This window comes from Pseudomonas sp. Leaf58, from assembly GCF_003627215.1.
Lineage (GTDB): Bacteria > Pseudomonadota > Gammaproteobacteria > Pseudomonadales > Pseudomonadaceae > Aquipseudomonas.
Genome location: NZ_CP032677.1, coordinates 2168057 through 2225574, shown reverse-complemented (window position 1 = coordinate 2225574; position 57518 = coordinate 2168057). Strand labels below are relative to the sequence as shown.

45 protein-coding genes and 4 pseudogenes (2 of these 49 running past the window's edge) are annotated in these 57518 nt (G+C 64.0%); 19 read left to right on the top strand and 30 right to left on the bottom strand.

Annotated elements, in window-relative coordinates; translation table 11 throughout:
* The 13 genes from DV532_RS10455 to DV532_RS10395 all read right to left on the bottom strand — a co-directional run.
* A protein-coding gene (locus tag DV532_RS10455; RefSeq protein WP_056800814.1) for an HD domain-containing phosphohydrolase crosses the window boundary here: on the bottom strand, positions 1–1053 show its beginning. Its footprint begins 1830 nt before the window's first position; only the first 1053 of its 2883 coding nucleotides appear in the window; its start codon is at positions 1051–1053; the stop codon falls past the left edge of the window.
* A gap of 350 nt (positions 1054–1403) precedes the next feature.
* Complete coding sequence (locus DV532_RS10450; protein WP_056800812.1) at positions 1404–2117, bottom strand: NAD(P)H-dependent oxidoreductase; 714 nt, start codon at positions 2115–2117, stop codon at positions 1404–1406.
* Positions 2118–2165: 48 nt separating this feature from the next.
* A complete protein-coding gene (locus DV532_RS10445; RefSeq protein ID WP_056800809.1) occupies positions 2166–3356 on the bottom strand; it encodes a pyridoxal phosphate-dependent aminotransferase in 1191 nt (396 codons plus the stop codon).
* Between the two features lie 24 nt (positions 3357–3380).
* Positions 3381–4610: an alanine racemase gene (alr, locus tag DV532_RS10440; RefSeq protein WP_056800808.1), complete on the bottom strand. Its 1230-nt coding sequence runs from the start codon at positions 4608–4610 to the stop codon at positions 3381–3383.
* A 31-nt stretch (positions 4611–4641) separates the two neighbouring features.
* Positions 4642–6249: a 5-guanidino-2-oxopentanoate decarboxylase gene (locus tag DV532_RS10435; RefSeq protein ID WP_056800806.1), complete on the bottom strand. Its 1608-nt coding sequence runs from the start codon at positions 6247–6249 to the stop codon at positions 4642–4644.
* Positions 6242–8359, bottom strand: coding sequence for an acetate--CoA ligase family protein (locus tag DV532_RS10430; RefSeq protein ID WP_056800804.1), 2118 nt, complete (start codon positions 8357–8359; stop codon positions 6242–6244). Before DV532_RS10430 ends, DV532_RS10435 begins: the two co-directional genes overlap by 8 nt.
* Positions 8360–8376: 17 nt before the next feature.
* On the bottom strand, positions 8377–9537 hold the full coding sequence (locus DV532_RS10425) for an acyl-CoA dehydrogenase family protein (RefSeq protein WP_056800802.1): 1161 nt from the start codon (positions 9535–9537) through the stop codon (positions 8377–8379).
* Positions 9538–9564: 27 nt separating this feature from the next.
* Positions 9565–10359 carry an enoyl-CoA hydratase/isomerase family protein gene (locus DV532_RS10420; RefSeq protein WP_056800800.1) on the bottom strand — a complete coding sequence of 265 codons (795 nt, stop codon included), beginning with the start codon at positions 10357–10359 and terminating at the stop codon, positions 9565–9567.
* A 228-nt stretch (positions 10360–10587) separates the two neighbouring features.
* Complete coding sequence (locus tag DV532_RS10415; RefSeq protein ID WP_056800798.1) at positions 10588–11994, bottom strand: amino acid permease; 1407 nt, start codon at positions 11992–11994, stop codon at positions 10588–10590.
* A gap of 187 nt (positions 11995–12181) precedes the next feature.
* Positions 12182–14434 carry a hybrid sensor histidine kinase/response regulator gene (locus DV532_RS10410; RefSeq protein ID WP_056800795.1) on the bottom strand — a complete coding sequence of 751 codons (2253 nt, stop codon included), beginning with the start codon at positions 14432–14434 and terminating at the stop codon, positions 12182–12184.
* Entirely contained in the window at positions 14431–15207 is a 777-nt protein-coding gene (locus tag DV532_RS10405) for an ABC transporter substrate-binding protein (protein ID WP_056800793.1), read from the bottom strand. The genes DV532_RS10410 and DV532_RS10405 overlap by 4 nt, the downstream gene beginning before the upstream one ends.
* Positions 15204–15920: a response regulator gene (locus DV532_RS10400; RefSeq protein ID WP_056800791.1), complete on the bottom strand. Its 717-nt coding sequence runs from the start codon at positions 15918–15920 to the stop codon at positions 15204–15206. Before DV532_RS10400 ends, DV532_RS10405 begins: the two co-directional genes overlap by 4 nt.
* 75 nt (positions 15921–15995) lie before the next feature.
* On the bottom strand, positions 15996–16640 hold the full coding sequence (locus tag DV532_RS10395) for a TetR family transcriptional regulator C-terminal domain-containing protein (protein ID WP_056800789.1): 645 nt from the start codon (positions 16638–16640) through the stop codon (positions 15996–15998).
* Between the two features lie 118 nt (positions 16641–16758).
* On the opposite strand from DV532_RS10395, the gene DV532_RS10390 reads away from it, so the two are divergent.
* Positions 16759–17505, top strand: coding sequence for an enoyl-CoA hydratase (locus DV532_RS10390; protein ID WP_056800787.1), 747 nt, complete (start codon positions 16759–16761; stop codon positions 17503–17505).
* A gap of 26 nt (positions 17506–17531) precedes the next feature.
* Here the strand turns inward: DV532_RS10390 and DV532_RS10385 are convergent, their stop codons facing one another.
* The 5 genes and pseudogenes from DV532_RS10385 to tssA all read right to left on the bottom strand — a co-directional run bounded on the left by DV532_RS10385 (position 17532) and on the right by tssA (position 26875).
* The gene (locus tag DV532_RS10385; RefSeq protein WP_056800785.1) at positions 17532–18587 is read right to left on the bottom strand and encodes a lipocalin-like domain-containing protein; all 1056 of its coding nucleotides are present in this window, start codon (positions 18585–18587) and stop codon (positions 17532–17534) included.
* A complete protein-coding gene (locus DV532_RS10380) occupies positions 18577–21039 on the bottom strand; it encodes an ABC transporter permease (protein WP_056800783.1) in 2463 nt (820 codons plus the stop codon). Before DV532_RS10380 ends, DV532_RS10385 begins: the two co-directional genes overlap by 11 nt.
* A complete protein-coding gene (locus tag DV532_RS10375; RefSeq protein WP_056800781.1) occupies positions 21036–21704 on the bottom strand; it encodes an ABC transporter ATP-binding protein in 669 nt (222 codons plus the stop codon). The genes DV532_RS10380 and DV532_RS10375 overlap by 4 nt, the downstream gene beginning before the upstream one ends.
* A 103-nt stretch (positions 21705–21807) precedes the next feature.
* Complete coding sequence (gene tssM / locus DV532_RS10370) at positions 21808–25416, bottom strand: type VI secretion system membrane subunit TssM (protein ID WP_056800780.1); 3609 nt, start codon at positions 25414–25416, stop codon at positions 21808–21810.
* A pseudogene (tssA, locus tag DV532_RS10365) lies at positions 25413–26875 on the bottom strand (type VI secretion system protein TssA). The gene tssM and the pseudogene tssA overlap by 4 nt, the downstream one beginning before the upstream one ends.
* Between tssA and DV532_RS10360 the strand changes: the two are divergent.
* From DV532_RS10360 to DV532_RS31195, 3 genes and pseudogenes are all read left to right on the top strand, one after another.
* Positions 26852–27484, top strand: a pseudogene (locus DV532_RS10360) (type VI secretion system baseplate subunit TssF); the annotation flags it as partial. The pseudogenes tssA and DV532_RS10360 sit on opposite strands and share 24 nt — an antisense overlap.
* Positions 27448–27591, top strand: a pseudogene (locus DV532_RS10355) (type VI secretion system baseplate subunit TssG); the annotation flags it as partial. The pseudogenes DV532_RS10360 and DV532_RS10355, both read left to right, overlap by 37 nt.
* On the top strand, positions 27565–27765 hold the full coding sequence (locus DV532_RS31195; RefSeq protein WP_372339998.1) for a hypothetical protein: 201 nt from the start codon (positions 27565–27567) through the stop codon (positions 27763–27765). The pseudogene DV532_RS10355 and the gene DV532_RS31195, both read left to right, overlap by 27 nt.
* On the opposite strand, the pseudogene DV532_RS10345 reads toward DV532_RS31195, so the two are convergent.
* Positions 27753–28484, bottom strand: a pseudogene (locus tag DV532_RS10345) (LysR substrate-binding domain-containing protein); the annotation flags it as partial. The gene DV532_RS31195 and the pseudogene DV532_RS10345 sit on opposite strands and share 13 nt — an antisense overlap.
* A gap of 121 nt (positions 28485–28605) precedes the next feature.
* Between DV532_RS10345 and DV532_RS10340 the strand changes: the two are divergent.
* Entirely contained in the window at positions 28606–29925 is a 1320-nt protein-coding gene (locus DV532_RS10340; protein ID WP_056800774.1) for a 2-hydroxycarboxylate transporter family protein, read from the top strand.
* 473 nt (positions 29926–30398) lie between these two features.
* Entirely contained in the window at positions 30399–32294 is a 1896-nt protein-coding gene (gene mrdA, locus DV532_RS10335; protein ID WP_056800771.1) for a penicillin-binding protein 2, read from the top strand.
* Positions 32295–32438: 144 nt separating this feature from the next.
* On the opposite strand, the gene DV532_RS30250 is transcribed toward mrdA, so the two are convergent.
* Positions 32439–32942 carry a hypothetical protein gene (locus DV532_RS30250; RefSeq protein ID WP_372339984.1) on the bottom strand — a complete coding sequence of 168 codons (504 nt, stop codon included), beginning with the start codon at positions 32940–32942 and terminating at the stop codon, positions 32439–32441.
* 255 nt (positions 32943–33197) lie between these two features.
* A complete protein-coding gene (locus tag DV532_RS10320) occupies positions 33198–33824 on the bottom strand; it encodes a glutathione S-transferase family protein (RefSeq protein ID WP_056800765.1) in 627 nt (208 codons plus the stop codon).
* Positions 33825–34136: 312 nt separating this feature from the next.
* Here DV532_RS10320 and DV532_RS10315 point away from each other — a divergent pair, with 312 nt between their 5' ends.
* Both DV532_RS10315 and DV532_RS10310 read left to right on the top strand, forming a co-directional pair.
* Positions 34137–36773 carry a M60 family metallopeptidase gene (locus tag DV532_RS10315; RefSeq protein ID WP_082476980.1) on the top strand — a complete coding sequence of 879 codons (2637 nt, stop codon included), beginning with the start codon at positions 34137–34139 and terminating at the stop codon, positions 36771–36773.
* 177 nt (positions 36774–36950) lie between these two features.
* Positions 36951–37268: a DUF2388 domain-containing protein gene (locus tag DV532_RS10310; RefSeq protein WP_056800761.1), complete on the top strand. Its 318-nt coding sequence runs from the start codon at positions 36951–36953 to the stop codon at positions 37266–37268.
* 119 nt (positions 37269–37387) lie between these two features.
* Here the strand turns inward: DV532_RS10310 and glcC are convergent, their stop codons facing one another.
* Positions 37388–38152, bottom strand: coding sequence for a transcriptional regulator GlcC (gene glcC / locus DV532_RS10305; protein WP_056800759.1), 765 nt, complete (start codon positions 38150–38152; stop codon positions 37388–37390).
* A 194-nt stretch (positions 38153–38346) separates the two neighbouring features.
* Between glcC and glcD the strand changes: the two genes are divergently transcribed.
* The 5 genes from glcD to DV532_RS10280 all read left to right on the top strand — a co-directional run bounded on the left by glcD (position 38347) and on the right by DV532_RS10280 (position 44811).
* Positions 38347–39846: a glycolate oxidase subunit GlcD gene (gene glcD / locus DV532_RS10300; RefSeq protein WP_056800757.1), complete on the top strand. Its 1500-nt coding sequence runs from the start codon at positions 38347–38349 to the stop codon at positions 39844–39846.
* A complete protein-coding gene (gene glcE / locus DV532_RS10295; protein ID WP_056800755.1) occupies positions 39846–40898 on the top strand; it encodes a glycolate oxidase subunit GlcE in 1053 nt (350 codons plus the stop codon). The genes glcD and glcE overlap by 1 nt, the downstream gene beginning before the upstream one ends.
* Positions 40899–40907: 9 nt before the next feature.
* Positions 40908–42143, top strand: a complete 1236-nt coding sequence (gene glcF, locus DV532_RS10290; RefSeq protein ID WP_056800753.1) for a glycolate oxidase subunit GlcF — start codon at positions 40908–40910, stop codon at positions 42141–42143.
* Positions 42136–42534 (top strand): heme-binding protein, encoded by a 399-nt coding sequence (locus DV532_RS10285; protein ID WP_056800751.1) that lies wholly within the window; start codon positions 42136–42138, stop codon positions 42532–42534. Before glcF ends, DV532_RS10285 begins: the two co-directional genes overlap by 8 nt.
* A 105-nt stretch (positions 42535–42639) precedes the next feature.
* Complete coding sequence (locus DV532_RS10280; RefSeq protein WP_056800749.1) at positions 42640–44811, top strand: malate synthase G; 2172 nt, start codon at positions 42640–42642, stop codon at positions 44809–44811.
* 40 nt (positions 44812–44851) lie between these two features.
* Here the strand turns inward: DV532_RS10280 and DV532_RS10275 are convergent, their stop codons facing one another.
* Complete coding sequence (locus DV532_RS10275; RefSeq protein ID WP_056800747.1) at positions 44852–45433, bottom strand: flavin reductase family protein; 582 nt, start codon at positions 45431–45433, stop codon at positions 44852–44854.
* 196 nt (positions 45434–45629) lie between these two features.
* Here DV532_RS10275 and DV532_RS10270 point away from each other — a divergent pair, with 196 nt between their 5' ends.
* Both DV532_RS10270 and DV532_RS10265 read left to right on the top strand, forming a co-directional pair.
* Positions 45630–45968, top strand: coding sequence for a hypothetical protein (locus DV532_RS10270; RefSeq protein ID WP_056800745.1), 339 nt, complete (start codon positions 45630–45632; stop codon positions 45966–45968).
* Between the two features lie 88 nt (positions 45969–46056).
* Positions 46057–47490 (top strand): PLP-dependent aminotransferase family protein, encoded by a 1434-nt coding sequence (locus DV532_RS10265; RefSeq protein WP_056800744.1) that lies wholly within the window; start codon positions 46057–46059, stop codon positions 47488–47490.
* Here DV532_RS10265 and DV532_RS10260 read toward each other — a convergent pair.
* A complete protein-coding gene (locus DV532_RS10260; protein WP_056800742.1) occupies positions 47483–48679 on the bottom strand; it encodes a cyanate transporter in 1197 nt (398 codons plus the stop codon). The two genes, DV532_RS10265 and DV532_RS10260, sit on opposite strands and share 8 nt — an antisense overlap.
* Before the next feature lie 201 nt (positions 48680–48880).
* On the opposite strand from DV532_RS10260, the gene DV532_RS10255 reads away from it, so the two are divergent.
* Complete coding sequence (locus DV532_RS10255; protein WP_056800740.1) at positions 48881–49318, top strand: carboxymuconolactone decarboxylase family protein; 438 nt, start codon at positions 48881–48883, stop codon at positions 49316–49318.
* A gap of 106 nt (positions 49319–49424) precedes the next feature.
* On the opposite strand, the gene DV532_RS10250 is transcribed toward DV532_RS10255, so the two are convergent.
* A complete protein-coding gene (locus DV532_RS10250; RefSeq protein WP_056800738.1) occupies positions 49425–50435 on the bottom strand; it encodes an AraC family transcriptional regulator in 1011 nt (336 codons plus the stop codon).
* Positions 50436–50603: 168 nt separating this feature from the next.
* On the opposite strand from DV532_RS10250, the gene DV532_RS10245 reads away from it, so the two are divergent.
* Genes DV532_RS10245 through DV532_RS10235 form a run of 3 tightly spaced genes read left to right on the top strand, consistent with a single transcriptional unit; the run spans position 50604 to position 53244 of the window.
* The gene (locus DV532_RS10245; protein ID WP_056800736.1) at positions 50604–51788 is read left to right on the top strand and encodes an acetyl-CoA C-acyltransferase family protein; all 1185 of its coding nucleotides are present in this window, start codon (positions 50604–50606) and stop codon (positions 51786–51788) included.
* Positions 51789–51801: 13 nt separating this feature from the next.
* Positions 51802–52650 (top strand): 3-hydroxybutyryl-CoA dehydrogenase, encoded by an 849-nt coding sequence (locus tag DV532_RS10240; protein ID WP_056800734.1) that lies wholly within the window; start codon positions 51802–51804, stop codon positions 52648–52650.
* 12 nt (positions 52651–52662) lie between these two features.
* Positions 52663–53244 (top strand): TetR/AcrR family transcriptional regulator, encoded by a 582-nt coding sequence (locus tag DV532_RS10235; RefSeq protein WP_056800732.1) that lies wholly within the window; start codon positions 52663–52665, stop codon positions 53242–53244.
* Between the two features lie 98 nt (positions 53245–53342).
* On the opposite strand, the gene DV532_RS10230 is transcribed toward DV532_RS10235, so the two are convergent.
* The 5 genes in view from DV532_RS10230 to DV532_RS10210 are tightly spaced (at most 44 nt apart) and all read right to left on the bottom strand, a layout consistent with a single transcriptional unit that may run on beyond the window.
* The gene (locus tag DV532_RS10230) at positions 53343–53720 is read right to left on the bottom strand and encodes a response regulator (protein ID WP_056800730.1); all 378 of its coding nucleotides are present in this window, start codon (positions 53718–53720) and stop codon (positions 53343–53345) included.
* A 44-nt stretch (positions 53721–53764) separates the two neighbouring features.
* Positions 53765–54991, bottom strand: coding sequence for a hybrid sensor histidine kinase/response regulator (locus tag DV532_RS10225; RefSeq protein WP_056800727.1), 1227 nt, complete (start codon positions 54989–54991; stop codon positions 53765–53767).
* On the bottom strand, positions 54985–55560 hold the full coding sequence (locus tag DV532_RS10220; RefSeq protein WP_056800725.1) for a chemotaxis protein CheB: 576 nt from the start codon (positions 55558–55560) through the stop codon (positions 54985–54987). Before DV532_RS10220 ends, DV532_RS10225 begins: the two co-directional genes overlap by 7 nt.
* Entirely contained in the window at positions 55557–56378 is an 822-nt protein-coding gene (locus DV532_RS10215; RefSeq protein ID WP_056800723.1) for a protein-glutamate O-methyltransferase CheR, read from the bottom strand. The genes DV532_RS10220 and DV532_RS10215 overlap by 4 nt, the downstream gene beginning before the upstream one ends.
* Positions 56375–57518 carry the 3' end of a response regulator gene (locus tag DV532_RS10210; RefSeq protein ID WP_056800721.1) on the bottom strand. Its footprint extends 2324 nt past the window's final position, so 1144 of the gene's 3468 nt are visible here — the last part of the coding sequence; its start codon lies off the right edge, out of view; the stop codon is at positions 56375–56377. Before DV532_RS10210 ends, DV532_RS10215 begins: the two co-directional genes overlap by 4 nt.

Genomic DNA, 57518 nt, shown 5'->3' with positions numbered 1-57518 from the left:
CTGCTCGAACAACACCGCACGCGCGCCGGCCAGCAATTCATGGCCTGGCACGGCAATCAGCACCTGCAGGTCTTGCCCAGCCAGAGTGCTCAGCTGCACGCGCATGCCATACCAGGTCTGGCCGTCGACCTGGTAAGGCTGCACTTGGCCGCCTTGTGGCAGCTCGGCGTAAAGGTGCTCGAGGCTGGGGATGCCCAGTTCACCAATGCGCGACAGGCGCACCGCCTGCCCTTCGTGGACGATTACCCGCTGCAAGTCTGGGTAGGCCACTGCATTGCCCTGGTCGTCGACCACGACGATCTCGGTACCGGGGGTCATGCGCAGGTCCTGGGTTTCGCTGGCCAGGTCGTTGACCGAGACGTCCATGCCAATCACCGTCCCGCCGTCGACGCTGCGTTGCGCCATGGTCAAGCCGATTTCGCGGGTGGTGAAGAACACATAGGGGCGCGTCAGCACGGTGGTGGTTTGGGCGCTGGCTTCGGCAAACCACGAGCGCAGGCGCGGGTCGTAGCGGTACTCGGGTTTGGCCTGAGCGTGCAGCAGGTTCAGCGCCTGGTCGTAGAAGCGCCACTCACCCTGCACCGCCGCGCCCTCGCGGCTGACGCTTTGCACCAGGAATGCCGTGCCCGGCGGTGCGGCGTAACGCTGTAGCAATTGCGGCTCGCGGATGCGCCGTACCAGCAGGAACTCACCGTTGGGGTAGCCCATGTAGGCGGCGCTGAGCATGCGGTTGGCATTCAGCATCTCGACCAGTTGCGGCAGCCGTTGCAAGCGCTGCGCCAGGGTTTGCGCAGTCGGGTTGAAGGCGAGCAGGCGGATACTGCTGTGCGCCGGGTCGATCAGGCGCCGGGCACGCTCGTCGATGGTCTTGCCAATTTGCTGGGCAGCATCACCCGCGGCAGCCACCAAGGTCTGGCGGATGCTGTGATAACCCTGCCAAGCCAGGGCAGCACCAAGCAGCGACATGCCCAGCACGATGGCCAGCGCCACCAGCCACTGCAGTGAAAGGCCACGCCCGGAGTTGCCAACACGACCAGTCGACACGCAGCCCATCGCAGGTACTCCATGTGTGGCGATTCGAAAGGAGCAGCCAGGACGATCATGCAGGCCGAAGCCATTCGCAGGCAGCAAGTGGGGCCGCGTGGTAGCACATAGCCCAGGCCCGTCTTGGCAGCAGTGTAGAGCTGGCCCGGGGTTTCTGCCGGCTAGGCAAAAAAATAGTGGCCCGCGCTGATAAAGCGACTGGGCTGTGAGGTGCTTGTCACAATAATCTCATCGCCTTCGAGGTCAAGCGCCGCGCGGGCGGCGCTCGATCTGTGCATCACCTCAGTTCCCAAGGCATGCACTTGGAGCCCCCACCTCCCCAACCAGCAAATCGCAACCTGTGGGCGCGGCCCCGTGGTTCAGCCAGGGTTTGGCGAAAGCGGGTACAACGCTTCATCGAACTGCGCCAACCGCGGAAACACCAGCGGCTGGTCGTCCGAGAGCTGCTCCAGCCGCTGCCGGTACTGCTGCAAGAAGCCCTGGCGGGCGTCATCGCTGATGTAAGGCACATGCCAAGCCACGAACGGCGGCAACACCTCGAAGCCGACATAAGCCAACGTACCGCGCAAGATCGGCCGCAACATGTCGTCCAGTGGACCGTGGATCGCCCCTTCACCAAACATGTGCTCGCGCCCGCCCAGGGTCACAGTCACCAGCGCCTTCTTGCCCGCCAAGCCACCCTGGTCGTAGAAGCGCTTGCCGCCATAGCACACCCCCGACACCAGCACCCGGTCGATCCAGCCCTTGAGCATGGCCGGCGCCGAGAACCAGAAGATCGGAAAGTTCAGCACCAGCAAGTCGGCCCACAACAGCTTGTCCAGCTCCTGCTGGATATCCGCGGCAATGGCCCCACGCTTGACCCCTTGGCGCTGCTCCAGGGCATACACCAGGTACTCGGGGTTCTCGCGTTGGGTAAAGTCATCGGCACTGGCCACCGGGTTCCAGCCCATGGCGTACAGGTCGCTGACCTGCACCGGGTGGCCCTGGGCACGAAAAGTCTCCACGGCCTGGTCACGCAAGGCAGCGGTGAACGATTGCGGCTCGGGGTGAGCATGGACGATCAGTACATTCACAAACGATCTCCTTACCAGACTGGATGTCTTTCAACGGGGGGCTCATGCTCACGCACGGCCCGGCGCCTGCATCAGCTCAGCCGCGCAGCAGGCGATACGCCGGCAGGCATCGGCCAAGGCCTCGTTGCCCAGCACCAGGCCCAAACGAATGTGCCCGGCAGCGCTGGGGCCAAAGGCTTCGCCGGCGAGTACCGACACGCCTTGGCTGTCCAGCAGGCGATTGGCGAAGGCCTGGGCGCTGAGGCCGGTCTCGCGGATATCGACCATCACGAACATGCCGCCGTCGGGCTTCAGTGCTTTGACCCCCGGGCAGTTCGCCAACTGCTCGCACACCAGGTCGCGGCGCTGCCGATAAGCCTCGCGCATGCTGGCCAGCTCGGGCAGTTGTTGCTCCAGTGCCACCACGGCGGCGTCCTGGATAAAGTCCGGAGAGCCGTACAGCATGCACAAGGCGAGGTTTTCCAGGTGGGTGGCCAGCTCGGCTGAGCCAACCACCCAGCCCACCCGCCAGCCCGTCATGGCATGCGACTTCGACAGGCTGTTGAGGGTGGCCGTGCGCTCGGCCATGCCCGGCAGGCTGCCGGGGCTGACATGCTCGCCGTCGTACAGCAGCTCGCTGTACACCTCGTCGGAGATCAACCACAGGTCATGGGCGACGCACAGTTCGGCCAGCGCGGCCCAGGTGGCGCGTGGCAAGCTCGCCCCCGAAGGGTTGTGCGGGCTGTTCAAGGCCAGGGCGCGGGTACGCGGGGTGATGCGCTCGGCCACATCACGCGGGCACACGCGAAAGCCGTTTTCCGGCTTGACCGGCACCGGCACCACCTTGGCGCCACAGGCACCGAACACCGCCTCGTAGGTGACGTACATAGGCTCGGCGACTAGCACTTCGTCGCCTGGGTCAAGCACGCACTGGGCCACGCAGTACAGCGCGCACTGGGCCCCCGCCAGCACCGTCACCTGGTCGGCGCCGACGGCCTGGCCGCTGCGCTGTTGGTGGCGCTTGGCGATGGCCTGGCGCAGCGCCAGCTTGCCGCGCACATCGGCATAATGGGTGTGGCCCGCACGCAGGCTGCCGATGGCCGCTTCGACGATTGGCGCGGGGGTGTCGAAGTCCGGGTCACCCACCGACAGCAGCAAGATGTCCTTGCCCTCGGCCTGTAGCGCCAAGGCGCGGTAGTGGATGTCCCAGGCCGCGGCCCCGTCGCCGGCGATGCGTTGGGTGAGCTTGGCGTAGCGCATGGCAATCTCCCTTCAATGGCGGTTTCAGTCGACGAGGATCTTCGGGTTGGAACTGCCCCACACGGTGTACAAGTCGGCGAGTAGCGCGCCGTTGATGTCTTCCATTTCGGCCTGGGTGATTTCACCCCCGGCCTGTTTGCCGAACAGCACCACTTCGTTGCCACCCTTCACATCGGGGAAGTCCGTGACATCGACCATCAACGTGTTCATCGACACCTTACCCACCACCGGCACACGATGCCCGTTGATCAGCACATGGCCCTTGTTGGTGAATGCCCGGCGGTAGCCATCGGAGTAGCCAACAGTGATGTTGGCCAAGCGCGAATCACGCGCCAGGGTAAAGGTGCGGTCGTAGCCGACGGTGTTGCCGGCCGGGTAGCTGTGCACCGCCGCCACGCGCGACTTGAACTGCATGGCACGTTGGTATTCGGTGTGCGTCGGCACGGTGTCACCAAACAGCGCGCCGCCAGTACGTACCATGTCCAGGCGCGCTTCCGGCACCTCCAGGGTAGCGAAGGAGTTGGCGGCATGCAGGGTGAGCTTGCTGCGATCGAGCTTGGCATGCTTGATCAGCCAGGCGGTCTGCTCGTTGAACGCCGCCAGGCCTTTGCGCACATCGTCTTTGTCTTCAACCGCGAAGTGGGTCATCAGCGCCACCAGCTTGAGGTGTTTCTGGTCGGTGATCTGCAACGCTTCGCCACGGCCGGACCAGGTGGACATTTCTACCCCGTTGCGGCTCATGCCACTGGAATTCAACGCCATATGGATGCGCAGGGTCTTGCCATGGCGCTCGGCGATAGCATCGACCTGGCGGGCGAATTCGGCGCTACCGACCAGCTCTTCCATGTCGTACTGCAAGGCATCTTCCACTTCGCCAAGGCTGGCTAGGCGTACCCGCACCAGTTGCCCAGTGAAGCCGCTGGCTCGCACAACGCGGGCTTCCTCGTTGCTGGCCACCGCCACGCAGGGCACGCCCTGGGCAATGATCGACGGCATCACCAGGCCGACACCGTGGCCGTAGGCATCGGCCTTGAGCACGGCGCACAACTTGGATTTGCTGCCCAGCTCGGCCTGCAAGGTACGGATGTTGTGTTGCAGCGCGCTGGCGCTGATTTCGACCCAGGCGTTGCTGGTCTGCACAGTCAGGGCTGTGGTGCCGTTGTCCATCGACAGCGGCGGTGCGGCGTACAGCGGGGCCTGACCGGTGATCAGCAGGGCCAGGGATGCAGCCAACAGGGTACGGCGAAATGGCATGGTGGTTTCTCTTGTTTGTGGTGTGTGCGGCTTAGCAGACGCAGGTGTGTTTGAGTTCGATGAAGGTCACGCCAGGTGTGGCGAAACCGCAGGCCAGGTCGGCCTGCAGCGCGTCCAGGTCACGCGGCTGATGCACCGCACAGCCAAAGGCGCGGGCCAGGCCGATGAAGTCTGGGTTGCGCGGCAGCACGCCCACCGGCTCGATGTGCAGGCCGAGCATATCGTCGCGGATCTGGCCGAGGGCGTCATTGTTCCACAGCAATACCACCAGCGGCCGGTCCAGCTCTTCGACTGCGGTGGCCAGCTCCTGGGCGGTGTACAGGAAACCGCCATCGCCGACCAGCACCAGCCCTGGGCGGTGATCGGTGGCGAACATGCCGCCGATGCCGGCCGGCAGGCCGTAGCCGAGGGTGCCGTAGCCGGTGGGGTGCAGCCAACTGCGCGGCGCCCGGCTAGCGAAGGCGTAGTTGCCGGTGTAGGCCAGTTGGGTCATGTCGCTACTGATGAAGGCGTCGTCCGGGAGCACGGCGCCAATGCGGTCAAGAATGGCCTGGTGGATAGCCTGCAACGGTGCATGCCCAGTGCGGATAGCCTGGCGCAGGTTGGCCACCGCTGCGCTGGCTTGGGCCGGGTCACGATTGAGTTCTGGCAGGTCCTCGAGCAACGCGGCCAGTGTGTGTTGGGCATCACCGTGCAAGGCAACGGCGCAGGGGTAGACGTCGTTGAACTTGCGCGGGTCAATGTCCACCCGCAGCAGCTCACCATTGACCGGCAGGCGCTCGCGCCAGAAGTCGGTGTCGGCCATTTCAGTACCCACGGCCAGCACCACGTCGGCCTGGCTGATCAGCTGCCAACCGGGCTCGACGCACAGGCTGGAACCGGCATTGAGGGGGGCATCCGCTGGCAGCAGGCCCTTACCGGCCACGCTGGTGAACAGCGGCGCTGCCAGGCGGGTGCTCAGTTGCTGCAACTGCGCAGCTGCGTGCAATGCCCCACCACCGGCAATGATCATCGGCCGCTTGGCGGCGGCCAGCTTCAAGGCCGCCTGATCAAGGCTAGTGCGGCACGGCAGCCCCCGCCCTGGGCGGCGGACCACCTCAGCGCTCCAGTCACGGCTCACCGGCGCAGCCAACACGTCCAACGGCACCGAGATGTGCACCGGGCGCGGCCGTTCGCTGTCGAATACCGCCCAGGCGCGGGCAAGCAGTTCGGGCAGGTCGTCGCCGCGCAGGGCGACGGCGGAGAACGCGGTGATCGGCGCGGTCATGGCGCGCTGGTCCTGGGTTTCGTGCAGGCAGCCCCAGCCCTTGCCCAGGCTGGCGGTGTGGTTGACGCTGGAAATCACCAGCATCGGGATGGAGTCGGCGTAGGCCTGGCCGATGGCGGTGGCGACATTGGTCACGCCCGGCCCGGTAATGACGAAGCACACCCCCGGTTTGCCGCTAACCCGGGCATAACCGTCGGCCATGAAGCCGGCGCCCTGCTCATGGCGGGTCAGCACATGGCGGATGCCGCTGCCCGGCAGGCCGCGGTACAGCTCCAGGGTGTGCACCCCGGGGATACCGAATACCGTGTCCACGCCGTAGTGGGCCAACAACCGCACCAGCGCCTGGCCGGCGGTCAAGGTCAGGTCATGCATGTCGTTCTCCTTGCGCTTGGCCGAGACGGATCAAAGCGTCGACCGCGGTGGTGCTATGGGCACCGACCATCAATGGGTTCACATCCAGTTCCAGCAGGTGCCCGGCGTTTTCACAGGCGTAGTCAGCCACCGCGCGAATGGCCGCGACCACTGCGTCCAGGTCAGCGGCCGGGCGACCACGGAAGCCTTGCAGCAGGCTGGCACTGCGCAGGCTGAGCAGCGCAGTACGGATAGCGCTGTCGGTGGTGGGCAGCAGCAGGCTGACGCTGTCCTTGAGCAGCTCGACCAACACGCCCCCCGTGCCGATCACCAGGGCCAGGGCAAAGTTGTGCTCGCGCTTGATGCCAATGATCAGCTCGGCCAGCGGCGCTTCGGCCATCGGTTCAAGCAATACCTGGTCAAACGCCACATGCGGGGCGTAGCCGGCAATGCGCTGGCGCATCTGCACCAGGGCGCTTTCGAGGGCGGCGGCATCGCGCAGGTTCAGCGCCACCGCACCGGCTTCGGTCTTATGTGGCAGCTGCGCGCTGACCGCCTTCAGTACCAGTGGGTAGCCCACACGGGCGGCGTCTGCCACAGCACGCTCGGGCGTGCTCAATAGCCCGGCTGGCACCGGTAGGCCGAAGGCGCGCAGGGCTTGCTTGGATTGCCACTCGTCCAGCAGGCGGCCTTGGCCCTGCAAGGCCTGCGGGCACAGCGGTATCTGCGCGGCCTCGCCCTGCTCCAGCAGCCGCTGGCGCTGGCCCTGGTAGGCAACGATGCGCCCCCAGGCGGCCAGGCCATCTTCCACGCCCTGCAACGCGGCGATGCCACGGGCGTGCAAGCGCGTGCGCGCGCAGGCCGGCAACAGCTCCGGGAACGCCGAGGTGACAAAGCCGACCTTGCCATGGCGCTCCAGCGCATCGCAGTACAACGCCAGCAGCAGGTCGCATTCCTTGCGTTCGCCGGTGAACGCCGCCGGGTAGTCCAGCACCAGCATGGCCGCGCCAGCTGCACCGCTCAGGGTGCTGTCGAGCATGCGCCGCAGGGCTGCTTCATCGCCCCAGATGGCCGTGGTGAAGTCCAACGGGTTGACCAGGTTGGCATAGGCCGGCAGTACTTCGGCCAGTGCCGCCACCTGCTGTGGCTCAAGCTTGGGCAAGTTGAGTTGGTTGCGCTCGGCATAGTCGGCGATCAGCCCAGCATCGCCACCCGAACAGGCCAGTGCGATCAACTCGCCGTCCACCGGCAAGCGGCCACAGGCGGCGGCCTTGAGGGTTTCGACGAAGCTCACCGGGCCACTGACGCGGACCACGCCCAGGCGCTGGAACAGGCTGTCGTACAAGGCGTCGGCGCCAGACAGCGAGCTGGTGTGGCTGAGCGCCAGTTCGGCACCGATCTGCGATACGCCGGTCTTCAAAGCAATGATCGGCGTGCCCTGCTGCAACGCCTTGTAGGCGGCACGGGCGAAGCCCGGCACGTTCTTCAAGCCTTCCAGGTGCAGGCCGATGGCGGTAACCCGTGGGTCATCGAGCAGCACGTCCATCAGTTCGGCCACGCCCAGTTGCGCCTGGTTGCCAACTGAGGCCATGTAGGCCACTGGCAGCGAGCGGTCGCTCATGGACAGGTTGTAGGCGAAGTTGCCGCTCTGGGTGAGGATCGCCACGCCCTTCTCCACCGCCTGGCCGCCATGCGCCACCGGCCACAGCGCGGCACCGTGCAGGTAGTCGAGCAGGCCGTAGCAATTGGGGCCGAGCAAGGCCATGTCGCCTGCTGCATCGAGCAGGCGCTGTTGCAGCAGGCGCCCTTCCTCACCGCTTTCGGCAAAGCCTGAGGCATAGCAGATGGCGCCACCGGCGCCGCGTGCGGCCAGCTCGGCCACGCACTGCAAGGTCAGCTCACGGTTGGTGGCGATGAACACCGCGTCCGGGGCACAGGGCAAGTCGGCCACACGCGCCACGCAGGGGATGCCTTCCAGGCTTGCATGCTGTGGGTTGACCAGCCACAGCTGGCCTGCAAAGCCACCTTCGGCGCAGCGCTTGAGCGCCCGCGCCATGCTACGCCCACCCACGAAAGCCAGGTGCCGCGGCGCCAGCAGGCGCTTGAGGTTGGGACGAATCGAATGCGACATGGGTGTTCTCCTGGCGCTCAGCGCAGCAGCGGGCGCAGCAGTTCGCGGGCGATGATGTGCCGCTGGATTTCCGAGGTGCCTTCCCAGATGCGTTCGATGCGCGCGTTGCGCCAGATGCGCTCGACCGGCCCTTCGTCCATCAGGCCCATGCCGCCAAAAATCTGCACGGTTTCATCGGCAACCTTGCCCAGCACTTCGCTGGCGAACAGCTTGGCCATGCCGGCCTCGCCGTCGGTCATGCTGCCCTGGTCCATCTTCCAGGCGGTGTGCAGGGTGAGCATTTCGGCGGCGCGAATCTGCGTGGCCATGTCGGCCAGTTTGAACGACACGCCCTGGTAGCTGCCGATGGCCTGGCCGAACTGCTTACGGTCGGCGGCCCACTGCAGCGCCAGATCCAGGGCGCGCTGAGCCTGGCCTACGCAGTTGGCGGCAACCATGACCCGGCCCGCGGTGAGCCAGGCGTTGGCCACCTCCCAGCCCTTGCCGACTTCGCCCAGCACCTTGCTGGCTGGCACCCGGCAGTCGTCGAAGAACAGCTCGTAGGTGTGGTAGCCACGGTTACTTACACACTTGGGGCCACGGCGGATGGTCATGCCCGGCGTACCGCGGTCGACCAGCAAGGCGGTAACTGCATTGCGCTTGCGACCGTTGTGCTCGTAGGTGTCGGTAACGGCGAAGACAATGGCGAAATCGGCGTGCCCGGCATGGCTGATGAAGTGCTTGCTGCCATTGATGACAAAGTCATCGCCCTGGCACACGGCACGGGTTTTGATGGCGTTGGCATCCGAACCAGCCCCCGGCTCGGTGAGCGCGAAGCAATCGATTTTCTCGCCCTGCATGCAGGGCAGCAGGTAGTCGTTGACCTGCTCGCCCTTGCAGGCCATGAGGATTTTCGACGGCCGCGCGACAAACACGTGCAGGGCCCAGGACACCTTGGACAATTCCCGCTCGATCAGCGCTTGGGACAGGTAGTCCAGGCCACCGCCACCGACCTCCTCGGGCATGTTGAAGGCATAGAACCCGGCGGCGATGGCCTTGCCGCGGATGTGCGCGGCCAGCTCCGGCGACACGGCATCGGCGCGGTCTACCGCCTCTTCATGGGGCAACAGCTCCTTGGCGACAAAGCTGCGTACCGCTTCCACCAACATTTCTTGTTCTTGGGTCAGCTGGAAATTCATCTGCGAAGGTCCTGGTGAGGGTGTCGGTTACTGACCGATGAAGCGGGGCGCGCGTCGTTGCATCGAGGCTTGCAGCGCTTCGGCGCCATCCTGGCTGCGGCCGCACAGCAGGCCCGCCTGGCGCTCGGCTTCGAGCTGTTCGGCCAGGGTGCGCCGGGCGCCGTCGCGGATCAGTTGCTTGGTCTGCGCATAGGCGAACGTCGGGCCGTTGGCCAGGCGCCCGGCCAGCTCGGCGGCTACGGCGGGCAGTTGCTCGTCGGCGCAGACTTCGCTAACCAGCCCGGCGGCCAGGGCGCGCTCGGCGCCCCACAGTTCATCGAGGAACAGCAGGCGCTTGGCTTGCTCGCTGCCGATCAGCCGTGGCAGGTGCCAGCTGGCGCCCGCGTCGGGGCTGTAGCCCATGCTGGTGTAGCCAGCTTTGAACCGCGCCGAGGCCGCAGCAATGCGCAGGTCGCAGCACAGGCTGAGGTCCATGCCAGCGCCCACGGCGGTGCCGTTGATGGCGGCGATAGTGGGTTTGTCGAGGCTGTGCAGGCGCAGCATCAAGGCGTGGGCGGTTTCGGTCCAGCCGTAGCTTTCCAGGGTGCCCTGGGCTTCGGCTGCCGCCCATTCGGCCAGGTCGGCACCGGCGCAAAAGCTACGGCCGCAGCCGGTCAGCACCAGCACGCGCACGACCGGGTCGCTGTTGCAGGTTTCCAGCAAGGCGTGCAGCTGTTCGAGGGTGGGGATGTCCAGCGCGTTACGCTGTGCGGGGCGATTGAGGGTGATCCAGGCAACGCCGGCTTCGACCTTGCTCAACAGTGACGACGACGGGGTGGTCATGGGGGCCTCGGTATTGTTGTGATGGTTTTGGAGGGCTTGATGTGGGAGATACTAAACAAGTGTTCAACACGGTGGGATGGGCTGTTACAACTTCGCACAACTCGGTTTTCGCTGTTACACAGCTGCCTTTCGCCATGGCATTTTCATTGCCTGTGAAATCGAGCGCCGCCCGCGCGGCACTCGATTTCACAGGCGACAAACATGCACCGACGAACAACCACCGCAGCATCAAACTCCAGGCACGCTCGGCGCCAAGGCCCCCTGCCGACGGCGGTTGACGAAGAAGTACGCCGCATAGCACAAGGCAATGAAACCAAAGCCCCAGTACAGTGATGGCCGCTGGGTTTCATCCAGCGCCAGGAACACGAACAGCGAACTGCACAGGGTGATGCACAACAGCGGCACCAGCGGGTACAGCGGCGCTTTGTACTTCAAGTCTTGCAGTTGCCCACCGCCATTCAGGTAGGCCTTGCGGAAGCGGTACTGCGCCAGGGCGATGACGATCCAGGTCACGGTGCCCGACATGCCACTCACCGCCATCAGCACCATGAACAGGGTGTCAGCGGCAATGAAGCTGGTCATGAGCGAGACCAGCGCAAAACACAGGGTGATGCTCAGCGCCCGCAGCGGCACGCCGCGCTTGCTCAGCTGTGACAGGCTTTTCGGCGCCATGCCAGTTTTCGACATAGCCCAGAGGATGCGCGTAGAGGCATACAGCCCAGAGTTGCCCACCGACAGGATGGCGGTAAGGATGACGAAGTTCATCAGGTCGGCAGCAAAGGGGATGCCGACCATGTCGAACACTTGCACGAATGGGCTTTCCATCAACCCGGCCTGCTCGTAGGGCACGATGGCCGACAGCACGGCAATCGCCAGCACATAGAAGATCAGCACGCGGAACACCACGTTGCGCACCGCCCGTGGGATGCTCTTTTCCGGGTGCTCGGTCTCGCCAGCCGCTACCCCCATGATCTCGCAGCCCTGGAAGGCATAGACCACCGTCATCATCACCGCGAACACCGCCGACAGGCCGTGAGGGAACAGCGACTCGCCCACCAGGTTGTCCAGCATCGGTGCCGGTGCCCCGCTGCTCAGCGGGATGGCGCCGAAGATCACCAGCACGCCGATGATGATGAAGCCGACGATGGTCGCCACCTTGATGCCCGAGAACCAGTATTCGGCCTCGCCGAAGGCGCGTGTAGCCAGGGCGTTGAGGCCAAACAGCACGACCACGAACAGCGCCGACCAGTACCAGATCGGCACGTCCGGGAACCAGCGGGTCATCAGCATGCCGGCAGCGGTGAACTCCAGGCCCACCGTGGTGGCCCAGCTCATCCAGTACACCCAGCCGATCATGAAGCCGGTGGCCGGGCCGATGAACTTGGTGGCGTGGGCCTGGAACGAACCGGATACCGGCATCTGCACCGACAGCTCACCCAGGCAGACCATCACCAGGTACATCAGCAAACCCGCCACCAAGTAGGCCAGGATCGCACCGACCGGCCCGCCCTGGTTGATGGTCACGCCCGAGCCCATGAACAGCCCGGTGCCGATTACCCCGCCCAGCGACAGCATGAAGATGTGCCGGCTTTTCAGGGCGCGGGTGAGTTGGATTTTCTCGTGGTTGTCAGTCATGGCGCACCTCGCCATTGCGGCCGGTGCAGTGAACGAGGGGCTGAGTGCTAGGGCATGTCATTATTGTTGTCTCCAATAAGCCTCATGGACCGCGTGCAACACGGTTGCCAGGGATTATTGGAAACGGATGTAAGGTGCCGTTGTACGAACCGATCGAAGATGTAAAAAGTCGTAAGTTTTTTGTACGTCAGCTCTGGATCAACTGTTCCAGAGTTGTGCGGGCCTGGCCAAGCTGGGCGGCCAGCGGCCCGTCGAGTGCTTGCAACGCCTGCGCGTCATGCTGCAGGGCCGCCTCCTCCAAACGGCGCAACAACGCAGCCAGCCCAGAAAAGCCCAGGGAATCGCAACTGCCGGCAAGGCGGTGAGCCAGGTGCAGCACTTCGGTAAAGTCCTGGGCCGGCAGCGCCTCGGCCAGCGCCACGGCGTGCTGTTCCAGTGACTGGCGCAGCACCTTCAGCAGCCCCTGCAGCTTCTGCTCGCCCAACAGCGAGCGGTGGGTACCCAGCAGTGACCAATCCATATTCGCGTCAGCCCCAACCACCTCGCTGGGCGCCGCGGCGGCCAGCGCCCGACGCAAGGTGTCCAGGCGCAGGGGTTTGGCCAGCACCCCCTGCATGCCGGCGTCCAGGTAACCCTGCACTTGCCCAGGTTGAACACCGGCGGTCAGTGCCAACACCCGGCAGTGGCGGTTTGGCCCTGGCGTGGCACGCAGCTGCCGGCACATTTCCACCCCGCTCATGCCGGGCAGTTGCACGTCGAGCAGAATCAGGTCGTAACGCTGCTGGGCGCAGGCCTGCAAAGCCTGCTTGGCGTCTTCGGCAAAGCTCACCCGGTGGCCATCGCGCCGCAGCAGCCCACCCGCCACCTCGCGGTTCAGTGCCACGTCCTCGACCACCAGGATATCCAGGCAAGCCAAAGCCGAAGGCGCTAGCGAACTGCCCAGCACTTGCTGCCCGCGGGCTATGTCCAGTTCGAACCAGAAGCAACTGCCCTGCCCTTGCACGCTGTCCAGGCCAATGCAGCCCCCCAGGTTTTCCACCAGGTGCTTGCAGATCGCCAGGCCCAGGCCGGTGCCGCCGTAGCGCCGGGCCACCGCCTCGCTGGCCTGGACGAAGCGGTCGAAGATCCGCGCCTGCACAGCGGGCTCGATGCCGATGCCATTGTCACTGACCGACAGCCGCAGGCGCTGCGAGCCCTGGTCACTGGCCAGCACCTGCACCGCCAGCCGCACCTGGCCATGCTCGGTGAACTTGATGGCATTGGCCAGCAGGTTGCTCAACACCTGGCGCAGGTACTGTTCGGCGCCGTGCTGGTATTCGGCCAAATGCGCGTCGATGTCCAGTTGCAGCGTGTCGCCGTTGGCCCGGGCCATGGGTTCGAGCAGCGCCAGCACTTCCTGGCACAACTGGCGCAGCGAGAAAGCGACCAGCTCGGCGCGGCTTTCACCCTCCTCGAGGCGGGCGAAATACAACACTTCGTTGAGAATCGCCAACAGCCCCTCACCCGCCTTGTACAAGGCCTCGACGCGCTGGCGGTCAGCCGCCTCCAGTCGGCCGCCGCGCAGCAGCTCGGCCATGCCAAGAATGCCATTGAGTGGTGTGCGCAGCTCATGGCTCATGGTCGCCAGGAAGCGCGACTTGGCCAGGTTGGCGGCCTCGGCCTCATCCTTGGCCCGAGCCAGGCTGGCCGTGCGCCGTTCGACCATGGCTTGCAGTTCGTCGCGCTTGTCCTGCAGCACCAGGCGGTCGCGCTCGCGGCGCTCGATGTCACTGAGGATGGCCCGGCGCATGTCGTCCAGGGCGTGGGCCACGGTGTCGATTTCATCTGGGCGCGCCGAGCGACGGCGGCCCAGGCGCAGTGGCTCTTGCCAGTGGCCTGCAGCAATACGCCGGGCGAACTCGGCCATCACTTGCAAGTGGCGGGTGACCAGGCGGTAGAACAGCCCCGACAGCGCCACCGCCAGGCCGCACAGGAACACGCCCATCCACAGCAGGCTGGTAAGACCCGTGGCATACAGGCGCCGGTGCACCGCGCCGAGGTCGATGCTCACTTCCAGCTCGCCCAGGTGCCTGGCCGGCCCCGCGGGGGGTTGGTAATCGAGGGGGAAGCGTTCGATGCGCAGCGGCCCCTTGGGTTCGGCCTCACCGCGTAACAGCTGGAAATCATCGCTGACCAAGCGCACCCGGGCCACGTCAGAAAAATCCACCAGGCCGCGCAGTTGTGTATCCAGCTGCGCCTCGTCCAGGTCCCACAGGCTGCGCTCCAGGCTGGCCAAGTAGCCGGCGCGGATCAATGCCATGCGCGCTTCTATGTCGCGCATCTCGCGGCGGTACTCGAAGTACAGCTGCACCGAGCTGGCCAACACGGTAAAGCACAGGCTGAACAACACGATGAACAGCAGCAGGCGGCGCAGCAGGCCATCGGTGCGCAGGCGCATCATCGGGCGTCCACCGGCAGGTTGATCATGTCGCGGTAGGTCACCTCGCTCTGCTCCAGCCAGCGCTCGATTTCGCCGGCCTGGCTCATGCGCCGCAACTGCGCGTCGATTTCGTCCATGTGCTGGCTCAAGGGCGATTGCCGCGATACCGCAACCCGCAGGTAATCCACGCTCAGAGCGGTGGGCAATACGCGGATGTCTTGCGCCCCGGGCAAGTGTTCGATGAACAGCTGGCCGGTGCGCCGCTCCTGGATCACGTAGTCGATGCGCCCACGGATCAACTTGCCAAAGTTCTGCTGGCTGGAAGACACCCGTTCGATGTTTTGGTGGCGGGCGACGAAGCGGTCAAATTCGGCGCCATAGCTTTCGCCATACAATAGCCCGCCGCGGTAGCCGGCCAGGTCTTCCAGGCGCTGGAACTGCACAGGCCGAAGGCGGTTGTAGAACACCGCCACTTCCTCGCGCACCACCGCTACCGTGGAAAAACGCATGCGCTGGTCACGCTGATCGCTGTTGTAGGCAAGCACCACGTCCACCCGCCCGGCGGCGGCGTCCATCAGGCAGCGCTTCCAGTTACCCAGTACCACGGTGTGCACCGGGTAGCCCATACGCGCGAACAGCTCGCGCACCACGGTCGGCGCCAGGCCGCGCACCTGATGGCCATCGCTCCAGGAAATCGGCGGGTACACCGGGTAGTCGCAGTAGCGCACCGGCTCTGTGGCAGCGGCCTGTGCAGCAAGCAGCGACAGGACCACCCCCCAGGCACGGTGGCTCATGCCGCCACGCTGGCGGTGAACAGGTAGCCGGTGCCGTGGATGGTGATGATCAGTTGCGGCTCGGCCGGGTCGTCGTGCAGCTTGCGTCGCAGGCGACCGACCAGCACATCGATGGAGCGGTCGTTGGGCACCCATTCGCGGTTACGGATCTGGTCCATCAACTGGTCGCGGCTGAGGGTGTGGCCACTGTTGCGCAGGAACACGCTGAGCAACTGGAACTCACCGTGGGTCAGCAGGGTTTGCCCACCACGGGTGTCGATCAGGCGCCGGCGGTCGGTGTCCAGGGCCCAGTCGGCGAACTGTTTCAGGGATTGCGCGCAGGCCGGCGCCGGGTGTACCTCGCGGGCATGGCGCACGCGGCGGACCAGGTTTTTGGCGCGCGATACCAGTTCGCGGGGGTTGAGCGGTTTGATCACGTAGTCGTCGGCGCCGCATTCCAGGCCGACGATGCGGTCGATGTCGTCGTTGCGGCCAGTGATCAGGATGATGCCGACCTCTGAGCGCACCCGCAGCTCGCGGGTCAGGGTGAGGCCGTCCTTGCCGGGCAGGCGGATGTCCAGCAGCACCAGGTCGACATCCTGGCTGCCGAGCAGGGCTTCGGCCTTTTCGGCGGTGTCGGCGCAGTGCACCTCATAGCCTTCCTGGGACAGATAGGCCTGCAGCAAGTCACGAATAAGTGGATCGTCATCGACGATCAATACCCGAGCCGTCATTGCGTGTCGTCTCTTTTATTATTGGTGTTGTTGTACACACTCGCGACAGCAGCGTACTCGTTACTGAACAGGCGATCAACAGCCCTCCGGCAGGCTGAAGCGCCGCCGGCCACCGGCTTGCAGGCCGTCAACCCAAGCCTCGCAAATAACCACGCCCTGCTCGGGGGTGAAGGTGCCAGGGTTAAGCCCCGACTCCAGCCATAAGCCGTCGAGCAGGGCACTCAGGCTGATCGCCGCGAGGTCGGCATCGAAGCCCTGCCAGCCCTCCTCGCCGGCCAGCGTGGCCAGCAGCCCACTCAGTTCATTGCGGTACTCGCCGTAGGAGTGGTCATGCACCTGGTTGATCGCCTCGGCGGTCTTCATCGCGCCCCAGAACGCCAGCCAAGCGTCGAGTAATTGCGGGTCGAGCAGCTCGGCACAGAACGAGGCACGAAAGAACGCCGACAACCGCTCACGGGCATTCGGCGCGGCCTGGGCCATGGCTTCGCGCAGCAGGCCCATCACCCGGCCGGTGACGGCCATGTAGGCTTCGGCCACCAGTTCGTCCTTGCCAGCGTAGTGGTGGCTGATCAGCCCTACCGAGACGCCGGCCTCAGCTGAGATCTTGCGGATCGAAGCCCCCTGAAACCCATGGCGCTTGAGGCACACCAGGGTCGCTTCGACCAGGTTGGCTTTGCGCAATTCCGGCAGCATGCGGTGGTAGCGGGCTTCCTGGCTCATCGGGCGGGTCTCGTGGCTGGCGGGCTGGCTGAACGACTGTACAACAAGCAGAACAGCGTGATAAACCCTAAACACCAACGCCCAGCCGGGCCCGCCCACAACAACAAAAGCGCCCGCCATGACCGAGCTGATCACACGTGAGCAGGACCAAGGCCTGCTGACCCTGGCTTTCAACCGCCCCGACAAACTCAACGCCTTGAACACTGCCATGTACCAGCAATTGGGCGACCTGCTGTTGGCGGCGGGAGAAGACCCTGATGTCGAAGCGATCATCATCACCGGCGGCCCACGCTGTTTCAGTGCCGGCAACGACCTGCGCGACTTCCTCGACAACCCACCCAGCGACCTGGACAGCCCGGTGTTCCGCCTGATGCGGGTGGTAATGGGCCTGGACAAACCGCTGATCGCTGCCGTCAGTGGCGCGGCGATCGGCATCGGGGCCACCTTGTTGCTGCATTGCGACCAGGTGCTGGTCAGCCGCTCGACCAAGTTGCGCATGCCATTCGCGCCGTTGGGTGTGTGCCCAGAATTTGGCTCCAGCCTGTTGCTGCCACGCCTGCTTGGCCAGGCCCGGGCGGCTCGCCTGCTGCTGGCAAACGAGTTGCTCGATGGCGAACAGCTGGTGGCCTGGGGGCTGGCCAATGAGCTGCATGAGGACGGTGAACAGTGCCTGGCAGCAGCCCGGCAGTTGGCGCGGCGGCTGCAAGGTTACCCGCAAGCGGCACTGCGCCTGAGCAAGCGGCTGCTCAAGGACAGCCAGCGGCGAGAGCTGGAGGCAACGGTGGCGCGGGAAAGCCAGTTGTTCATCGAGTGCTTGCATACCGAAGAAGCGCGGGCAGTATTGCGGGCGCTTATCAAGGATTGAATCGGCTATTGCCGGGATAGGAGGTGCTAATAGCCGGTCATTTCCAGATACCCGCGCCCCCCCGCGCTGCCGGTCAAACGCACCGGCCCTTCCCAATACGGCACCCGCGTGTCCATCCAGGCCTGCGGCTGCAGCGCCTCGATCTGTACATCCACGCCCTGCCCCGGCACCTGCACCCGCCATCGCGTTGGCACCTGCTTGCCGTTCTTCTGCCGCGACCAAGCCTGTGCCTGTAGCTGAACCTGCGCGCCCTGCAGCGCCACCACCTCACCCCACGGGCCAACCCAGGTGCCGGCGCGATAGGCCTGCCCCTGCGCCTCGCGCACCTGGAACAGCATCAGCTTGGCGCCACTGTCCAGGTGCAGCGAAAACCAATCCCAACCCGTTTGCCCGGCAGCCAGCGGCTGGCTGCTCCATTCCCGGTCCAGCCAGGCCAGGCCGCTGACCGCAATGCACTGGCCGCCCTGCTGCACTTCCCCGCGCACCCGATAGAACGGCTGGCTGTAATAGTACGAAGCCTGCCCCTTGCCAGATTTTTCGCTGTAGCCGTGCTCCCCGTGCAGCACCAAGGGCCGATCGCTGCGCAGTTGCAAGTCATAGCGAAAACCTGCACCCGCGGCGATCATCTGCAGGCGGTCAATGCCAACCCTGCCCTGCAACGACCAGTCATTGATCCAGGCGCGGAACGGCTGGGCCTGCACACCGGCCTGGCCGATACCACCGCGTGCCAGGGTTTCTGCAGACTGATGACCGCCCGGGCCTGTCAGCGCTGCGTGCCCCATCCATAGGTTCGGGCTGTTCCAACTGGCTGTTTCCGAGCCTGGGCGCAGGGCCGAGCGGAACAGCGTCCACTGCGCGCCCCAGTCTCGCCCCTGGGCATCCTTGAGGTTGGCGGTGACGTACCACCATTCGATGCGAAAACCATCGTGGGCGCCATGGTCGCGTGGGAATGCCAGGCGCTGATCGCGGCTCACCTGGCTGAATTCACCCGCCTGCCGGCCAAGCCCGGCATAGCTTTGCTCGGCAGGCTGATCACAGCCGCCCAGCACCCCACACAGCAACAGCCACGCGCTACGCTTCATCGGCAAACGGCCTCAACAGTTCGTGCGGCTGACGACGCGCCAGTTGCCACAGTGGCCAGGCGCTAGCCAACACGCTGGTGAGCATGCCCAGCACGGCCAACTGCAGCAGTTGCGCGGGGAACACGTAGAGCGGCAAACGCCAACCGAATGCCTGCACGTTCACCACCGCGACCAGGCTCCAGGCCAGCACGATACCCAGCGGGATCGCCAGTAGCACGGTAAGGCTGCTGAGCAGCAGTGTCTGCCCAAGGCTTAGCCAGGCCAGGTGCGTGCGCCGCACGCCGAGCGCCCACAGCGGCGCCAACTGGCCCAGGCGGGTCTGGCCCAGGGTCAGCAGATTGATGAACAGCGCCACGCCGGCCACGCCAAGGGTGAGGCTGTTGAGCGCAGCGGTGGCGGCGAAGGTACGGTTGAACACGTCGGTCGACCAGCGCTTGAGCCGCGCCTGTTCCACCACGCGGCTGGCGTCCAGAGCAAAGCGCTGTTGCAAGGCTGCCCTGAGCGCCGACACCTGGCCGGCTGCCAGATCGACACTCAAGCCGGTCAAGGTTGCCTGCGGCCAGTGCCCACGTAGCCAGTCGGCGTTGACCAGCACGTGCCCTTTGGGGTTGCCGTAATCGGCGTAGATCGCCACCACGGTCTGGACTGTAGCGGGCGTTGCGGGCAGCACCAAGTTATCGCCCAGTTGCAGTTTCAGGCGCCGGGCCAGTTGCTCACTGAGCATCACGGCCTGCCCTCTCGCCAGTTGCCCCCAGGCGTTTGGCTGCTGCGCGAGCAAGGGCCAACGCTTGAGATAGACGGGGCTATCGACAATGCCCTGAAGCTGCACCGGCAAGCCCTGCAATTGCGTTTCCACACGCCAGCCCGGCAGTACCCCACGCACTGAAGGTTGCCGCACGAGCCATTCGGCTATCTGCAAGCCTTGGGCGCTGTCGCGTGGGGTGACATACAGGTCGGCCGACAGGCGCAGGTCAAGCCAGCCGACAAAGGTCTTGCGAAAGCCCTCGGTCATGCTGCCCACCCCGACACTGGCGGCCAGCGCCAGCAACAAGGCCATCAACGCCAGGCTCAGGGCGGGCAACTGCTGACGGCTGTCGGCGACGAACCACTGTGATAATGGCCGCCGGCTATAACGCGCCAGGCTCGCCAGCACCCCGTCGAGCAAGGTGGGGAGCAGCAACGCCGCCGCCAGCAGCAAACTTGCCAACAAGGCGAACGCGCTGGGCAGGCTGTTACCCAGCACGCCACACCCCACGGCCAGCACCAGCAACAGGCCGGCCAGCAAAGCCTGACGCCGCAACCACGGGCCCTGCGCCAAGCGCCAAGCCTGAGGTTGCGCCAGCGCCAGCAACGGCAACCGGGCCGCACGCAGTACGCTGCTCAAACCTGCCAGCAACGCCCCCAGTACGCTCACTAACACGCCCACCAGCCACCACCACGCAGGCAGGTTCAGCGTGCCCGCGACCTGGGCGCCATACAGGCCGCGCAAGCTGGCGGCCACGTCGGGCAACAGCCACGCGGCCAGCCCATAACCACTGGCCACGCCCGCCAGCCCACCCAGTACCGCGAACAGGCCCAGTTCCAGTACCAGGGCACATAACAGGGTGTTTCGGCTGATGCCACAGGCGCGCAGGTTGCGGATCAGGCCGCGCCGCTGCTCCAGTGCCAAGCCAATTGCAGCATGGGCGATGAACAGGCCGACAACAAAGGCCAACAGGCCGAGGGCGGTCAGGTTGAGGTGAAAACTATCGGTCAACCGCTGCAAGCCGCCATCGTCCTGCCGGGGTTGCAGCTCAAGATAGGGTGCGATAGCCGCAGGCAACGGCCCCGTCGTAGCGGCGAGCAACAAGCGCGATAACTGCCCAGGTGCATGCAGCAGCGCCTGAGCGTGGCCGATATCCACCACCATCACCCCCGGTGCCAACCCCGGCTGCAGGAGCAAGGGCGGCAGCAGCTGCCCTTCGCTGTCGCGGAGGGCCTGCCCGGGGTTCGCGCCCAGCTGACGCAAGGTATCTGGCCCAACCCAGGCTTGCCCGGGGGTGCCGATGAAAGCTTGCAAGTCGAACGTTTGCGGCTGCACACCGGCAATGCTGCTGGCGGGCGGCAGGCTCAGCGGCTCGATGCCGATCAAGCGCAGGCTACGTACGGGCTCGCCAGGCAAACGCAAGCGCCCTTCCAGCACCGGCGTCACCGCCCAGCCCAAGCTGCGCAGTTGCAGGTACAGCGCCTGCTCGAACCGCTCACCTTTGCGCGGCACCAGCTGCGCCTGTAAAGGCCCGGCCAGCACCGCGCTGGCTCGGGCATAGTCGCTACGTGCCTGGCTGTTCAGTGCCTGCACACCGGTCCACAGCGCCGTGGCCAGCCACAGGCCGGTAAAGATACTGACGAACTGCACGCGATGGCGCCGCCAGTGGCTGAGCAGCGCAAGCAGGGCCAACGCTAATAGCCTCATCCGCTTGGCCCCAGGCGCACACGGCCGGCCTGTAGGTGGCAGCGCTGCTGCAAACGTACCGCCAGCCGGGGGCTGTGGGTCACCATCAGCAGGCCGCTACCTACTTCGGCCACCAACTGCAGCAGCAGCTTCAGCACTTCGTCGCTGCTGGCTTCGTCAAGGCTGCCGGTGGGTTCGTCGGCCAGCAGCCAGGCCGGCCGCCCGGCCAGGGCGCGGCCGATGGCAACCCGCTGCTGCTGGCCGCCGGACAGTTGCTCCGGGTAACGCGCCAGCACATCCGCCAAGCCCAGGTGCTGCGCCAGGTAAGCCACCCAGTGCGGGTCGTGGCGAGCGGCCAGCCTGGCCTGGAACGCCAGGTTGGCGGCCACGTCCAGGCTGCTGATCAGGTTGTACTGCTGGAACACCAGGCCTATGCCTGTTCGCCGCCACAACGCCAACGAGGCCTCGGAGCGGTTGTCTAGCGGGGTGTCGTCGATCAGGATGCGGCCACTGTCGGCGCGGTCCAGGCCCGCCACCAGATGCAGCAAGGTGCTCTTGCCACTGCCCGATTCGCCCATCAGCGCCAGGCTGCTGCCGCGTGCCAGGCGCAGGTCGACACCCTGCAGCACGGGGAGCGGGCCCTGGGGGGTGGGGAATGACTTGTGCAGTTGTTCGATGACCAGCATCGATCGGCCTTGATGGGTTCACGTGTCCTCTTAGGCATAGCAGGTTCAGGGCGATGCCCGTGCACAGTCGTCGCTTTCTTCACTAAGGGAATCTGCAGCCCCCTTACAAGCCGGCCTGCGTTATGGGCCCCGGCTTAGGCGTCTGCTGTAACAACCCTCGTGGCAACCGGAAACCTTTGAAAGGCTCTTGCGTGATGGGGTTGAACGCCTTCTCCGCGCTGAGCCGATAGCGCATCACGCCATCGCCGGCCCTGAAACTCAGGTCCACGCTGGTCGCCGTGCGGCCGTTGAGTGAGCCACGGCTGAGCAAGCGGAACATCGACCACGGGCCGCGGTACTCAAGCTTGCTGCTGTTACCGTTCTGCCTGAGCAAGGTCAGGTTGCTGCGCACCTGCTGCCCCAAGGTATTCGGCCAAACGATGCCGGTGATCTGGCGCGGGCCATGGGTGTAGGAAATCAGCTGGCCGTCCAGGTCTAGCAAGCTTGTGCGCTGGTTGGTACTCAACCCTAACGGCTCGATGCTGAACTGCACACTCAGGCTGCCGCGCTGATCGAAGAAAGTCTCACGTATGCGGTCTGCCCGCTCGAGTTGTTCAAGCACATCACTGCGGATCAGTGATTGCCCCTGCTGGCCGGCCTGCAGGGCTTCGAGGTTATCCTTCAGAAAGACTTTCAGGTACTGATCATGGAACTGCTGCAGCCTCCCCTTGGGCCCGAAGAATGCCTCGAAGTCATCCAGCGAGGCGTCGGGCGCCTTCACGACAAAGGGGTAGCGCCCTGCCAGGCGCTGCTGGAAGAAGCTGTACACTTCGGCGTCCCAGCGTCGCTCCAACTCACGCAGGGCTTCGACATTCAGCACTTGTGCTGTTTGATCGGCAACCTTCCTGACCTGGTGGTTGATCGGTTCCGGTAAGCCAGTGGCCACGCGCTGCAGGGTGCTGATCGGGTCATGCCCAGTCATCGAGAACCGCTGATGCACAGCCTGTAACGCAGCCTTGCCTCGGTCGGGGCTGTCCTGCACTGCCTTGGCATAGTCGTGCACGGCCTCGATGGCGCCAAGGGTCTCATCGTAGTAACTGGGTTTCTCACCGGTTGCCTGCAGCATGGCACTCAGCCCGGCAAAGGCCCGCTGAATAGCCCAGGCCTGCTGTTGTTCAGGCTTGCTGATTACCGGTCGCAGCGCGTCAGCCTCCCCGGGTGCCGCAGCGACCATGGCTGATGAAAGCGAGGTATTGTCCCTCACCGTGTCCAATAGCCGGTGCAGGGGCGCCGCTGGGCCGGTCAACTGCTGCAGGATCGCAACCCCATGATCCAGGTCGCGGAAGTCAGCCACCGAGAAGGCAGTCAAGGCACGGCGCCAACTATCAATGAAATCGGCGCTGTACAAGTTGCGTAGCCGCTCACCCAGCGCCTCCCGGTCGGCATCCGAGTAATCGAGCTGGCCGCGCTCGCCCAGTGCCCACTGGTCGATCATCGCCATATCCGCAAACCGCTGGCTGCGGGGCTCGAAGAACTCTTTGAAGCCTTTGGCGGTGAGCATGGGCGCTAGCAGGACTTCATCGCCATGCCTGGCACCGGGAGACGACTGATACACCACATCGAACGCTGGCCCGACCTGATGACGCAGGTCCAAGCCAGTGTGCAACTGTTCCCCTGCCTGCTGTTTCAGGCTCGCATAGACCCGCTCTGGCAAAGGTACCTTGCGCAGCACCTGCTGCACCTCGGCGATACGCTGGCTGTACTGGGGAAGATCGGCATCGGCATAGGCCAAGGCATACTTCAGGTGTCGCATGAGGTCGCTTTGCAGTTGCCCCTGTCCGGGGTACTTCTGTTGCCACTGCTGGGCCATCCAGCCCTCGACCCACTCGGGCCGGCGGCTCTGACGGTCCTCCAGCATGCGGTAAACACGCAGAGCAGCCATTTGCTGTTCGCTGCCGGGCGGCGCGGCGTCCATGGCATCGATCACTCCACTGGCCAAGGCCGGCAAGAAACGCTTGGAAAGCAAGCTTAGGTAGGCTTCATCGACGCGAGGGCCGATCGCGCGGCCCTGATACAAGCCCAGCTCGGAAACACCCGGCCACGCAGCACGGTAGTTGCCAAACACCGACACGGCATCGCGGATCTGGTCCAGCGGCTCCAGCAGGTTACGCCCGGTGGCGTCCAGGCGCTGGTCCACTTCGTGATGGCTGTACTCTCTGCTCTTGGCAAGCACGTTGCCGGCCTTGGCGCTATTGATGTCAAAGTAGCGCTGCCAACTGGCGATGGCGACACAGAAGGCCAGCCCGCCTACTGCAGAACCCACCCAGAGCAACCGACGTTTACTGCGCGCTACCTTGATGTTGTCCCCGGCAAGGCCGGCTTCCTGGTAGATGACCCGCCTGAAGGCGTGCTGGATGAAGTAGACCAGCGCCTGCCCTTGCGCCTTGCCTTCACGCAGCGGCAACTCAGTCTTGTATGGCTGTGCCGCTTCACGCACGAACGTATTGAGCATGTCGCCCTGCTGCACGACCGAAGACCAGTAAATGCCGCGTACCAAGGCAGGGGTGGTGAAACGGTCACTGGCGAGGGCGTCTTTCAAAAAGCTCAGCAGTATCGGGCGCAAGCCGATCAGTTGAGCATGCAGTGTGAACAGACGCGAGCACGGTGCTGCCCCGTTCAATACGTCGAGCCGGTCCACCACCTGTTCAAACAGTTCTTTGGTCAACCGACGGTAGTGATCATCGTATTCCGCCAGACAGGCGTCGAACGTACCGAGCGCATCCAGCTTGAACGTGAAACCCAGTATCTTTTCCCGCGTGGCGGCGGGAAGCCCGCCGTACAGCTGATCGAAACCGTCCAGCAGATCGAACTTGGTCAGCACCACGTACAATGGAAGCCGCGAGCCCAACTGACTACTCACCTCATACAACCGTGTGCGCAAGACGTGCGCCAACGCAACGCGTTGTTCAGGCGTACCCTGGAGCAGTGCAGGCAGATCGACCAACAGCAAGAGGCCGTTGAGGGCTCTCTGGCTTCGGTTCCGCACCAGCCAGCCCAGCATGTGGTCCCACAACCTGGCCGAGGCTGCTGGTGGTGCTTTCGACGCGTCTGACGCCTCGGCTGGTGAACCTGCCAACGATGCCTGACGGATGAAAGCGCCAGGGGGGTCGATGATCACTGCGTCGTTGCTGACCCACCAGCCTATCGGGTAGGCCAGTGCTTGTGCTGGCCGGCCTCGGGCTTGTGCTTTGTCGATACGGGTCAGGGAAAAATTTTGCTCGGTGCGGTCGATGAAGCTGGTCTTGCCGGCCTGTTGGTCGCCCATCACCAAGTACCAGGGCAGTCGGTACAAGGCGCGTCGGCCACCCGCGTTATCCAGATAGCGAGCTAGCCCTTGGTTCAGGGCTTTCTCTTGTGCCTGGACGAAGGGCAATACGCTATCCAGCTCGGCAGCCAGCGCCTGCTTGCGTTCTGCCTGCAGGCGACGAAAACGCCTGCGCAGCACCACGAGCCAGCAGAGCAGCGGTATCAATACAAGCATCAGGCTGGCCAAACCTCGATGCGCCACGCTAGCCAGCGGCTGCTGCTCGCGCCAGGTCCATTGTGGGCCAAGCCACCAGATTGCAACCAGCATCAGTACGGCACCCAGCCCGAGCAGCAGCGGCATGGCCAGACCGATACGGGTCACCAGGGGCAAGCCCCAACGTTTAAGGTGCTTCCACAGTTGATTCATCGTGACTCCCGTTTCTTGTTCCGATCAGCCCGTGATGGACAGTGCACGCGTGCTGCTGAAGGCGTTGAAACACCTCAGGCTCCCAGGCGCTGGCGGTGGTTTCCTGCATCGTTCGGGCAACGCCTGCGCACAAGTCCTGGGCCAGCCAGGACACGCCCCGAGCGGCCAGCAGATCAGCAGCGATCACGGTGGTATGGCAGCGTTCACGCAAACTACGGAAGTCCGCTTGCATGCCCTGCAGCCTGAGCAATACCGCCTCTACGCCGCTGGTTTCCAGTTGGCTGGCCAGCGCTTCTCGCAAAGTGGCGAATTCTTGGGAGGCTGCGTCTGCATCGGCGTGCCCTTGCGCCCCTCTGAGCCACGCCAGACATTGGTCGTCGACAAATACCTTGCCGTCGCTGAAGCACAACTGCTGCAGCGCAGGCATGCGCTGCACGAACCGTGCGGTCGCAGCGCGAATGGCCTCAGCCACCTCGCCCATCGCCAGCCGCGTGGCGGCGCTCGCGGCCAGAAAGCTGCCGCGCATCCAGAAGGGACAAGCCGTCACGCTCTTTTCGATCCGCTGGAGCAAGGCCGCGTCAATTGCAGTGCTGGCAAGGGCATCCTCATAGTCCCCAGCGATATCCTGCGGCACCGCCATCAACTCTGTGCGGTTGCCTTGCTTGGTTTGAGGCGCCGCCTGAATGTGCGCCCACAAGCCGAACCGACGCAGTTGGTAGCCTGTAGGGTCGTAGGGGTCCTGCTGGTTGATCAGCTCGGCCATGGTCAGGATCGCTCTTCGTGATTCACGCTCGTTGCCTAACGACACACGGGGCATTGGCGTAGCGATGACCTCGGCCAGTGGCACAGGCTTGATGCCTTTGGCGGGAGACGTGTGCGTGGCGGTCTCGATGAGGCCGTTGGCAAGCTCCGTGTGTGTTCGTAGCAGGCGCTCCAGCTCGCTCAGGACCGCGTCATCGAGCTGCGCTGCATCCCGCTGCCGTTGCAGGCATTTCAGCGCGCCCTGAGCCGCCGCCGCGTGAGCGGGGCTGAACGTGTAGCGATCCAGACGCGGCAAGGTCTCGAGCAAACGGTTGAGCGTCAGGGCAACCAGCTTGCGCTTACCGAGGAACCCCTTGGGGCCCGGTTTCGGATATGCGTTTTCCCAATAGCCTTCGACCATGCCGGCCAGCAGCGCCAAGGCAAAACCCCATCGTTCCCAGCATCGGCTACGCAACCAAGCGGCACTCAGGTGCGCGACAATGCGCAAGTGCTTGCACTGCTGCCCCAGGTACTGGCAGGACGCTTCTTCGATGTACGCCCAGTCGATGGAAGGCTCCTGCAGCCCGCCCAGCTTGACCAGCTCTTGGTCAATGGCCTGGTAGGTTTCGTCCTCAACGTCAAACAGCCCAGCAGGGTTGTGTGTGTCGATGGGGGCAAGCAACCGGGCAATTTCCTGTACGGTGATGGCGTCAGCCACCGCATCGCATTTGTACGCGCAGACGCCAACGCTTACATCGGCGAACTGGAAACAGCGTCCATCGACCTGACCTGCACCAACCGCGACTTGCCGCTGGCATTGGCCGTGGATGACATCAATGTGATTTGCGAGTTCACGCCGCCCCTGGCCACCTACACCAACATCTGTGCGCCGACCCGCCCCTATCGGCCGGTACTGGACGGCCAGTTGCAGTGGGCCTTGATCTCCAACATGTCGCTCAACTACCTGTCGCTGCTCTCAGCCGAGCCGCTGAAAGCGGTTATTCGCGCTTATGACTTCGCAGCCTTGCGCGACATCCAGCAAACGCGCACCACCCGCAAGCGCCTCGATGGCATCCGGGGTGTTCAAACAGAACCTCTGGATTGGCTGATCAAGGGCCAGCCCATTCGCGGTTTGCGAACGCGGCTGAAGCTGGATCAAAGCGCCTTCCTCTGTGAAGGCGACCTGTACCTGTTCGGCTGCGTACTCGCGCACTTCTTCGCCCTGTACGCCAGCATCAATTCCTTCCACCAACTGGAAGTGATCAACACCACCAACAACGAGCACTACACATGGCCAATCCAGACCGGCAAGCAACCGCTGATCTAGCCGACAAGCTGCTGGCTGACGCGCACCAGTACAACTTCTTCCAGTTGCTGGAGCGCCTGCACGGCTTGCACGGAGATGACCTGGAACCCCGCTGGCCAGACCCGGCCATCCACGCCCAGAAGGACCAAAACACGCAGGTCAATCACAACCAGTCGCTCACCGTTGGTGTGGACCGCAACCAACACATCGGCCAGGACGAAGCCATCGCCATCGGCCGTAACCGCCTGCGCGTTGTTAAAGCCAACGACACCTTGAAAGTCGGCGGCGGTAATCCCCGGTGATTTAGCGCCCACTGCAGCACGATTTCGCCGTTATTGGAGGAAAGCCGCCCATTGACCCGAACGGTTTCTTCTTTCTGGGACTTGAGCAGCTTCCATACACCGTAAGGGTTGTTTCTCTCCTTCAGTACCAGGCAATCATGGTCTGCCAAATCACTAAGCTTCTCCGGGGTACCTCGCTGCGCGAGATATTCCGGCGTGGCACAGATCACTCGTTTATTGGCAACGAGTAGTCGACTGATATGGTTTTCTGGAATATCGTCACCAACTCTTATCTCCAAGTCAAATCCTTCACCTACGATATCCACTACCCTGTCAAACACATCAAGCTTAACTTCGAGGTCAGGATATGCACTCGACAGTTCAGCAACCGCTGGAGCCACATAATTCCGGCCAAAACCGAAGCTGCTACAGATGTGCAATAAGCCTCTAGGGGCTTTTCGCACCTGGCTCAAATCGCCCATAAACTCGTCAAGGTTATCCAAGATACGAACCGCCCATTGCTGAGCTCGGACACCGGAATCAGTGAGCGCGATTTTGCGAGGGCTGCGGTGAAGAAGCCGCGTCCCAAGTGTCTCCTCCAAAATTTTAATGCGCTTGGTCACATATGCCGGCGATTGGTCAAGCTCCAGGGCTGCGCCTGAGAAGCTCCCTACACGAATCACCGTGAGGAAAACCCGAAGGTCATCGGGTAGCGGTGTTACTTCATGATTCGTGTTCATAGCGTGCATAGAATGGCCGTTTCTTTACGATTCTGCTAAGGATAGCATTTTCTCAGATAGGAAATTGCCGTGATCCCTGGCAGCAAGCCTCCTCACACAAAAATAAACAGAGGAATTCAAAATGACCCTCGTAACTCAAGCAATGCCAACCCGGCGTCGGTTTACCGCGTTCATGGAATACGAAATTGGCGTAATCCCACTGCCGTATTTTCTCGGTATCGCTTTGATCGTTTTCCTCTCTGCTCACTTGGGGTATCTGCCCAAGACAATGATTGGTGGCCTAGCGGTCATTATGACCATGGGCATGCTGCTCGGCCAGGTTGGTCAACGGTTGCCTCTACTTCGTGACATAGGGGGCGGAGCGATTTTGTGCCTCTTGCTCCCCTCTGTATTGGTCTACTATGGCTTCTTCGGTAGCACCACGATTGATGCCACCAAGATGTTAATGAAGGATGCCAACTTCCTTTATTTTGTCATTGCAAGTCTTGTCGTAGGAAGCATCCTAGGAATGAACCGGACAATTCTTGTCCAAGGCATGATCCGGATGTTCGTTCCACTTGTAATTGGCACCCTGGCAGCGGTGGCTGTGGGATTGGCTGTTGGCGTAAGCTTCGGTTATACCGTTCACCACACCTTCTTCTACATCATTGTCCCGATCATTGGTGGTGGTATTGGTGAGGGCATTCTTCCCCTGTCTCTTGCGTATTCGCACATCCTCGGAGGAGCCCCGGAGCAATATGTTGCACAGTTGGTGCCTGCTGCAGTCGTAGGCAATATCGTGGCAATCATCTGTGCTGGTACTTTGGCTCGCTGGGCTGCTCGTAAGCCAAACCTAAATGGTGACGGCCAACTGATTCGTGCCAGAGAGGAAAATGACGCATTCAAGGAGGAAGTCGAGGATGACAGCGCTATCGACTTCCGCTACATGGGAGCGGGTGTGTTGCTCATCTGCGCGTTCTTCGTCTTAGGCGGCCTGCTTGAGAAAGTAGTACATATCCCAGGCCCGGTGATGATGATTCTGGTAGCAGTAATCTTTAAATATGTTCGCGCTCTACCTGAAAAGCTAGAGAAGGGTAGCAAGAAGTTTTATAAGCTCATTTCCACTGCCTTCATCTGGCCAGTAATGATCGGGCTTGGAATGCTCTACGTACCTCTTAATAGCGTTGCAAGTGTCTTCTCTGTTGGTTACGTAATGGTATGCGCCTCGGTGGTACTCGCCATGACAGCGGCAGGGTTCCTCATCGGCAATCTACTAAAAATGTTCCCAGTTGAGTCGGCCATCGTCACCTGCTGCCACAGTGGGTTAGGCGGTACTGGAGACGTCGCTATCTTGTCTGCCTGCAACCGTATGCAACTGATGCCTTTTGCTCAGATCTCGACTCGCATCGGTGGCGCTGCCACTGTAATCGGAGCCACCCTACTGCTGGGGATTTTCAGCTAAAATCCCCCACTCCCCGCGTTCAGCTTTACGTTCATGCCGCTTCCAACCAGGCCACGCACCTGCTAGATGACGGCATGGACGTATCTACTCAACATATCTTTAGTGCCTCAATACCCTGGCGCCTGTGTGCCTTCGGCGGCTGCCCCTCTGCTAGCAACGAGATCTCGCACTGTTCCTCGCTTATGACCCGCATCCTCGGCGTGATGGAGTCGCCGTCTCTGAGTTGCGTATTCATTCCTGGTGCCGGCCTCCACGCACTGCCGTCATGAACAAATCTTCATTTTGCTGGCGAGCGCCCTGATTGCGGGCGTATCAGCCATCTTCGCTGCCGCAGCCGCAGGCCTTCGCCTTGAGAGGGCCCACTACCTTGCGTAGCATCACCGCCCCCCGGGCCCGCTACGCGCCCCCTTCGCGGGCAAGCCCGCGCCCACAGCGCCCCTCACCCAGTACACCACCAGCAGACAGAACCGCCGATGCCGCAACCCATCCCCCTCAAGGACCACGAAAAGGAAAAGCACCTGGTCAACCGCCGGCTTCTGGCCTGCGCCGCCCTGGTGTTCAGCCTGTGTGCCGTGCTGGTGGGGCGGCTGTATGTGCTGCAGGTGCTGCAGCACGACCAGCAGTCCGCCGTGTCGGAAAACAACCGCGTGCACGTACTGCCCATCGCCCCCGAGCGCGGGCTGATCTACGACCGCAACGGCGTGGTGCTGGCCGACAACAAACCCAGCTTCGACCTGACCATGACCCGCGAACGGGCTGGCGGCGACACCGCCAAGGTGCTCGACACACTGGCGCAGGTGCTGGGCCTGGGCGAAGACGACCGCAAGCAGTTCGACAAGGATTTGCGCCGTGGCCGCAAGCCGTTCGAGCCGGTAACCCTGATGGTCGGCCTGAGCGAAGAGCAGATCGCCCTGGTGGCGGTTAACCAGTTCCGCCTGCCGGGCCTGGAGGTGGAGCCGCAGTTCATCCGCGAGTACCCGCTGGCTGAGCATTTCGCCCATTCGGTGGGTTATGTGGGGCGCATCAACGAGAAAGAGGCCAAGCGCCTCGACAGCACCGAGTACCGGGGCACCCAGTCGATCGGCAAGACTGGCATCGAGCACTTCTACGAAAGCCAATTGCACGGCCACGTAGGCTACGAGGAAGTCGAGACCAATGCCCAGGGCCGGGTAATGCGTGTGCTCAACCACAAGGCCCCGACCCCGGGCCAGGACATCGTGCTGACCCTGGACGCCCACTTGCAAATGGCCGCGGAAAAGGCTCTGGGCGAGCGCCGGGGCTCGGTGGTAGTGCTCGACCCGGCCAATGGCGATGTACTGGCGATGGTCAGTAACCCGAGCTTCGACCCCAACCTGTTCGTCAAGGGCATCAGTTTCAAGCAGTACGCCGCCCTGCGCGACTCCATCGACCGCCCGCTGTTCAACCGTGTGTTGCGCGGCTTGTACGCGCCCGGCTCGACGGTAAAGCCGGAAGTGGCCATCGCCGGCCTCGACAGCGGCGTGATCACCCCAGGCAGCCGGGTGTTCGACCCGGGCTACTACGAGCTGCCCAACTATGAACACAAGTACCGCAACTGGAACCGCAGCGGCGATGGCTGGGTGGACATGTACACCGCCATCATGCGTTCCAACGACACCTACTTCTACGACCTGGCGCACAAGCTGGGCATCGACCGCCTGCATGACTACATGGCCGAGTTCGGCCTGGGCCAGAAGGTGTCGCTGGACATGTTCGAGGAAGCGTCCGGGCTGATGCCGTCAGCCGAATGGAAGCGCGCCACCCGGCGCCAGGCTTGGTTCCCGGGTGAGACGCTGATCCTGGGTATCGGCCAGGGCTACATGCAGGTCACCCCGTTGCAGCTGGCCCAGGCCACCAGCCTGCTGGCGAGCAAAGGTGTGTGGCACCGCCCGCACCTGGCCATGACCGTGGGTGGCGATGCGCCGGTCGACCCCAACCCGATGCCCAACATCGTGCTGCACGACAAGCACGCCTGGGACCAGGTTAGCCAGGGCATGCAGATGGTCATGCACGACCCGCGGGGTATCGCCCGCGCTGCCGCCGCCGGTGCGCAGTACCGAATTGCCGGCAAAAGCGGCACGGCGCAGGTGGTGGCGATCAAACAGGGCGAGCGCTACAACCGCAACAAGACCCTGGAACGGCACCGCGACAACGCCTTGTTCGTCGGCTTTGCCCCGGCCGACCACCCGAGCGTGGTAGTGGCGGTGATGATCGAGAACGGTGAGGCAGGTGGCCGGGTAGCAGGGCCGGTGGTGCGGGAGGTGATGGATGCCTATCTGCTGGATGAACAGGGGCATCTGAAGCCGGAGTATGCCGGTGGGGCAAGTGTTCGGGGGGTGCCGCACACTTGAGTTTTGAACCTGAAACACCATGGCCTGTACCGGCCACTTCGCGGGCACGCCCGCTCCCACAGGGGCTCCACAGGCCTTGAGGGCAGTGGCATGCCTGTAGGCGCGAGAGGGCCCGCGAAAAGGCCGGCAGCGCCACGTTGGTTGTTAGTTCTGATCGCCTCCGCGATCATCCCCAACGTCATGGTCAGCCCCATCATCAGCGCCATGCCCTACACCGTGAGCCTCGCCCACGCTGTGATTCGCTTCGTGATTCGCTTCGTGGTTGGCCTCATGGTTGGCTTCGTGGTTGGCGCCATCATCAGCACCATTGCGCCCGCCGCTACCCTGGCCGGCGCCAGCATGCCCACCGCCATCGCCGCTGTGTCCGCTGCCGCTGCCGCCACCACCATGGCCACCGCCGCCTGAGCCACCGCCGCCGCCATGGCCGCCTCCACCGCCGCCGCCACCGTGCCCTCCACCGCCACCGCCATGGCCACCGCCGCCACCGCCATGGCCGCCACCACCGCCACCGCCGCCACCGTGCCCGCCGCCGCCACCACCATCCTTCGCATACGCGCTGGAGGCACCGCCAATGGAGTCTGGCAGCAACACCACCGACGCCGACAACACAGCGCCAATAGCCAAAGCCAATAAACATTTCTTGAGCATGATGAGCCTCCGCGTGGAGTAACACAGGGTTGCACGACGCACCCTGTGATTTCCGGCCCCCCCATGGGGCGACCTGCAAGCCAGCGCGGCCTTCCTTTAGCAGCAGTTGGGCGAGATCCGTCAGCGACAGCCAGCTAAATATTGCACAATATTTCTCAATTTTTTGAGCGTAGTCATACCGCTGCGCTTGTCACCGACCGGTTATCAGAATCGCTAACCAAGGGCGATGGCACTGCACCCGGCGAACTTGCGGGCTCAGGACGCCGTGCGGGGCATCAGCTCATACGGGTGCTTCCAGCCCGGCAGCGCCTGAATTCGGGCCTTCCACGCCTCGATGTGGGTGAACTCCGCCAACGGGATACCGGTGTCCTCCGGCATGAACACATACCCCGCCAGCGACAGGTCGGCGATGGTCAGGCGCCCGCCGACCATGAACGGGGTCTTTGCCAAATGCGCGTCGACAATGCGGTAGGCCGCCGTGGCCCGCTCACGCAGGAACCGGGTCACGTCCGTGTCCCCAGTCTTCTTCAGGCAGAACAGGAAACGCAGCGCCGCGTAATAGCTGGTGAACTTGTGGTTGTCGAACAGCATCCAGCGCCAGATCTCGCGTTTTTCGTCCTCGTTGCGGGGGCCGAATTGGCCGGTTTTTTCCGCCAGGTATTCAAGGATCAGCGCAGACTGGGTAAAGGATTTGCCTGCGTGCTCCAGCACCGGCACCTCACCCTGCTCGTTCACTTCGTCGCGCCAGGCTTGCTCTCGGGTCTGGCCGTTGAAGAAATCGACAAATACCGGCTGCCAGTCCTGGCCTGTGAGTTCAAGCATGAGTGCGGCCTTGTAGGCGTTACCGGATTCGGCGAAGCAATGCAGCTTGTAGTCGGGCATGGGGACCTTCATTTCCTTTGAATGATCGGGTATGGCATTCGTGGGCAAGCCCGCAGGGGCGGGCATACTCGCGAAAAAGCCATCACCCGAGCAAATCACGCACGGTACGCCGCGGTCAATCCACCGTTCAGGCAATCTGCACAGCTTGGCTACTGACGCTGGCCGTACCGCAGGTACCAGGCCAGCGCCACCCGCGCTGCTATCCCCCGTCCCACCTGGCATTTCTGCCAGTAGTACGAACGCGCTCGCCGAACGATAAATACACCTCAGCCCAAAACTCGCACGGGAAACGAGCAGGAGTGACATTTCGAAATGAACGCTATTGAAGCGCCCAGTCAGCAGCATCCCTGCACACCTTTAAAGTTATCGGCGGTCATTCTTTTGTTGGGGCTACTGCCCTTCGCCAGCGCTGTTTCTGACACTGCAAAAAAACAGGATAGTTTTGGCACGCTGGTCAACAAGCAGGCCAGTGAACAACCGGGTAACCCTGCATGCCTACGGGCCTCCACTACCGATGACAAGCTCTCGCTTGGCCCCTGCCCGGCGGGTAAAGACGACGATGCGCTCGCCCAATGGGCTGCCCGATCCAGCGGGAGGGACATACTGTTGGTCAACCGCTCTCGTGCAGCAGATGGCACTGAGCGCTGCCTGGTCAATTATCAATGGACAGCCCGAATGGGTCGGTGTGATCAAGGCATCGCTGAAACACAATGGGTCCTGCGCGACGCCGAGGCGGGCTATGTGAGTTTGCAAAACAGCTACCCCAGCGAATCAAGGTGCCTCAAAGGTAACGCCGGGGTTGCACAACTGCTTCCATGTGCCGAGCAGCCAGAGGCTACCGCGTTGTGGTCGATGGACATCCTGCCCCGGGACCCGGAGTACAAGCAGGAACACCCCCAGTACTTCCCGCAAACGCGTGAACTGAAACTGGCCTCGTTGCCCTCCGCCAAGGCCGAGCGCAGCCGGTTGAAGCAAAGCATGCTTTGGGCGGATTGGCAGCCCACAGGTTTTTACCTCAATGCCTTCACCCCGCTGCCGGTGACCGTGCAGGGCAATGTGGGGAACGCAACTTTGGAGCTGTTGGTTGGCACGCCATCTTTGGTACTGCCTTGGAATCATGAGCAAAGCGAACTCGAGCCGCTGGTCAAAAAGCTTGTTCCTGGGCTCAACACCATCACTACGCCTCGAGGCGGGTTAATCTCGCTACGCCTTGTAGATGATGAGCCCAGCGGCTCCACGGTTGAAGTGAACCTGGGGCAACCAGCACAACCCATACCGTTCTTCATCAAGGGCAAGACACAGGCCAGCGAATGGGCACGCATGCTGGACTACTCCACAATTCCTCTCGCACAGATGGTCAGTGAAAAAGTCATCCTTGCCAGCAGCCTGGCAAGCATGCGCAGGGCCGCAGAGGCAGCCCCAGAGACACTACTGGACGCCTACCAGCAAGGTATCGATGCGCAGAATGTCATTGCCGGATTAAGCCCGGAGACAGCCAGTGTGTTACGCCCGCTTGTTGTAGAAACTCGGGCTGACGTCAATCCGTCCGCCGCCGATTATCGAGCGATGCTGCCGTTCCCCGCTTCGCGCGAATTGAATACCGGGGGGGCCAAGGCCAGTTGGAGGCTATGGCATGAGCTGGGCCACCAGCGCCAATCGCCCATCTGGACGTGGAACGACGGCTCATTGGGCGAGGTGACGGTCAATGTGTACACCCTGGCCGCGCTGCGTTACTGGTTCGGCGACGATTTTCCAGTGCCCGAAGGCGGCCCAAGCCCAGCCCATTGGGACAAGGCAACAATCTACTTGGCTGCACCGGATGAAGATCGTGAGCTCGAGAACCTCGAGAAAGTGGAAAATGCGATCATATTTGTCATGTTCGAACAACTTCGCGTGGCCTTTGGCGATGGTTTTTATCACACCCTCGAGCGAGCCGTTCGTACACTTTCGGACCCCGGCACTGTGCCTGGGCGCAAGCAACTGTTCCAGGTAGAAGCGAGTAAAGCGGCGCACGCAGACCTGTCAGACTTTTTCATCAAATGGGGCATGCGCCCCGATGCCAAAACCCTCGCAGCCATCAGCGCGCTGGGGCTGGACAAACCCACAGAAGACCCCACTCGGCTGCCCGTGTTCAAAGGCAGCGACAAAGATCGGTTGTTACGTCTTTGGGGGTTCTGGCTGCCTGATGGTGTTTTGCATGTAGACGGCTACGCCGCACCGGTCGATGCCCACATTCAGGTGAAAAACTACCGGGGCTCGTGGCCAGAAATTGCGGGCGTGGACCAGCATTTGCAATTCCAGAACGACCATCTGACCAGCAGTTACCTGGCGGACGGCAAGCAACAGCTGGAGGCACGCGTTAAAGGCAACCCCGACACCCTCACGTTCAATGTTGTGCAATGGCCCGAGGTAGTGGAGCTATCGGCCGTGCGCACCGCCGAGAATAAAATTTGGATCAAAGGCCGCGCGGTACCCCATACGGCCGTGATCGAGGCCAGTAACCAGGACGGCTCCTGGCCCGGCGTTGCAAGCGTCGACGCACAGGGCAATTTTGAAAACGACCACCTCGGCAATAATCACCTCGTCGATGGTCAAGCGACGTTCATGGTGCGCATGGCGTACGCTGACCGCAGTTTCAAGGAAAGGACAAGCGTCGCAGTCGCGCAAATGCTCGAACTGTCCGGCCAGCTTGGCGACGGCAAGGCCTTGCGCGTTAAAGGCAAAGCAGCCCCTCCAGGTGCAACCGTTGAAGCACTTAATGAAAACCACGAGTGGGTAGGTATTCAATCTGTCGGCGCCGACGGCACTTTCAGCAACAATGGCCTCGACACCCGCTACCTGAGCGATGGTAAAGCGACCCTTGAGGCTCGCCTGCGACTGCCTGACGGCAGGCTGACAATGTCGATGACCGTAACCGCCAGCAAGGCGGCAACCGGGCGGTCAGAATGAGCGAGCAATAGCACTGACGATGACGGATGGGGCTGCGTGGGCGTAGTTGGCATCATCACGCCGTGGCAGCTCGCCGGGTAATCTCCAGCATGACAAAGGGAACTACCACCACGCCCGCACCCTCTTAAACACTGAGTGGTTTATTTCCCTGTGCTTCACGTTACTGGAGAACACGCCATGCGCCACCTACTCCTCGCCCCTGCGCTGCTGCTCCTGCTGCCTGCCGGAGCTGCCCTGGCTGACGTCGATGCGGGCGACGTCGCTACCTCGGCCGGTGTTTCCGCCTCGCTTTACTCTACCTTCAAGGACGACAAACGGATCATTCCGACGCGTGACGAGCTTTCTGCCTTCGTTGCCAGTGGCGGTGCGATTCGCGGCGCCTATGTGGAAGCGGCGCTGGAACAGGCCCGCAAGGACCATCCTGGGCTGCAGGCCAACGATGAAGAACTGGCTCAGGCCATTCTCTCGCAAGATGACCGCATAGCCGATCATTGAGTCATTCTGTACCGGCCTCTTCGCGGGCTTGCCCGCTCCCACAGGTACTGCACAGGCATCAGTTCGTGCGGTCCTTGTGGGAGCGGGCAAGCCCGCGAAGAGGCCGGTACAGGCACACTTCATCCCCAGCCATCCATGCGCATGGTCGCCCGCACCAGGCGCTGCTCTTCCTGCTCGATCTCGCGCAAACTCTCGCGAATCCCATTGATGTGCTCACGCGCCGCCCGCTGCGCCTGCTCGGGCAACTGCTCCATCACCGCGTGATACAACCGCGCATGCTGGCGGTCGATCTGGCGCTTCTGCGCCGGCCGGCAGTACAGGTTGTTGACCGAAGCGAACACCGTGCTCAAGGTCAGGTCGCTGAGCGATTGCAGGGTGTGCACCAGCACCGGGTTGTGTGATGCCTCGCTGATCGCCCGGTGGAAAGCATGGTCGCGACGGGCATGCTCACGGGCATCGATTGCCTCGGGGGCCTCATGTGCAGCCAGCATTTCCTCATATCGCCGGCGAATCAACAGGCGGTCGACATCGGTGGCACGCAACGCTGCCAGGCGCGCCGATTCGGCCTCCAGCAGCGCCCGCACTTCCAGCAGGTCGAACAGCGTGCGCGGCTGCGAGCTGAACAGGTGCATCAATGGCGTGCCACCCGCCTGCCCCGTCAGGTCGGCAACGAACGAACCTCGCCCTTGCTCGGTGTCGATGATGCCGCGCCCGCGCAGAATGCGCAGGCCTTCACGCAAGGCCGAGCGCGAGCAGCCCAGTTTTTCCACCAGCCGTCGCTCCGACGGCAGGGCCTGCCCCACCTTGAGCACACCCTCGACGATCAGCCGTTCGACCCGTTCTGCCACCTGGTCGGCGATCTTGGCCTTGCCTTCAGTACCCACTGCGCCCCTCCTTCTGGTAGGACCACTCCGACCAGCTGCCTCAATCTAGCTGGGCAAAGCCGTCAATAGCCAGTACCTGCCACATAAACTGGTAGGACCAGTTCACCCCGTACTCGACCCCAGCCGCCACCACGCGCAGGCTGCATGGGTGACCGCTTTGCCAATAACGACAAGAACCGCTGCCGAGTGAGCCCATGAATATCCTGTACGACGAACGTGTCGATGGCGCGTTGCCCGAGGTGGACCAAACGGCGCTGCTGCAAGCATTGCGCGATGCCCTGCCGGACCTCGAGGTGCTACACCGCGCGGAAGACCTCAAGCCTTACGAATGCGACGGCCTGTCGGCCTACCGCACAGTGCCGTTGCTGGTGGTGCTGCCCCAGCGCCTGGAACAGGTGCAAACCCTACTCAGGCTTTGCCACCAGCGTGGCGTGCCGGTGGTGGCACGTGGCGCCGGGACCGGCCTGTCGGGCGGCGCCCTGCCCCTGGCCAAGGGCATCCTGCTGGTGATGGCGCGCTTCAACCGCATTCTCGAAGTCAACCCGCAGGGCCGCTTTGCCCGCGTGCAGCCCGGTGTGCGCAACCTCGCCATCTCCCAGGCCGCCGCGCCCCACGGCCTGTACTACGCGCCAGACCCGTCCTCGCAGATCGCCTGTTCCATCGGTGGCAACGTCGCCGAAAACGCCGGTGGCGTGCATTGCCTCAAGTACGGCCTGACCGTGCATAACCTGCTCAAGGTAGACATCCTCACGGTCGAAGGCGAACGCCTGACCTTGGGCAGCGACGCCCTCGACAGCCCCGGTTTCGACCTGCTGGCGTTGTTCACCGGCTCCGAAGGCATGCTTGGCATCGTCACCGAAGTCACCGTGAAACTGCTGCCCAAGCCCCAAGTGGCGCGGGTGCTGCTGGCCAGCTTCGACAGCGTCGAGGACGCCGGCCGGGCGGTGGCCGACATTATCGCTGCCGGCATCATCCCCGGCGGCCTGGAGATGATGGACAACCTGGCGATCCGCGCCGCCGAGGACTTCATCCATGCCGGTTACCCGGTCGACGCGGCAGCCATCCTGCTGTGCGAGCTGGACGGCGTTGAAGCCGATGTGCACGACGACTGCGAACGGGTGGCCGCGGTACTGGCGCAAGCCGGCGCGCGCGAGGTGCGGCTGGCCTGCGACGAGGCTGAGCGCGTACGTTTCTGGGCCGGGCGTAAAAACGCCTTCCCGGCGGTGGGGCGGCTTTCCCCGGACTACTACTGCATGGACGGCACCATCCCGCGCCGCGAACTGCCGCGGGTGCTCAAAGGCATCAGTGACCTGTCCAGCGAATACGGCCTGCGGGTGGCCAACGTGTTCCACGCCGGCGATGGCAACATGCACCCGCTGATCCTGTTCGATGCCAACCTGCCCGGCGAACTGCAACGCGCCGAGGCCATCGGCGGCAAGATCCTCGAGCTGTGCGTGGCGGTAGGCGGCAGCATCACCGGCGAGCACGGCGTGGGGCGCGAAAAGATCAACCAGATGTGCGCGCAGTTCAACGCCGACGAAATCACTGTGTTCCATGCGGTCAAGGCCGCCTTCGACCCGCAAGGCCTGCTCAACCCAGGCAAGAACATCCCTACCTTGCACCGCTGCGCCGAGTTCGGGGCGATGCACGTGCACCATGGGCAACTGCCCTTCCCCGAGCTGGAGCGCTTCTGATGAGCATGGACCGCGACATGAGCCAGGCCCTGCTGGAGCAGGTCAACCAAGCGCTGCACCAGGCCACGCCGCTGCGTATCCAGGGCGGCAACAGCAAAGCCATGCTGGGTAACCCGGTGCCCGGCGAAGTACTCGACACCCGCAGCCACCGGGGCATCGTCAGCTACGACCCGACCGAACTGGTGCTCACCGCCCGCGCCGGCACGCCGCTGCGCGAAATCGAGGCGGCGCTGCACGCGGCCGGCCAGATGCTGCCCTGCGAGCCACCGCACCTGGGCCCCGACGCTACCTTGGGTGGCATGGTCGCGGCCGGGCTGTCGGGGCCACGGCGGCCGTGGGCCGGGTCGGTGCGTGACTATGTGTTAGGCACTCGTGTTATCAGCGGCCACGGCAAGCTGCTGCGCTTTGGTGGCGAGGTGATGAAGAACGTCGCCGGCTACGACGTGTCACGGCTGATGGCGGGTAGCTTCGGTTGCCTCGGGCTGCTGACCGAGGTGTCGCTGAAAGTGCTGCCCCGGCCGCGCCAGTGCCTCAGCCTGCGCCTGCCGATGGGCCGCCGCCAGGCCTTGGCCGAGCTGGCCGAATGGGGCCAGCAGCCGCTGCCGATCAGCGCGGCCTGCCATGACGGCGAGGCACTGTACCTGCGCCTGGAAGGCGGCGAAGGCTCGGTGCAATCAGCGCGTCAGCGCCTGGGCGGCGAAGTGCTCGACAGCTGCTTCTGGAGCGACCTGCGCGAGCAGCGCCTGGCGTTTTTTGCAGCCCCCGCGCCGCTGTGGCGGTTGTCCGTGCCCAACACCACCGGCGAGATGGAGCTGCCCGGCCAGCAACTGATCGACTGGGGCGGTGCCCAGCGCTGGCTCAAGACCACGGCACCCGCGCAGGCCATCCGCGCCTACCTCAGCACGGTAGGGGGCCACGCCACCTGCTACGCTCCGGGCACTGCCAGCACCCCACCGCTGTCCGCCGCGCTGATGCGTTACCACCGAGCGCTCAAGCAGCAACTCGACCCCCAGGGGGTATTCAACCCTGGCCGCCTGTACCCGGACCTGTGAGGCCAGACCATGCAAACCAACCTTAGCGAAACATCCCGACGCCTGGCCCGCGCCGACGAGGCCGAAAGCATCCTGCGCAGTTGCGTGCACTGTGGCTTCTGCACCGCCACCTGCCCCACTTACCAGCTGCTGGGCGATGAACTGGACGGCCCACGTGGGCGCATCTACCTGATCAAGCAAATGCTCGAAGGCGAGCCGATCACCGCCAGCACGCAGTTGCACCTGGACCGCTGCCTGACCTGTCGTAACTGCGAAACCACCTGCCCTTCGGGGGTGAAGTATCACGACTTGCTGGACATCGGCCGCGCCGTGGTCGAACAGCAAGTACCGCGGCCGCTCGGCCAGCGCCTGCTGCGCCAAGGCCTGCGTGTGGTAGTGCCGCGCCCGGCGCTGTTCAAGGCTCTGATCCGCAGCGGCCAGGCCCTGCACCCGCTGCTGCCGGCCACGCTCAAGCGCAAGCTGCCGGCGCGGGTCACCGCCCCCGGCCAGCGCCCCGCACCGCGCCATGCGCGCCGGGTATTGATGCTGGAAGGTTGCGTGCAACCGGCCCTGTCGCCCAATACCAACGCTGCTGCCGCACGCCTGCTGGACCGTTTGGGTATCAGCGTGGTGCCGGCCCAGCAGGCCGGCTGCTGTGGCGCGGTGGACTATCACCTCAATGCCCAGGAGCAAGGCCTGCAACGGGCGCGGCGCAATATCGATGCCTGGTGGCCGGCCATCGAGGCCGGCGCCGAGGCTATCGTGCAAACCGCCAGCGGTTGCGGCGCCTTTGTGCGGGACTACGGCCACTTGCTGGCAAAAGACCGGCGTTACGCGGCCAAGGCTGCTCGAGTTAGCAGCCTGTCCCGCGACCTGGTCGAGGTGCTGCGCGACGAGCCCGTCGAACAACTCGGCCTGTGCGCCGAACAGCGCCTGGCTTTCCATTGCCCCTGCACCTTGCAGCACGCGCTGAAGCTGGGCGGGGCGGTGGAGGCATTGCTGACGCGCCTGGGCTTCACCTTGACCCCGGTAGCGGACGGCCACCTGTGCTGTGGCTCGGCCGGTACCTATTCGCTGACCCAGCCGGAGCTGTCGCTACAGTTGCGCGACAACCGCCTCAACGCCCTGGAAAGCGGCAAACCGCACATCATCGCCACCGCCAACATTGGTTGCCAGGCCCACCTCGACGGGGCCGGGCGCACGCCGGTGCGGCATTGGATCGAAATTGTCGAAGCAACCTTGAACCCGGAGAACCACCATGCATAGCAAGCCCGTGATCGGCCAGGCCGAAATCGCCCGTGTGCTCACCGCCGCCCGCCTGGAAGCCCAGGCCCAACAATGGAACGTGACCATCGCCGTGGTCGACGACGGCGGCCACCCGCTGGCCCTGGAGCGCCTGGACGGCTGCGCCCCGGCCAGCGCCTACATCGCCGTAGAAAAGGCCCGTACGGCAGCGCTTGGGCGCAAAGAGACGCGGGATTACGAGGAAATGGTCAACGGCGGCCGCACGGCGTTTGTCACCGCCCCGTTGCTGACCAGCCTGGAAGGTGGCGTGCCGCTGCGGGTCGAGGGGCAGGTGGTGGGGGCCATTGGCGTGTCCGGGGTCAAGTCCGAACAGGATGCCCAGGTGGCCAAGGCCGGGGCGGCAGCCCTCTGAATCCTGAGCATAGGGTGATGAACCCAACGTAGGAGCGGGCTTGCCCGCGAACAGGCCAGCCCAGGCAACACATTTCCCTAAGACAGAACATCGAGCGAACAGACAATGCCAAACCACTCACTGCAGATCGCCCCTTGCCTCCAGCGCTTCATCGAAGACGAAGTCCTCCCCGGCACCGGTATCGAGGCGCGCAGCTTCTGGCAAGGCTTCAGCACCCTGGTCGACGACCTCGCCCCACAAAACAGCGCCCTGCTCGCCGAGCGCGAGCGCCTGCAAACCGAGCTGGACAACTGGCACCGCCAGCACCCCGGCCCGATCCGCGACATGGCCGCCTACCAGCACTTCCTGCAAAGCATCGGTTACCTGGTAGAGGCCCCTGAACATGTGCAGGTCAGCACCCGCAATGTCGACCGCGAAATTGCCGTGCAGGCCGGCCCGCAACTGGTGGTCCCGCTGAGCAACGCTCGCTACGCGCTCAACGCTGCCAACGCCCGTTGGGGCTCGCTGTACGATGCCTTGTATGGCACCGATGCCATCGCTGAAACCGAGGGTGCCGAACGTGGCCTGGGCTACAACCCGGTGCGGGGCGCCAAGGTGATCGCCTATGGCCGCCAGTTGCTCGATGCCAGCGCCCCGCTGGACGGTGCCTCACACAACGACGCCAAGGCCTACGCCATCAACCAGGGCACGCTGCAGGTAACCCTGGCCGATGGCCGCCAGGTCGGCCTCAAGCACCCCGCGCAACTGCGTGGCTACCAAGGTCAGCCGAACACGCCAAGCGCGATCCTGTTGCAGCATCACCACCTGCATCTCGACATTCAGGTCGACTCAAGCAGCGCGATCGGCCAACAAGACCCGGCCGGGGTCAAGGACATCCTCCTGGAGGCTGCGCTCACTACCATCATCGACTGCGAAGACTCGGTGGCCGCCGTGGATGCCGATGACAAGGTCAACGTCTACCGCAACTGGCTTGGCCTGATGAAGGGCGACCTGAGCGAACAAGTCAGCAAGGGCGGTAAGACTTTCGCCCGGACCCTGGCAGCAGACCGCAACTACCACGGCGCCGACGGCCAGCCACTGACCCTGCCGGGCCGCTCGCTGCTGTTTATCCGCAACGTCGGCCACCTGATGACCAACCCAGCCATCCACGACCGCGATGGCCGGGAAATCCCGGAAGGCATCCTCGATGCCGTGGTCACCAGCCTGATCGGCCTGCACGACCTCAAGCGCCGCGGCAACTCCCGCGAGGGCAGCTTGTATATCGTCAAACCGAAGATGCATGGGCCGGCCGAAGTGGCCTTTGCCGACCAGCTGTTCGGCCGTGTCGAGGCCTTGCTAGGCCTGCCCGCGCATACCCTGAAAATGGGCATCATGGACGAGGAGCGGCGCACCAGCGTCAACCTCAAGGCCTGCATCGCCAACGCCGCGTCACGCCTGGTGTTCATCAACACCGGCTTCCTCGACCGCACCGGCGACGAGATGCACACGGCCATGGAAGCCGGCGCCATGCTGCGCAAGGGCGACATGAAGGGCAGCGCCTGGATTCAGGCCTACGAGCGCAGCAACGTGCTGGTCGGGCTGGCTTGCGGCCTGCGTGGCAGGGCGCAGATCGGCAAGGGTATGTGGGCCATGCCCGACCTGATGGCGGCCATGCTTGAACAGAAAATCGCCCAGCCCAAGGCAGGGGCCAATACCGCCTGGGTGCCCTCGCCTACCGCCGCGACCCTGCATGCGTTGCACTACCACCAAGTGGATGTGGCGGCCGTGCAGCAGGCATTGCAACAGGTCGACCTGAATGCTGAGCGCGCGGGGTTGCTGCAGGACCTGCTAAATGTTCCGGTCAGCCCCGACCGGCCATGGAGTGCCGCTGACATCCAGGCGGAACTGGACAACAACTGCCAGGGCATCCTGGGCTACGTGGTGCGCTGGGTCGAGCAAGGGATCGGCTGCTCCAAGGTCCCGGATATCCATGACGTGGGCCTGATGGAGGACCGCGCCACCCTGCGGATTTCGGCGCAGCACATTGCCAACTGGCTGCACCATGGCGTGGTTACTGCCGAACAGGTCGAGGCAACTTTGCAGCGCATGGCCCGGGTGGTTGACCAGCAAAATGTCGGAGACCCGGCTTACCGGCCGATGGCAGCCGGGTTCGAGGCGTCGCATGCCTTCTGCGCGGCGCGCGAACTGGTGTTCAAGGGGCGTCAGCAGCCGAGTGGGTACACTGAGCCGTTGCTGCATGGCTGGCGTTTGCGCTTCAAGCACGACATCGGGCGCTGACAGAGGCCGCTATGCGGCCCAATCGCCGGTCCAGGTGTAGTCAATCCTGCGCGTCGACCACCACCGGCTCGCCAATCGCATAAAAATGCCCACCCGCCACATAGTGCAAACTGCGCCACTGCGGGTCGGCATTTTCATAGGCCCAGTGCCCCTCCCGAAACACTCGGTCATCGGCCCAGGCCGCCACCACCTCGCCAATGAACAGGTCATAGGTGGTCTGGTTGTGCGGCTCGTCGATCACCCGGCACATCAACCAGGCCGAGCAACCCTGCACCAGCGGCGGCGCATATCCCTCGATCCGCGACAGCTGCACTCCGATGCTGGCCAATTTGTCGGGCTGGTCGAACAGGCTGCGGCTACCCACCTGATGAGTCAGCTGCGCCTGCGCCGCCGTCGGCACCTGGATCACGAACCAGCCACTGCCCTCTACCAGTTGCCGCGTGCGGGCGATTTTGTCGAGCACCACAGTCACCTTGGGCGGGTCGAAATCCAGCGCGCAGGCCCAGGCGGCTGCCATGACGTTGTCCACCCCCTCGTGGTTGGCCGACACCAATACCGTCGGGCCATGGTTCAGCAGGCGATAGGCCTTTTTCAGGTCGACGGGTTGGAAATGGCTGTTCATGGCAATCCTCGGCAAGGCAGGTATCAGGCGGCGAATTGTGCCGCAGGCGCCCTCACCCCGCCAACAGGTGGTGGCATCTCGGCATCTTCAGAAATTTCCTATGCAGCGCGCGGAAGCGTCCTACTTGCTGCCCTTGCCCGCAGAAAACATGATCGGCACTGGATGACGCAAGGTCGCGCGCCCGAGGAGGCTCCGCATGCATGTGTACGCCCGCTCCACCGACGAACTGCGCAGCACCCTGCGCGAACTGCTGGCCCATGATATGGACAACCCGGATGAAGACCCCCACTTGTCGGGGGTCATGTTTTTCTGTGCTACTGACGAACGCTCCCGAGAGCTGATCGAACGTATCGAGTTGCTGGCCAGCGAGGTGTTTTTTGATGCGCACGGGCGGGCCATATCGCAGCATATGAAAGCGGCAGTGGTGGAAGGCGTGCGTATCAGCCGCAACCGCAAGGCACCCGCGGATGAAACGGTGATACGCATAGCGCTGGCGGACAAAGGCTACATCACAGTGAGCACCGCCCGGCTCTGAGCTTGAGCCTACGGTTTGCGGGCGCGGCCCGCATGCCCTTCCCCGGTCAATCCGCTATCCTGAGCACTCCCCTGCTCCGGACCGCCCCATGGAACTGCACATTCGCCTGGAAGGCCGCAAAGGGCTCGCCAACCAGCTTTACCAGCAATTGCGCGCCGGTATCGACAGCGGCCACCTGGCCGCCGGCACTCAGTTGCCGCCAACCCGTCTGCTGGCCGAGCAACTGGGCGTGTCACGCAAGACCGTGGCCGAGGCCTATTCCCGGCTGACCTACGACAACCTGCTAAGCGCCGTGGTCGGCCGTGGCACCTTCATCACCCCACGCCAGCCGCTGCGCAACAGCGCATCCACCACCATCGCCCTGGCCGGCGCCGCTTCCCTCGAACGCTGGCAGCAGCGCGCCACCGTATTGAGCCAACGTCAACTGCAGGCACCTTCGCGCTATGACTTCGTCGGCGGGGCTTCGAGCAAAGCACAGTTCCCGTTCGACCAATGGCGCAGTTGCCTGAACTACGCCCTGCGCCGCAGCCAACGCCACCCCGAGCGGCAGTTTTCGGCCCAGGGCCTGCCAGAGCTGCGCGAGGCCATCGCCCACCACATTGCCTACAGCCGCGGCGTGCATTGCAGTGCCACCGACCTGCTGGTGTGCAATGGTGCCCAGCAGGCGCTGGACCTGATCGCCCGCGTATTGGTCGAGCCGGGTTGCCAGGTGGCCATGGAAGACCCCGGCTACCCGCCGGCGCGGCAGCTGTTCCTGGCCCTGGGCGCACGTCTGCAGGCGGTGCCGGTGGATGACCAGGGCCTGTGCGTGGAGCAGATCGCCGACGGCACCCAACTGATCTATGTGACACCCTCGCACCAGTTCCCGCTGGGCATGCCGATGAGCGAGCCACGCCGGCACGCCCTGCTGGCACGCGCCGCCGAGCTGGGTGCTTTGGTGATCGAAGACGACTACGACTGTGAGTTCCGCTACCAGGGGCCGGCGGCGGACGCGTTGCAGCGCCTCGACCGGCATGGGCTGGTGGCGTATGTGGGGACCTTTTCCAAGACCTTGCTGCCCGAGCTGCGCCTGGGCTATGCCGTGCTGCCACCCGCCGTGTTGAAGGCTGCCTGCGTGGCCAAGCACCTCAGTGACTGGCACAGCCCGACCCTGTTGCAGTGGGCGCTGGCGCGCTTTCTTGGCGAAGGCCACCTGAACAAGCACATCCGCCGCTGCCACGAGGTCTACAGCGCCCGTCGCGGGCGCATCCTGGCGCGCCTGGGCGACGACCTGGCGCCGTGGTTCAGCGCCATCCCCGCCAGCGCTGGCTTCCACCTCAGCGCGCTGGCCAAACCTGGGGTAAATGTGGAGCTGTTGGCCAATCTCGCACGCAAGGTGGAGGTCGGCCTGTACTCGCTGGCGCCGTTCTTCAGTGAAGCGCCGGTGCGCCCGGGGCTGCTGCTGGGCTTCGGCGCCATCGAGCTGCTGGACATCGACCCGGCGCTGGACCGGGTGCGCGACACCCTGCAGCGCCTCAGTTGACTGGCGCCGGCTTGCCTGCCGTTGCCGGGCGAGCGATGGCCGTGGCGTAGCCGCGTGGGTTGAAGCACGCGGTCACCAGCAGCATCGCCAGCACGGTCACGGTCAGCAGCGTCCACGAGGCCTGGAAGTCGCCGCTCATATCGCGCAACCAGCCGCTGATGTACGGCACGATGCCAGTGATGATGAAGCCGATGCCCTGCACGAACGCTGCCAGGCTACCCGCCTCGGCTGGCGTCTTCAGGTGCTCCAGGGTCAGTGTCAGGCTCTGGCTGAAGCAGGCGCCCAGGCCAAAACCGATCATCGCCACCCACAGCCCCTGTGCCTGTGTGGGCGCCAGCAGCAGGCCGAGGAAGCCCGCCAGCTGAATCGCCAGCGCCAGCCACAGGCCCGGGCGGCGGTCGGCCCAGCGCCGCAGCAACAGGGGCAGGCCCAGCGCCCCGGCGACTTGGAAGATAGTCATCAGGCCAACCAGGTCTGCGCCGCCCTGGGCACTGCCGCCGTGCTCGAGGTGATACGCCGGCAACCACGCCACCATGCTGGTGTAGCCGCCGTTGATCAGGCCGAAGTACAACGCCAGCAACCAGGCCCGGCGCGTGCCGAACCAGTGCCCGCTGGTGGCAGCGGCCAGCTTCGGCGCCCCTGACCGTGGCCGCAGCACAGCCCAGGCCAGCAACGCCAGCAGTGCCGGAATCGCCCACAGGCCCAGGCCGGCCTGCCAGTGGCCGAAATAGCCACTAAGGTGCGGCCCGAGCACGGCGGCCAAGCCGCCGCCGCTCATCAACGCTGCTGAATACAGGCCCATCGCCGCCGCCAAGCGGCCTGGAAACCAGCGGTTGACCAGCCCCGGCATCATGCCCTGCACCACCGCCACCCCCAGCCCGGCGACCACCGCGCTGGCAATCAGCGCCCCGGCGCTGTCCAGCTGCAAGCGCCACAGGCAGGCCACGGCGATGGCGGCCAGGCCACCGAGCATACCGCCATGCTCGCTGAGCCAGCGCCGCAACCAAGGTTGCAGCAGCGGCACCAGGCCCATGCACAGCACTGGCAACGCCGTCAGCAAGGCCGCCTGTTGGTAGCCGAGGCCAGTGCTGGCGCGCATAGGTTCGAGTAGGGGGCCGATACTGGTCAGGATCGGCCGCAGGTTCAGCGCCAGCAGGACCACCAGCAACAGGTTCAGAGCAGCTCTCATTGTCACTCGATTCTCTTGAAGCAAGACCCGGCCATTATCCCGGCCTGGCTGGCCTGGCAGAAATGAAGAGATTGGATGCCTGTCAGTGGCCTCCTTAATGGGGCGATTGGCCTCCCACTTATCGGCACCATTGGCTATCGGGGCGGCGCAGGGGCGGCGCTACAGTAGCGCCATCCCACCCCACACCCTTTGGAGACAGCCATGCACAACCGTATCGAATGGGCCAAGCACGCCCCCGAGGCCTACAAGGCGATGGTCGGCCTGGAGCAGGCCCTGGCCAAGAGCGGCCTGGAGAATTCACTGCTGGAACTGGTACGCCTGCGGGCTTCGCAGATCAATGGCTGCGCCTATTGCGTCAACCTGCACAGCAACGATGCACGCAAGGCTGGTGAAACCGAAGCACGCCTGCAAACCTTGTGCGTCTGGCAGGAAACCGCCTACTTCACCCCCCGCGAACGTGCTGCGCTGGCCTGGGTCGAGAGCCTGACCCGGCTGCCCGAGCGCGGGGCACCGCAGGCGACATATGAAGCCTTGCAGGAGCACTTCGAGCCGGCCGAGGTGGCCAACCTGACCCTGGCGATTGCCGCCATCAATGCCTGGAACCGCTTCGGAGTCGGCTTTGCCATGGTGCCGGCCTGATCATTGAGCGGCAGCCTGCAGCGGCCTCTTCGGGTAAACCCGCTTCTACACAGGTGTCGCTGTACCTGTAGGAGCGGGCTTGCCCGCGAAGGGACACACCGAAAAATTACCGCCCGGCCAATCGCGCCCGGTAACTCCCAGGGCTCTGCCCGGTCCATTTCTTGAACGCCCGGTGAAACGCACTGGGCTCCTGAAACCCCGTCTGCTCGGCAATCTCGGCAATGCTCAACGCCCCTTCGCGCAACCGCTCAAAGGCCATTGCCCGGCGCACTTCGTCCTTGATTTGCTGGTACGAACGCCCCTCCCGCTCCAGCTGCCGGCGAAAAGTACTGGCACTGACCCCCTGCTGCTGCGCCAGCGCCGTTAATGTCGGCCACTGCCCATAGCACCGTGCACGCAGGTGCCGGTACACCTCGGCGACTAGCCCGTTTTGGTTACGAAAGCGAATCACCAGCCCTTGCGGCGCGCTGCGCAGGAAGGTTTTCAGGGCCGCCAGGTCCTGCACCACTGGCAGGCGCAGGTAGGCGCTGTCGAATTCCACCTCGGTGCGCCCGCTGCCCAGGCGCAGGTCTGGCCCCCATAACAATAGGTCGTCCTCCTGGGCCGGGCGCGTCACTGCCAGCTCGGTGCGGTCGATAGCGATCCGCCGCCCGGCTAGCCAGCACAACATGCCGATCATCAGTACTAGGTAGGTTTCCTCGGCATACACCCGGGTCAGCGAGTCGGCAATGCTCGACTGCACGCTGATCAGCGCCCGCCCGCCGCGCACCGTCAAGCTGCCGCGTAGATCCCGCAGGAACAGGCCAAAACCACCCATGCACTGGCGCAAGGCCTTTTCCAGGTTCGGCTCCAGGATCAGGCCCCGGCAGATCAGGGCGAAACTGCCCTGCGGCATGCCGTGGCTGTCCAGGCGGAAGAACTCGTCGTCCAGGCGCTGGATCAGCGCCAGCCATAGCTGGGCAAAGGCCTTGGCTGGCACCCGGGCCTGGGGTTGCTCCAGCAGGTGCGGGTCGATACCCACCGCACGCAACTGCGCATCGCGTTCGGCAGGGCAGTCGCGCAGGGCGTGGAGCATGGCATTGAGAAAGTACACGGCGACCGAATCGCTATCGCGCATGGCGGTTTTCGCTGTCTATGCTGAGTGGCAAAAAGTGCCAAGTTGATTGAACAGTTCCGGCATAGGCTGCAACAGAGCCTTTGCCTAGACTCGGTCCCACTCCGGGATCGCCGGCCATTCTCGCAGAGCCAGGCCCGGTCCCGCCATGACTTCGCAATCGGAGCCCTTATGAGCAACGCAGAAATCTACGTCGTCAGTGCCGTCCGTTCAGCCATTGGTGGCTTTGGCGGTTCCCTCAAGGACCTGCCGCTGGCCGACCTCGCCAGCGCCGTGATCCGTGCCGCCATCGAGCGTTCGGGCGTGGCCGCCGAGCAAATCGGCCACTTGGTGATGGGCACGGTGATCCCCACCGAGGCACGCGACGCCTACCTGGCTCGAGTGGCAGCGATGAATGCCGGCATCCCCAAGGAAACCCCGGCGTTCAACGTCAACCGCCTGTGCGGTTCGGGCCTGCAGGCCATCGTCTCGGCGGCCCAGTGCCTGCTGCTGGGGGACGCCGACGTGGCCGTGGCGGCTGGCGCCGAATCCATGAGCCGTGGCCCGTACCTGCTGCCGCAGGCACGCTGGGGGGCGCGCATGGGTGACCTGCAAGGTATCGACTACACCGTCGGTGTGCTGCACGACCCGTTCCAGCACTTCCACATGGGCATCACTGCCGAGAACGTCTCGGCCAAACATGGCATTACCCGCGAAATGCAGGACGAACTGGCCCTGACCAGCCAACGCCGCGCTGCCCGTGCCATTGCCGAAGGCCGCTTCGCCAGCCAGATCGTCCCGCTGGAGCTGAAAACCCGCAAGGGCAGCGTGCAGTTCAGCGTCGACGAGCATGTACGGGGTGACGTGACCGCCGAGCAACTGGCCGGCATGAAGACCGTGTTCAAAAAAGACGGCACCGTTACCGCTGGCAACGCCAGTGGCATCAACGATGGTGCCGCCGGCCTGGTGCTGGCCAGCGGCGACGCCGTGCGCCGCCTGGGCCTGAAGCCGCTGGCGCGCCTGGTGGGCTACGCCCATGCCGGCGTCGAGCCGGAGTTGATGGGCCTGGGCCCGATCCCGGCCACCCGCAAGGTGCTGGAAAAGACCGGCCTGACGGTGCAGGACCTGGACGTCATCGAGTCCAACGAAGCCTTCGCCGCCCAGGCCTGCGCCGTCGCCCGCGAACTGGGCTTCGACCCGGAAAAGGTCAACCCCAACGGCTCGGGTATTTCCCTGGGCCACCCGGTGGGCGCCACCGGCGCGATCATTGCCACCAAGGCCATCCATGAACTGCAGCGCATCCAGGGCCGCTACGCCCTGGCCACCATGTGCATTGGCGGCGGCCAAGGCATCGCCGTGGTCTTCGAGCGCGTCTAAGGGAGCCAGACACATGAGCATTGAACACATTGCCGTGATCGGCGCCGGCACCATGGGCAACGGCATTGCCCAGGTTTGTGCGGTGGCCGGCTACCAGGTGCTGCTGGTGGACGTTTCCGAGGCGGCGCTGGAGCGCGGCGTGGCCACCTTGAGCAAGAACCTCGAGCGCCAGGTCAGCAAAGGCACCCTCGAGGCGGACAAGGCTGCGGCCGCGAAAACGCGTATCCGCACCAGCACCGACTATACCCAGCTCAGCAGCGCGCAGCTGGTGATCGAAGCGGCCACCGAAAACCTGCAGCTCAAGCAGCGCATCCTGCAGCAGGTGGCCGCCAACGTCGCCGCCGACTGCCTGATCGCCACCAACACCTCGTCGCTGTCGGTCACCCAGCTGGCCACCAGCATCGAGCACCCCGAGCGTTTCATTGGTGTGCACTTCTTCAACCCGGTACCGATGATGGCGCTGGTCGAGATCATTCGCGGCCTGCAAACCAGCGACAGCACCTATGCCCAGGCGCTGGTAGTGACCGAAAAGGTCGGCAAAACCCCGATCACCGCTGGCAACCGCCCGGGCTTCGTGGTCAACCGCATCCTAGTGCCGATGATCAACGAAGCGATCTTCGTGCGCCAGGAAGGCCTGGCCAGTGCCGAGGACATCGACACCGGCATGCGCCTGGGTTGCAACCAGCCGATCGGCCCGCTGGCCTTGGCCGATCTGATTGGCCTGGACACGCTGTTGGCAATCATGGAGGCCTTCCATGAAGGCTTCAGCGACAGCAAGTACCGCCCTGCCCCGCTGCTCAAAGAAATGGTCGCAGCCGGTTGGCTGGGGCGCAAGAGCGGCCGCGGTTTCTTCACCTACTGAGGAGCGAACGCCATGCCCCCGGTCAATGCCGCGATGCGCTGTGCAAACTTTGAAGAGCGACGTGACCGGGCCATGGCGCTGTTTGCCGAAAAGGGCTTTGGCCAGGTCAGCATGCGCGAGCTGGCAGCCCACGTAGGGCTGACCGCCGGCTCGCTGTACCACCACTTCCCCAGTAAGCAGGACTTGCTGTACGACTTGATCGAGGAGTTGTACGAGGAGTTGCAGGCCACCCTGGACCAGGGCCGTCGGGCCATGGCCCGCGGGGCTTCGGCCTTGAACTGCCTGATTGCCGCGCACTGGCAGCTGCATGCCGAGCGACCGCTGCAGTTTCGCCTGGCGGAGCGGGATTTTTGCTGCTTGAGCGACCAGCAGCGGGCGCGCCTGGCCTTGCTGCGCGCGCGCTATGAGGCCGGCTTGCTGAGGTTGATCGCGCCGCAGGCGAAGTTGCAGGGCGAGGCCTTGGTAGCCACGGCGCATGTGGTGGCGACGCTGCTGAACCAGTTGCCGGGGATGTTGAAGGCGCTGCCCGAGGAACAGGGGCTGGGGTTGATGGAGAGCATGCTGGTGGGTGGGCTCGAACGCACGCTGCGCTAGTCTGTCCGGCCTCTTCGCGGGTAAACCCGCTCCTACAGGTGCTGTGCAGACCTCAAGGTTTGTAGGAGCGGGTTTACCCGCGAAAGGGCCGGTGCAGGCTAACGCAGAAGTGCCTGGATCTGCTCGTGCAAGGTATCCAGGTCGAATGGCTTGGCCAGGATCGGTGCCTTGCGGGTGATCGGGCTGCCGGATTCGAGAATCTCCGCCGGGTAGCCGCTGATGAAGATCACTTTCAGGTCCGGCCGCAGCTTCACTGCCGGCTCAGCAATCTCCACCCCGGTGATACCCCCGGGCAAGCGGTAGTCCGTCACCATCAGGTCCAGATGCGGCTTGCTCGCCAGGATCGCGAACGCCTGCTCGCCATCTTCGGCCACCAGCACGTGGTAGCCCTCACCCGCCAGGTAATCCCGCAGAATCATGCGAATCGCCGGTTCGTCCTCGACGACCAACACCACATCTTGTGCATCTTCACTCATGTTAACGCCTTGAAATACTTACAGTTGGCCATCAGACCCCAGGCTCAAACAGAGGTTGCTCGCGCCTGGTCGTTTTGTTGTTCGTAGGTTGCCAGTGGCAATTGCAACGTGAAGGTGGCGCCCTTGCCCTCCTCACTCTCGACCAGTATGCGCCCGCCATGGGCCTGGACGATCTGCTCCGATATGTACAGCCCCAGGCCCAAACCGCCACTGGCCTGCTGGGCGGCGACCCGCTCGAACTGCTGGAAGATACGCTGCTGGTTGGCCACGCTAATGCCAATACCCTGGTCCTGCACCTGCACGCATGCCAGGCCCGCCTGCTCGAACACCCGTACCTGCACCGGTTTGCGCTCACCATAGCGCAGGGCATTGGACAACAGGTTGGCCAGCACTTGCTCAATGCGGAATTCATCCCACTCACCCTGCAGTGGCTCACAGCGCTGCAATTCGATATGGGTTTCCAGCGCTTTCGCCTGGGCGGCGAAGTTCTCCACCAGGCCACGCACCAGCTGGCTCAGGTCAAATGCCTTGGGCCGCAGCGACAACTTGCCGGTACGGATGCGCGACACATCGAGCATGTCTTCGACCAGGTGGATCAGGCTGTTGATCTGCCGCTCGTCGCGCTCGACCATGGCCTGCAGCTTATCGCCGCTGAAGGCGGCGAGGTTACCGCGCGCCAGGTGCAGTTTGCGCAGTTGGGTTTCCAGGATCAGGCCATTGAGCGGGGTGCGCACCTCGTGCGAAACGATCGACATGAAGTCATCGCGCATGCGCACCGCATGCTCCAGGTCTGCACGCGCCGCTTGCAACTGGGCCAGCAACGCCTCCTGCTCCTGCCGGCTGCGCTCCAACGCCTGCAACTGGCGGTCGAGCACTTTGCGCTGGCGGTACAGGTCAACGAACACCGACACCTTGCTCTTCACCGCCAGGGTGTCGAGCGGCTTGTACAGGAAGTCCACCGCACCGCTCTCATACCCTTTGAAGGCGTAGTTCATTTCGCGCCCGGCGGCGGTGACGAAGACGATGGGGATGTTGCGGGTCTTCTCCGTGCCGCGCATCAGCTCGGCCAACTCGAAACCGTTCATGCCCGGCATCTGCACGTCGAGGATAGCCAGGGCAAATTCGTGCTCGAGCAACAGCGACAACGCCGCCTCGGCCGACTGGGCCTGGTGTACCTCGCGGTCGTCACCCTGGATCAGGGCGTCGAGGGCCAGCAGGTTTTCCGGCAGATCATCGACGATCAGCAGTTTGGCGATGGTGTGGCTTAGCATGCGCTGGGTTCCAGGGCGGCGAGCAACTGCTCGATGCCACTCAGAGTAAGAATATGGTCGGGCTGGTGCAGGGCCAGGGCGGCCTCCGGCATCAGCGCCACCTGTGCGTCGCGAGGGTCCTGGACGATGGTCCGGCCGCCGCTGTTCTTGATATAGGCAAGCCCTTGGGCTCCGTCTTCATTGGCACCGGTGAGCAGCACGCCAAGCAGGCCGGTACCGTAGGCGTCGGCAGCCGACATGAACAGGTAATCGATCGCCGGCCGGGAAAAATGCACCGGCGGCTCCTGGCTGAGCGACAGGGTGAAATCGCGTTCCACCGACAGGTGGTAACCCGGGCCCGCCACGTAAATGTGCCCCGCGCCCAGCGGTTGCTTGTCGCACGCCTCGCACACTGGCCGATGCAGGCGCCGCTGCAGCACTTCGGCCAGTTGGCTGTGGCGGCCATCCGGCAAGTGCAGCACACAGACCACCGGGATGGCGAAGTTGGCCGGCAAGGCGCCCAGCACCGTGAACAACGCTGTCACCCCGCCCGCCGAGGCGCCGATCACCACCGCGCGCACGCCGTTCATGATTTGCGGTAGATCCGTTCGGGCTTGACCAGCGGCTCGAAACGCCCGCTGTAGGCGGAAAAATCCACCGACTCCTTGCTCCCCAGCACCAGGAAGCCGCGGTGGCACAGCGACTCATGGAACAGGCCCAGAGCACGGTCCTGCAGGGCCTTGTTGAAGTAGATGAGCACGTTGCGGCACGACACCAGCTGGGTTTCGGAAAACACGCTGTCGGTGGCCAGGCTGTGGTCGGCGAAGGTCACGTTGTCGCGCAGGGTGCTGTCCATGATGGCGTTGCCATAGGCCGCCGTGTAGTACTCGGAAAAGTCCCGGCGCCCGCCGGCTAGGCGGTAGTTCTCGGCGTATTCGCGCATGCTCTGCGTCGAATAGATACCCTGCTTGGCCTTGTCCAGCGAGTGCGGGTTGATGTCGGTGGCGTAAATGATGGTGCGCTCCAGCAGGCCCTCCTCGCGCAGCAGGATAGCCATCGAATACACCTCCTCGCCCGTGCTGCAGCCGGCAATCCACACCTTGATCGACGGCCAGGTGCGCAGCAGCGGCACCACCTCGTTGCGCAGCGCCAGGTAGTGCCCTGGGTCGCGGAACATCTCACTGACCGGGATCGTCAGGTATTGCAGCAACTGCATGAACATGCCCGGGTCGTGCAGCACGCGCTCCTGCAGTGCCGACACCGTCAGGCAGTCGAACTGGCGCAGCGCATGCAGGATCCGGCGCTTGATCGACGCGCCGGAATAGTTGCGGAAATCGTAGCTGTACTTGAGGTAGATGGCCTCGATCAGCAAGCGGATTTCGATGTCGGTGTTACGTTCGCTAGTCAAATTCGCTCCAGTTGCGGCAGCCACACACGGATCAGCGAGAACAAGCGGTCCAGGTCGATCGGTTTGGCCAGGTAATCATTGGCGCCGGCCTGCAAGCAACGCTGCTGGTCATCCTTCATCGCCTTGGCGGTCACAGCGATGATCGGCAGCTTGCGCCAGCGCGGTTGCTGGCGGATCAGCCGGGTGGCCTCGAAGCCGTCCATTTCCGGCATCATCACGTCCATCAGCACCAGGTCGATGTCGTCATGCTGCTCCAGGCGCTCGATGGCCTCGCGGCCGTTGCGGCCGATCTCGACGATCGCGCCCTTGTGCTCCAGTGCGCTGGTCAGGGCGAAGATGTTGCGCACATCGTCGTCCACCAACAGTACCTTGCGGCCCTCGAACACTTTGTCGCGGCTGCGCGCGGTCTTGAGCATGCGCTGGCGCTCATGGGACAGCTGTGACTCGACCTTGTGCAAGAACAGCGTCACTTCGTCAAGCAGGCGCTCTGGCGAGCGCGCGCCCTTGATGATGATCGAGCGCGAGTACTTGAGCAGGTCGGCTTCTTCTTCGCGGGTCAGGTTGCGCCCGGTATACACGATCACCGGCGGGAAGGCGCGAATATCCTCGGCGGTCATGCGCTTGAGCAGCTCGTTGCCGAGCATGTCCGGCAGCTTGAGGTCGATGATCATGCAGTCGTAGATGTTCTCACGCAGCAGGGCCAGGGCGTCCTGGGCCATGGCCACGGCGGTGATCTCGACATCGTCGTCGCCGATCAGGCGGGCAATGCTTTCGCGCTGCAGGTCGTCGTCTTCCACCAGCAGGATGTGCTTGAGCTTCTGCGTCAGCTTGGCTTCCAGGCGGGCGAACACGCCCTTCAGTTCTTCGCGGCTGGTGGGCTTGACCGCATAGCCGACAGCGCCCATGTGCATGGCAGCCTCGACCCGGTCTTCTACGGAAATGATGTGCACCGGGATGTGCCGGGTGCTGGCCTGCTCCTTCAGGCGCTGCAGTACCGTCAGGCCGGAATGGTCAGGCAGGCGCATGTCGAGCAGGATGGCATCGGGGATGTACTGGGCGGCCAGCTCGAAGCCCTCGTCGGCACCTTGCGCCACCAAACAGCTGTAACCCAGTTCATGGGCCAGGTCGAACAGGATGCGG

What these genes read in the sequence shown, in the direction of transcription:
- DV532_RS10445 (WP_056800809.1), bottom strand. Translation starts at nt 3,356, where the DNA reads ATGCGCTACGCCAAGCTCACCCAACGCATCGCCGGCGACGGGGCCGCG.
- alr (WP_056800808.1), bottom strand. Translation starts at nt 4,610, where the DNA reads ATGCCATTTCGCCGTACCCTGTTGGCTGCATCCCTGGCCCTGCTGATC.
- DV532_RS10435 (WP_056800806.1), bottom strand. Translation starts at nt 6,249, where the DNA reads ATGCATGACCTGACCTTGACCGCCGGCCAGGCGCTGGTGCGGTTGTTG.
- DV532_RS10430 (WP_056800804.1), bottom strand. Translation starts at nt 8,359, where the DNA reads ATGTCGCATTCGATTCGTCCCAACCTCAAGCGCCTGCTGGCGCCGCGG.
- DV532_RS10425 (WP_056800802.1), bottom strand. Translation starts at nt 9,537, where the DNA reads ATGAATTTCCAGCTGACCCAAGAACAAGAAATGTTGGTGGAAGCGGTA.
- DV532_RS10420 (WP_056800800.1), bottom strand. Translation starts at nt 10,359, where the DNA reads ATGACCACCCCGTCGTCGTCACTGTTGAGCAAGGTCGAAGCCGGCGTT.
- DV532_RS10415 (WP_056800798.1), bottom strand. Translation starts at nt 11,994, where the DNA reads ATGACTGACAACCACGAGAAAATCCAACTCACCCGCGCCCTGAAAAGC.
- DV532_RS10410 (WP_056800795.1), bottom strand. Translation starts at nt 14,434, where the DNA reads ATGATGCGCCTGCGCACCGATGGCCTGCTGCGCCGCCTGCTGCTGTTC.
- DV532_RS10405 (WP_056800793.1), bottom strand. Translation starts at nt 15,207, where the DNA reads ATGAGCCACCGTGCCTGGGGGGTGGTCCTGTCGCTGCTTGCTGCACAG.
- DV532_RS10400 (WP_056800791.1), bottom strand. Translation starts at nt 15,920, where the DNA reads ATGACGGCTCGGGTATTGATCGTCGATGACGATCCACTTATTCGTGAC.
- DV532_RS10395 (WP_056800789.1), bottom strand. Translation starts at nt 16,640, where the DNA reads ATGAGCCAGGAAGCCCGCTACCACCGCATGCTGCCGGAATTGCGCAAA.
- DV532_RS10390 (WP_056800787.1), top strand. Translation starts at nt 16,759, where the DNA reads ATGACCGAGCTGATCACACGTGAGCAGGACCAAGGCCTGCTGACCCTG.
- DV532_RS10385 (WP_056800785.1), bottom strand. Translation starts at nt 18,587, where the DNA reads ATGAAGCGTAGCGCGTGGCTGTTGCTGTGTGGGGTGCTGGGCGGCTGT.
- DV532_RS10380 (WP_056800783.1), bottom strand. Translation starts at nt 21,039, where the DNA reads ATGAGGCTATTAGCGTTGGCCCTGCTTGCGCTGCTCAGCCACTGGCGG.
- DV532_RS10375 (WP_056800781.1), bottom strand. Translation starts at nt 21,704, where the DNA reads ATGCTGGTCATCGAACAACTGCACAAGTCATTCCCCACCCCCCAGGGC.
- tssM (WP_056800780.1), bottom strand. Translation starts at nt 25,416, where the DNA reads ATGAATCAACTGTGGAAGCACCTTAAACGTTGGGGCTTGCCCCTGGTG.
- DV532_RS10340 (WP_056800774.1), top strand. Translation starts at nt 28,606, where the DNA reads ATGACCCTCGTAACTCAAGCAATGCCAACCCGGCGTCGGTTTACCGCG.
- mrdA (WP_056800771.1), top strand. Translation starts at nt 30,399, where the DNA reads ATGCCGCAACCCATCCCCCTCAAGGACCACGAAAAGGAAAAGCACCTG.
- DV532_RS30250 (WP_372339984.1), bottom strand. Translation starts at nt 32,942, where the DNA reads ATGCTCAAGAAATGTTTATTGGCTTTGGCTATTGGCGCTGTGTTGTCG.
- DV532_RS10320 (WP_056800765.1), bottom strand. Translation starts at nt 33,824, where the DNA reads ATGCCCGACTACAAGCTGCATTGCTTCGCCGAATCCGGTAACGCCTAC.
- DV532_RS10315 (WP_082476980.1), top strand. Translation starts at nt 34,137, where the DNA reads ATGAACGCTATTGAAGCGCCCAGTCAGCAGCATCCCTGCACACCTTTA.
- DV532_RS10310 (WP_056800761.1), top strand. Translation starts at nt 36,951, where the DNA reads ATGCGCCACCTACTCCTCGCCCCTGCGCTGCTGCTCCTGCTGCCTGCC.
- glcD (WP_056800757.1), top strand. Translation starts at nt 38,347, where the DNA reads ATGAATATCCTGTACGACGAACGTGTCGATGGCGCGTTGCCCGAGGTG.
- glcE (WP_056800755.1), top strand. Translation starts at nt 39,846, where the DNA reads ATGAGCATGGACCGCGACATGAGCCAGGCCCTGCTGGAGCAGGTCAAC.
- glcF (WP_056800753.1), top strand. Translation starts at nt 40,908, where the DNA reads ATGCAAACCAACCTTAGCGAAACATCCCGACGCCTGGCCCGCGCCGAC.
- DV532_RS10285 (WP_056800751.1), top strand. Translation starts at nt 42,136, where the DNA reads ATGCATAGCAAGCCCGTGATCGGCCAGGCCGAAATCGCCCGTGTGCTC.
- DV532_RS10280 (WP_056800749.1), top strand. Translation starts at nt 42,640, where the DNA reads ATGCCAAACCACTCACTGCAGATCGCCCCTTGCCTCCAGCGCTTCATC.
- DV532_RS10275 (WP_056800747.1), bottom strand. Translation starts at nt 45,433, where the DNA reads ATGAACAGCCATTTCCAACCCGTCGACCTGAAAAAGGCCTATCGCCTG.
- DV532_RS10270 (WP_056800745.1), top strand. Translation starts at nt 45,630, where the DNA reads ATGCATGTGTACGCCCGCTCCACCGACGAACTGCGCAGCACCCTGCGC.
- DV532_RS10265 (WP_056800744.1), top strand. Translation starts at nt 46,057, where the DNA reads ATGGAACTGCACATTCGCCTGGAAGGCCGCAAAGGGCTCGCCAACCAG.
- DV532_RS10260 (WP_056800742.1), bottom strand. Translation starts at nt 48,679, where the DNA reads ATGAGAGCTGCTCTGAACCTGTTGCTGGTGGTCCTGCTGGCGCTGAAC.
- DV532_RS10255 (WP_056800740.1), top strand. Translation starts at nt 48,881, where the DNA reads ATGCACAACCGTATCGAATGGGCCAAGCACGCCCCCGAGGCCTACAAG.
- DV532_RS10250 (WP_056800738.1), bottom strand. Translation starts at nt 50,435, where the DNA reads ATGCGCGATAGCGATTCGGTCGCCGTGTACTTTCTCAATGCCATGCTC.
- DV532_RS10245 (WP_056800736.1), top strand. Translation starts at nt 50,604, where the DNA reads ATGAGCAACGCAGAAATCTACGTCGTCAGTGCCGTCCGTTCAGCCATT.
- DV532_RS10240 (WP_056800734.1), top strand. Translation starts at nt 51,802, where the DNA reads ATGAGCATTGAACACATTGCCGTGATCGGCGCCGGCACCATGGGCAAC.
- DV532_RS10235 (WP_056800732.1), top strand. Translation starts at nt 52,663, where the DNA reads ATGCCCCCGGTCAATGCCGCGATGCGCTGTGCAAACTTTGAAGAGCGA.
- DV532_RS10230 (WP_056800730.1), bottom strand. Translation starts at nt 53,720, where the DNA reads ATGAGTGAAGATGCACAAGATGTGGTGTTGGTCGTCGAGGACGAACCG.
- DV532_RS10225 (WP_056800727.1), bottom strand. Translation starts at nt 54,991, where the DNA reads ATGCTAAGCCACACCATCGCCAAACTGCTGATCGTCGATGATCTGCCG.
- DV532_RS10220 (WP_056800725.1), bottom strand. Translation starts at nt 55,560, where the DNA reads ATGAACGGCGTGCGCGCGGTGGTGATCGGCGCCTCGGCGGGCGGGGTG.